The 55,914-nt window shown below is 66.3% G+C and carries 54 protein-coding genes and 1 pseudogene (2 of these 55 running past the window's edge); 25 read left to right on the top strand and 30 right to left on the bottom strand.

Annotated features, from left to right (window positions below; genetic code table 11):
- From LFT49_RS20430 to LFT49_RS20420, 3 genes are all read right to left on the bottom strand, one after another.
- A protein-coding gene (locus LFT49_RS20430) for an aminotransferase-like domain-containing protein (RefSeq protein ID WP_237429242.1) crosses the window boundary here: on the bottom strand, nt 1–429 show its 5' portion. 864 nt of this gene lie to the left of the window's left edge; only the first 429 of its 1,293 coding nucleotides appear in the window; it begins with the start codon at nt 427–429; the stop codon falls past the left edge of the window.
- Nucleotides 430–517: 88 nt separating this feature from the next.
- A complete protein-coding gene (locus LFT49_RS20425) occupies nt 518–1,120 on the bottom strand; it encodes a GerMN domain-containing protein (protein ID WP_237429241.1) in 603 nt (200 codons plus the stop codon).
- A gap of 221 nt (nt 1,121–1,341) precedes the next feature.
- On the bottom strand, nt 1,342–1,899 hold the full coding sequence (locus tag LFT49_RS20420; RefSeq protein WP_236820812.1) for an NAD(P)H-dependent oxidoreductase: 558 nt from the start codon (nt 1,897–1,899) through the stop codon (nt 1,342–1,344).
- Between the two features lie 123 nt (nt 1,900–2,022).
- Between LFT49_RS20420 and LFT49_RS20415 the strand changes: the two genes are divergently transcribed.
- The 6 genes from LFT49_RS20415 (at nt 2,023) to LFT49_RS20390 (ending at nt 10,016) form a co-directional block, all read left to right on the top strand.
- Complete coding sequence (locus LFT49_RS20415) at nt 2,023–2,634, top strand: TetR/AcrR family transcriptional regulator (protein ID WP_237429240.1); 612 nt, start codon at nt 2,023–2,025, stop codon at nt 2,632–2,634.
- Nucleotides 2,635–2,900: 266 nt separating this feature from the next.
- Nucleotides 2,901–3,884, top strand: coding sequence for an ABC transporter permease (locus tag LFT49_RS20410; RefSeq protein ID WP_237429239.1), 984 nt, complete (start codon nt 2,901–2,903; stop codon nt 3,882–3,884).
- A gap of 2 nt (nt 3,885–3,886) precedes the next feature.
- Nucleotides 3,887–4,876, top strand: coding sequence for an ABC transporter permease (locus tag LFT49_RS20405; RefSeq protein WP_236800252.1), 990 nt, complete (start codon nt 3,887–3,889; stop codon nt 4,874–4,876).
- Entirely contained in the window at nt 4,873–7,071 is a 2,199-nt protein-coding gene (locus LFT49_RS20400) for an ABC transporter ATP-binding protein (protein WP_237429238.1), read from the top strand. The genes LFT49_RS20405 and LFT49_RS20400 overlap by 4 nt, the downstream gene beginning before the upstream one ends.
- A 49-nt stretch (nt 7,072–7,120) precedes the next feature.
- The gene (locus tag LFT49_RS20395; protein ID WP_236820809.1) at nt 7,121–8,824 is read left to right on the top strand and encodes an ABC transporter family substrate-binding protein; all 1,704 of its coding nucleotides are present in this window, start codon (nt 7,121–7,123) and stop codon (nt 8,822–8,824) included.
- A gap of 109 nt (nt 8,825–8,933) precedes the next feature.
- A complete protein-coding gene (locus tag LFT49_RS20390) occupies nt 8,934–10,016 on the top strand; it encodes a Gfo/Idh/MocA family protein (protein ID WP_237429237.1) in 1,083 nt (360 codons plus the stop codon).
- 51 nt (nt 10,017–10,067) lie between these two features.
- On the opposite strand, the gene ald is transcribed toward LFT49_RS20390, so the two are convergent.
- Nucleotides 10,068–11,186, bottom strand: coding sequence for an alanine dehydrogenase (gene ald / locus LFT49_RS20385; protein ID WP_236800248.1), 1,119 nt, complete (start codon nt 11,184–11,186; stop codon nt 10,068–10,070).
- 89 nt (nt 11,187–11,275) lie between these two features.
- On the opposite strand from ald, the pseudogene LFT49_RS20380 reads away from it, so the two are divergent.
- A pseudogene (locus LFT49_RS20380) lies at nt 11,276–12,641 on the top strand (PucR family transcriptional regulator).
- On the opposite strand, the gene LFT49_RS20375 reads toward LFT49_RS20380, so the two are convergent.
- From LFT49_RS20375 to ptsP, 3 genes are read right to left on the bottom strand one after another with little or no spacing between them, the layout of a single operon-like run.
- Nucleotides 12,604–13,422 (bottom strand): alpha/beta fold hydrolase, encoded by an 819-nt coding sequence (locus LFT49_RS20375; RefSeq protein ID WP_236800247.1) that lies wholly within the window; start codon nt 13,420–13,422, stop codon nt 12,604–12,606. The pseudogene LFT49_RS20380 and the gene LFT49_RS20375 overlap by 38 nt on opposite strands.
- An 11-nt stretch (nt 13,423–13,433) precedes the next feature.
- Nucleotides 13,434–13,856 (bottom strand): helix-turn-helix domain-containing protein, encoded by a 423-nt coding sequence (locus LFT49_RS20370; protein ID WP_236800246.1) that lies wholly within the window; start codon nt 13,854–13,856, stop codon nt 13,434–13,436.
- A gap of 52 nt (nt 13,857–13,908) precedes the next feature.
- Nucleotides 13,909–15,594 carry a phosphoenolpyruvate--protein phosphotransferase gene (gene ptsP, locus LFT49_RS20365; protein ID WP_236800245.1) on the bottom strand — a complete coding sequence of 562 codons (1,686 nt, stop codon included), beginning with the start codon at nt 15,592–15,594 and terminating at the stop codon, nt 13,909–13,911.
- A 162-nt stretch (nt 15,595–15,756) separates the two neighbouring features.
- Here ptsP and LFT49_RS20360 point away from each other — a divergent pair, with 162 nt between their 5' ends.
- From LFT49_RS20360 to LFT49_RS20335, 6 genes are all read left to right on the top strand, one after another.
- Nucleotides 15,757–16,485 carry a TetR/AcrR family transcriptional regulator gene (locus LFT49_RS20360; protein ID WP_159629673.1) on the top strand — a complete coding sequence of 243 codons (729 nt, stop codon included), beginning with the start codon at nt 15,757–15,759 and terminating at the stop codon, nt 16,483–16,485.
- 90 nt (nt 16,486–16,575) lie between these two features.
- Nucleotides 16,576–18,675 carry a PTS mannitol transporter subunit IICBA gene (locus LFT49_RS20355; RefSeq protein ID WP_237429236.1) on the top strand — a complete coding sequence of 700 codons (2,100 nt, stop codon included), beginning with the start codon at nt 16,576–16,578 and terminating at the stop codon, nt 18,673–18,675.
- A complete protein-coding gene (locus LFT49_RS20350; RefSeq protein ID WP_237429235.1) occupies nt 18,675–19,838 on the top strand; it encodes a mannitol-1-phosphate 5-dehydrogenase in 1,164 nt (387 codons plus the stop codon). Before LFT49_RS20355 ends, LFT49_RS20350 begins: the two co-directional genes overlap by 1 nt.
- A gap of 97 nt (nt 19,839–19,935) precedes the next feature.
- Complete coding sequence (locus LFT49_RS20345; RefSeq protein WP_442863718.1) at nt 19,936–20,457, top strand: GNAT family N-acetyltransferase; 522 nt, start codon at nt 19,936–19,938, stop codon at nt 20,455–20,457.
- A gap of 42 nt (nt 20,458–20,499) precedes the next feature.
- A complete protein-coding gene (locus LFT49_RS20340; RefSeq protein WP_236820804.1) occupies nt 20,500–20,940 on the top strand; it encodes a MarR family winged helix-turn-helix transcriptional regulator in 441 nt (146 codons plus the stop codon).
- Nucleotides 20,941–20,973: 33 nt separating this feature from the next.
- Entirely contained in the window at nt 20,974–22,200 is a 1,227-nt protein-coding gene (locus LFT49_RS20335) for an MFS transporter (protein WP_236800241.1), read from the top strand.
- Between the two features lie 81 nt (nt 22,201–22,281).
- Here the strand turns inward: LFT49_RS20335 and LFT49_RS20330 are convergent, their stop codons facing one another.
- The 3 genes from LFT49_RS20330 to rraA form a co-directional block, all read right to left on the bottom strand.
- Complete coding sequence (locus tag LFT49_RS20330; protein ID WP_237429234.1) at nt 22,282–23,724, bottom strand: sugar porter family MFS transporter; 1,443 nt, start codon at nt 23,722–23,724, stop codon at nt 22,282–22,284.
- Between the two features lie 206 nt (nt 23,725–23,930).
- Nucleotides 23,931–25,595, bottom strand: a complete 1,665-nt coding sequence (locus LFT49_RS20325; protein WP_236800239.1) for an MDR family MFS transporter — start codon at nt 25,593–25,595, stop codon at nt 23,931–23,933.
- A 98-nt stretch (nt 25,596–25,693) separates the two neighbouring features.
- A complete protein-coding gene (gene rraA, locus LFT49_RS20320) occupies nt 25,694–26,188 on the bottom strand; it encodes a ribonuclease E activity regulator RraA (RefSeq protein WP_236800238.1) in 495 nt (164 codons plus the stop codon).
- Nucleotides 26,189–26,316: 128 nt separating this feature from the next.
- Between rraA and LFT49_RS20315 the strand changes: the two genes are divergently transcribed.
- From LFT49_RS20315 to LFT49_RS20295, 5 genes are all read left to right on the top strand, one after another.
- Nucleotides 26,317–27,603 carry an MFS transporter gene (locus LFT49_RS20315; RefSeq protein WP_237429233.1) on the top strand — a complete coding sequence of 429 codons (1,287 nt, stop codon included), beginning with the start codon at nt 26,317–26,319 and terminating at the stop codon, nt 27,601–27,603.
- 138 nt (nt 27,604–27,741) lie between these two features.
- Entirely contained in the window at nt 27,742–28,350 is a 609-nt protein-coding gene (locus LFT49_RS20310; RefSeq protein WP_237429232.1) for a TetR/AcrR family transcriptional regulator, read from the top strand.
- A 287-nt stretch (nt 28,351–28,637) separates the two neighbouring features.
- Nucleotides 28,638–29,837, top strand: a complete 1,200-nt coding sequence (locus LFT49_RS20305) for an NAD(P)-dependent malic enzyme (RefSeq protein WP_236820799.1) — start codon at nt 28,638–28,640, stop codon at nt 29,835–29,837.
- Nucleotides 29,838–29,945: 108 nt separating this feature from the next.
- Nucleotides 29,946–30,449, top strand: a complete 504-nt coding sequence (locus LFT49_RS20300) for a DUF456 domain-containing protein (protein WP_236800234.1) — start codon at nt 29,946–29,948, stop codon at nt 30,447–30,449.
- Between the two features lie 40 nt (nt 30,450–30,489).
- Entirely contained in the window at nt 30,490–30,864 is a 375-nt protein-coding gene (locus LFT49_RS20295; protein WP_237429231.1) for a nuclear transport factor 2 family protein, read from the top strand.
- A 20-nt stretch (nt 30,865–30,884) separates the two neighbouring features.
- Here the strand turns inward: LFT49_RS20295 and LFT49_RS20290 are convergent, their stop codons facing one another.
- The gene (locus tag LFT49_RS20290; protein ID WP_236800232.1) at nt 30,885–31,115 is read right to left on the bottom strand and encodes a hypothetical protein; all 231 of its coding nucleotides are present in this window, start codon (nt 31,113–31,115) and stop codon (nt 30,885–30,887) included.
- A gap of 139 nt (nt 31,116–31,254) precedes the next feature.
- Here LFT49_RS20290 and LFT49_RS20285 point away from each other — a divergent pair, with 139 nt between their 5' ends.
- Nucleotides 31,255–32,232 (top strand): hypothetical protein, encoded by a 978-nt coding sequence (locus tag LFT49_RS20285; protein ID WP_237429230.1) that lies wholly within the window; start codon nt 31,255–31,257, stop codon nt 32,230–32,232.
- Nucleotides 32,233–32,264: 32 nt separating this feature from the next.
- Here LFT49_RS20285 and LFT49_RS20280 read toward each other — a convergent pair whose 3' ends face one another.
- A complete protein-coding gene (locus LFT49_RS20280) occupies nt 32,265–32,906 on the bottom strand; it encodes a LysE family translocator (RefSeq protein ID WP_237429229.1) in 642 nt (213 codons plus the stop codon).
- 106 nt (nt 32,907–33,012) lie between these two features.
- On the opposite strand from LFT49_RS20280, the gene LFT49_RS20275 reads away from it, so the two are divergent.
- A complete protein-coding gene (locus LFT49_RS20275) occupies nt 33,013–33,468 on the top strand; it encodes an Lrp/AsnC family transcriptional regulator (RefSeq protein ID WP_236800229.1) in 456 nt (151 codons plus the stop codon).
- 2 nt (nt 33,469–33,470) lie between these two features.
- Here the strand turns inward: LFT49_RS20275 and LFT49_RS20270 are convergent, their stop codons facing one another.
- The gene (locus LFT49_RS20270) at nt 33,471–33,941 is read right to left on the bottom strand and encodes an Lrp/AsnC family transcriptional regulator (RefSeq protein WP_236802963.1); all 471 of its coding nucleotides are present in this window, start codon (nt 33,939–33,941) and stop codon (nt 33,471–33,473) included.
- Nucleotides 33,942–34,282: 341 nt separating this feature from the next.
- Here LFT49_RS20270 and gluQRS point away from each other — a divergent pair, with 341 nt between their 5' ends.
- Together gluQRS and LFT49_RS20260 are read left to right on the top strand one after the other, a co-directional pair.
- Complete coding sequence (gene gluQRS / locus LFT49_RS20265) at nt 34,283–35,182, top strand: tRNA glutamyl-Q(34) synthetase GluQRS (protein WP_237429228.1); 900 nt, start codon at nt 34,283–34,285, stop codon at nt 35,180–35,182.
- Nucleotides 35,183–35,191: 9 nt separating this feature from the next.
- Nucleotides 35,192–35,800 carry an HD domain-containing protein gene (locus LFT49_RS20260; RefSeq protein ID WP_237429227.1) on the top strand — a complete coding sequence of 203 codons (609 nt, stop codon included), beginning with the start codon at nt 35,192–35,194 and terminating at the stop codon, nt 35,798–35,800.
- On the opposite strand, the gene LFT49_RS20255 is transcribed toward LFT49_RS20260, so the two are convergent.
- Complete coding sequence (locus tag LFT49_RS20255) at nt 35,797–37,113, bottom strand: ATP-binding protein (RefSeq protein ID WP_236800226.1); 1,317 nt, start codon at nt 37,111–37,113, stop codon at nt 35,797–35,799. The two genes, LFT49_RS20260 and LFT49_RS20255, sit on opposite strands and share 4 nt — an antisense overlap.
- A gap of 74 nt (nt 37,114–37,187) precedes the next feature.
- On the bottom strand, nt 37,188–38,135 hold the full coding sequence (locus tag LFT49_RS20250) for an L-lactate dehydrogenase (protein WP_237429226.1): 948 nt from the start codon (nt 38,133–38,135) through the stop codon (nt 37,188–37,190).
- A gap of 87 nt (nt 38,136–38,222) precedes the next feature.
- Between LFT49_RS20250 and ggt the strand changes: the two genes are divergently transcribed.
- Complete coding sequence (gene ggt, locus LFT49_RS20245) at nt 38,223–40,055, top strand: gamma-glutamyltransferase (RefSeq protein ID WP_237429225.1); 1,833 nt, start codon at nt 38,223–38,225, stop codon at nt 40,053–40,055.
- A 91-nt stretch (nt 40,056–40,146) separates the two neighbouring features.
- On the opposite strand, the gene LFT49_RS20240 is transcribed toward ggt, so the two are convergent.
- The 8 genes from LFT49_RS20240 to LFT49_RS20205 all read right to left on the bottom strand — a co-directional run bounded on the left by LFT49_RS20240 (nt 40,147) and on the right by LFT49_RS20205 (nt 48,888).
- On the bottom strand, nt 40,147–41,661 hold the full coding sequence (locus LFT49_RS20240; RefSeq protein WP_236800223.1) for an amino acid permease: 1,515 nt from the start codon (nt 41,659–41,661) through the stop codon (nt 40,147–40,149).
- 22 nt (nt 41,662–41,683) lie between these two features.
- Nucleotides 41,684–43,114 carry an aspartate ammonia-lyase gene (locus tag LFT49_RS20235; protein ID WP_236800222.1) on the bottom strand — a complete coding sequence of 477 codons (1,431 nt, stop codon included), beginning with the start codon at nt 43,112–43,114 and terminating at the stop codon, nt 41,684–41,686.
- 8 nt (nt 43,115–43,122) lie between these two features.
- Nucleotides 43,123–44,205: an asparaginase gene (locus tag LFT49_RS20230; protein WP_236800221.1), complete on the bottom strand. Its 1,083-nt coding sequence runs from the start codon at nt 44,203–44,205 to the stop codon at nt 43,123–43,125.
- 30 nt (nt 44,206–44,235) lie between these two features.
- On the bottom strand, nt 44,236–44,943 hold the full coding sequence (locus tag LFT49_RS20225; protein WP_236800220.1) for a FadR/GntR family transcriptional regulator: 708 nt from the start codon (nt 44,941–44,943) through the stop codon (nt 44,236–44,238).
- Nucleotides 44,944–44,985: 42 nt separating this feature from the next.
- Complete coding sequence (locus LFT49_RS20220) at nt 44,986–45,621, bottom strand: DedA family protein (RefSeq protein ID WP_236800219.1); 636 nt, start codon at nt 45,619–45,621, stop codon at nt 44,986–44,988.
- Between the two features lie 182 nt (nt 45,622–45,803).
- Nucleotides 45,804–46,421, bottom strand: a complete 618-nt coding sequence (locus LFT49_RS20215; RefSeq protein WP_236800218.1) for a uracil-DNA glycosylase — start codon at nt 46,419–46,421, stop codon at nt 45,804–45,806.
- A 102-nt stretch (nt 46,422–46,523) separates the two neighbouring features.
- The gene (locus tag LFT49_RS20210; RefSeq protein ID WP_236800217.1) at nt 46,524–47,405 is read right to left on the bottom strand and encodes a cytochrome c oxidase assembly protein; all 882 of its coding nucleotides are present in this window, start codon (nt 47,403–47,405) and stop codon (nt 46,524–46,526) included.
- Nucleotides 47,392–48,888, bottom strand: coding sequence for an HNH endonuclease (locus LFT49_RS20205; protein WP_237430566.1), 1,497 nt, complete (start codon nt 48,886–48,888; stop codon nt 47,392–47,394). The genes LFT49_RS20210 and LFT49_RS20205 overlap by 14 nt, the downstream gene beginning before the upstream one ends.
- Before the next feature lie 210 nt (nt 48,889–49,098).
- Between LFT49_RS20205 and LFT49_RS20200 the strand changes: the two genes are divergently transcribed.
- A complete protein-coding gene (locus tag LFT49_RS20200) occupies nt 49,099–49,611 on the top strand; it encodes a hypothetical protein (RefSeq protein WP_237429224.1) in 513 nt (170 codons plus the stop codon).
- Nucleotides 49,612–49,628: 17 nt separating this feature from the next.
- Here the strand turns inward: LFT49_RS20200 and LFT49_RS20195 are convergent, their stop codons facing one another.
- From LFT49_RS20195 to LFT49_RS20175, 5 genes are all read right to left on the bottom strand, one after another.
- On the bottom strand, nt 49,629–50,012 hold the full coding sequence (locus LFT49_RS20195; protein ID WP_236800214.1) for an RNA-binding S4 domain-containing protein: 384 nt from the start codon (nt 50,010–50,012) through the stop codon (nt 49,629–49,631).
- A 34-nt stretch (nt 50,013–50,046) separates the two neighbouring features.
- Nucleotides 50,047–51,162, bottom strand: coding sequence for a sulfite oxidase (locus LFT49_RS20190; RefSeq protein ID WP_237429223.1), 1,116 nt, complete (start codon nt 51,160–51,162; stop codon nt 50,047–50,049).
- Nucleotides 51,163–51,253: 91 nt separating this feature from the next.
- Nucleotides 51,254–52,051 carry an SDR family oxidoreductase gene (locus LFT49_RS20185; RefSeq protein WP_442863740.1) on the bottom strand — a complete coding sequence of 266 codons (798 nt, stop codon included), beginning with the start codon at nt 52,049–52,051 and terminating at the stop codon, nt 51,254–51,256.
- Between the two features lie 63 nt (nt 52,052–52,114).
- A complete protein-coding gene (locus tag LFT49_RS20180) occupies nt 52,115–53,119 on the bottom strand; it encodes an aldo/keto reductase family protein (RefSeq protein WP_236820790.1) in 1,005 nt (334 codons plus the stop codon).
- A 39-nt stretch (nt 53,120–53,158) separates the two neighbouring features.
- Complete coding sequence (locus LFT49_RS20175) at nt 53,159–53,809, bottom strand: hypothetical protein (protein WP_236800210.1); 651 nt, start codon at nt 53,807–53,809, stop codon at nt 53,159–53,161.
- A 196-nt stretch (nt 53,810–54,005) separates the two neighbouring features.
- Between LFT49_RS20175 and LFT49_RS20170 the strand changes: the two genes are divergently transcribed.
- On the top strand, nt 54,006–54,374 hold the full coding sequence (locus LFT49_RS20170) for a YchJ family protein (protein ID WP_237430565.1): 369 nt from the start codon (nt 54,006–54,008) through the stop codon (nt 54,372–54,374).
- Here LFT49_RS20170 and LFT49_RS20165 read toward each other — a convergent pair whose 3' ends face one another.
- Together LFT49_RS20165 and LFT49_RS20160 are read right to left on the bottom strand one after the other, a co-directional pair.
- Nucleotides 54,375–55,283 carry a TIGR04086 family membrane protein gene (locus tag LFT49_RS20165; RefSeq protein ID WP_236820788.1) on the bottom strand — a complete coding sequence of 303 codons (909 nt, stop codon included), beginning with the start codon at nt 55,281–55,283 and terminating at the stop codon, nt 54,375–54,377.
- 64 nt (nt 55,284–55,347) lie between these two features.
- Nucleotides 55,348–55,914, bottom strand: the final stretch of a protein-coding gene (locus LFT49_RS20160) for an acyl-CoA dehydrogenase family protein (protein ID WP_237429221.1). Its footprint extends 1,434 nt past the window's final position; 567 of the gene's 2,001 nt are visible here — the last part of the coding sequence; its start codon lies off the right edge, out of view; it ends in the stop codon at nt 55,348–55,350.

Genomic DNA, 55,914 nt, shown 5'->3' with positions numbered 1-55,914 from the left:
GCAGAAAAGCTTGGTGGCCACGTCCTGTGCGGACTGGGAGCCGGCGGTGATCACCACGTTCTCCGGTTTGGCATCGAGGATGCCTTCGGTGGCCATGACCTCGCAGATCTGGGCCCGCAGTTCAGCGGTTCCCTGCCCGGCGCCGTACTGCAGGGCGGTGAGGCCGTCCTCGGCGATGATCTTCGCGGCCGTCGCTGCAAGGCGGTCAAGCGGAAGCGACCGCAGGTAGGGGCTTCCACCGGCCAGGGACACCAGGCCCGGCCGCATGGAGATGTCGAAGACGTCGCGCACGGCCGACTGGCGGATGTTTGCCGCACGCTCGGAGAAGAGTTCCTCATGCCGGTGCGCCGAGGTGGCGGCGCGTTCGATGGCGTCAATGGCCTCTGCCGGAAGCGTGCCGGCCGCAGCGTCAAGTGTCTCGTGGCTCACAGAGTCAGGATACAGCCCGCTGTTGCTTCGAAAGCAACAGCTGTTTATCCCTGTTTTACCGGCGCGAGGTTCGGCACCGGGGGGCGCGCTACTTCAACTTCAGGTAGTCCGCCAAGGTCTCGCCGTTGATGTAGATGGCGGCTTTGACGGCGCCGACGGCTTCAAGTGCCGTCTGGGTCAGCTGGGCCTCAATGCGGGGAAGGTCGCAGGTCCCGCCCGGGTTGAGGGTTCCTGCCAGGTAGACCGTGACAGTGGTGCCGTCGAAGCTGCCGGACAGGAACCTTAGCCGGGAGCCGCCCAGCGCGTTGTACAGATTTTCCGGCTGCTGTCCACCGCCCAGGATGGCGTTGACAGCTGCCTTAAGCCTGTCGTCTCCCGCGCCGCCGGCCAGGGCAGCGCCAACCAGGCTGTCGTTGCAGCCAAAGCGGACGCCGTGCCTGCCGCCGTCGTCCATCAGCACGAAGTAGGCCCTTACCGGCGGGGCCGTAGCCTCGGTGCCACTGCCAGGGGCGGGCGAGGCCGCGGGCGCCCCGCGTCCGGATTCAGTGCCGGCAATTGTGGCGGGAAGGAAGGCCAGTGGGGCGGCACTTGGTCCGGTGCTTCCCGCTGGAGCGGGGGATTGCCCCTCCGGGCGGGGGAGCGGGGCGCTGCAAGCGGTGAGCAGCAGGGCCAGGCATCCTGCGGCAGCCATGGCGGCACGCCCACAGCTGTCCCAGCGTCTTTTTCCTGCCATGGGGCCGCAATCCGATCCGGTAGTTCCAGTGGATTAACGCTACGGCCGGTCTTCCCGCCGGGGATGTCCGGACGGTACCGGTTGGGACAAGAGTTGGTCACGGTGCCTGCGCCTGCCCTTAAACGCGGCAGTGTCCGGGACGCACGGGGCGTACCGGACACTGCGGGGTGCGTGACGGGCTAGGCTGCGGGTGCGGATGCGGCCAGGGCGTCGAAGATGCCCTTGATCTGCTCCACTACCTCGGCGTCGTCCTTGGGGTGGACCTCGGCGAAGCGCACCATGGAGCCGGGGACGGCAAGCTTGACGTCTTCCAGGACCTTGGCGCCTGCGATGCCGGCGGCCTTGCGGGCCTCATCCTGGGCCCACACGCCGCCGTACTGGCCAAAAGCGGTGCCGACGACGGCGGTCGGCTTGCCTGCCAGGGCGCCGGCGCCGAAGGGGCGGGACAGCCAGTCGATGGCATTCTTCAGGGTGGCGGGAACGGTGCCGTTGTACTCGGGGGTGACCAGCAGGACGCTGTCAGCCTCTTCGGCTGCAGCACGCAGTGCTGCCGCCGCGGCCGGGACCTGGCCTTCGACGTCGATGTCCTCGTTGTAGAACGGGATGTTGCCCAGGCTTTCGTGGATCACCACGTCCACCTGCTCCGGTGCGTTGAGCTGGATGGCTTCCGCCAGCTTCTGGTTCGTGGATCCGGCGCGGAGGCTGCCGACAAGGGTCAGTACGGTGCTCTTGGTCATGGAAACTCCTGGTTTGGGGGGGCGCGGCCGCAGGCCGCCTTCGGTCGAACTTCAGGCTTCGAGCCTTTCAACAGAGTAAACGGACCGCGGTCCGCTTCTATTCCCTCTGGCTACACTGTCTTTGTGAGTTCCATCCCAGTGCGGCCGGAAACGGCTCCGGTTACGGCCGCGGAGCGCAGCGATGCTGCCCGGAACCGGGAGCGCCTCCTGCTGGCTGCCCGCGAACTGATCGAGCAGGGTGGAGCGGCCGCGCTCACCATGGACCGCCTGGCCGAGCACGCAGGCGTGGGCAAAGGCACCGTCTTCCGCCGCTTCGGGAGCAGGGCCGGACTGATGCTGACCCTGTTGAATGACTCCGAGGCCGCCTTCCAGGCCCGCTTCCTGTTCGGTCCGCCGCCCATGGGGCCGGGCGCTGCGCCCCTCGAGCGGCTCATTGCCTTCGGGACCGAGCGGATTGCCTACGTGGTGGAGTTCGGGGACCTGGTCCTCGCGGCCGGTCATGCCTCCCGGGGACGCTTCGAGGTGCCGGCCGTCACCCTCTGGAACCAGCACGTGGAAATGCTGCTGCGTGAAGCCGGAGTGCAGTCGCCGGAGCCGTGGTTGATGGCCGGCTCCCTTACCGCAACCCTGGACCCCGAACGGCTCCTGCACCTCATCCGCGACCATGGAGTCACACGCGACCGTCTTGCCGTCTCGTGGCGCGATCTTGTGACACGTGTTGTAACAGCCGCGTAGGTTACGTGCTGGAGGTTCCGCCCGTCCAGTCATACAAACTTCACAGAACTATTCATAACGATCTGATACGGCGCGCCCGATTTCCGTGGATTACCGAGCTTTTTGGGTTGGGGCTTGTGATAGTTTCCTCTGGAATGTGACCCGCGACATAGTCCACCAGGACCGGCCCCAGGGCTGCGGGAAGCCAGCTACCCGCTGGTGCAGGACCCGGTGAGGCGGCACAATCCGTGCTTGTCCGGGGAAGACGGAAGGATCCAGCAGCGCACATGCTCAAGTACCTCGCCAAGCGCGGCATCACCTATGTGGTGATGATCTTCCTCACCACGTCCGCCGGTTATTTCCTGGCTGTCAGTTCACTCAAGCCGGCACTCCTCGAGCAGGAGCGGATCCCCCGGCCAACCCCGGAACAGGTCGCCAACTCCATGCGGTTGAAGGGACTGGACCCGGACCTCAGCCCATGGGAGCGCTACGTTGACTGGCTGACCGGCATCGTCACCCGCTGGGACTGGGGCCGGAGCCCCAACGGTGCCTACATCAACGCCGAGTTCGGGGACCGCGTCTGGATCTCCACCCGGCTCTTCCTGGCGTCGATCATTTTGACCCTGGTCATCGGTGTTGCCTTGGGCGTCTATTCGGCGGCCCGGCAGTACAAGTTCCAGGACCGCGCCATCACGTCCTACAGCTACCTTGCCTACATCGTGCCCGCGCCCATCGCCTACTTCCTTGTGCAGTTGGCCGCCATCAGCATCAACGAATCAGCGGGGAACCGCATCTTCTTTGTCACGGGCATCTCAACTCCAGGTGTCGAGCCCGGCTGGCCCCAGTTCCTTGACCTGCTGGCCCATTATGTTGTGCCCACGGTGGCCATCACCCTGGTGGGCTGGGGCGCCTACCAGATCGCGCAGCGGCAATACCTGCTGGACAACGTCAACGCCGACTTCGTCAGGACCGCCCGGGCTAAGGGCCTGAGCCGGAACCAGGCCATCGCCCGGCATGCACTGCGCGTCTCCTTCATCCCGGTGGCCCAAAGCATCGCCTTCACCATCCCGGCCATCTTCGCCGGCGGTTTCTTCGCCGAAAAAATCTTCGCCTGGCCCGGCGTCGGTTCCTGGAGCATTGATGCGATTTCGCTGCAGGACGTCAACGCCGCCACGGCCACCCTGGCCTACGGCTCCGTGATCTTCGCCATTGGCGCCATCCTGGCGGACTTCGCCACCACGCTTGTCGACCCGAGAGTGCGGGTGCAGTAGCCATGACCAACCTCAACGCCGTCGACCCGGCAGCCGTGGCGCAGGACGCGCACCTGGACAATGCCGATGTCGTCATCGGCAAAAACACCATCATCTTCCGCCGGTTCCTGCGCAACAAGACGGCCGTTGCGGGGCTGGCCATCTTCCTGGCCCTGACGGTTTTCTCGTTCATCGGCGGGTTCTTCACCCAGTGGGACAAGGAGACCATCGACCCCTTCAGCATCGGGATGCCGCCGTCAGCCGACCACTACCTCGGCACGTCCCAGGCGGGCATCGACCTCTACGCCATGACCGTCGAGGGCACCAGGATTTCCATCCTGATCGGCCTGGTGGTGGGACTTGTCTCGGTCCTGATCGCCGCGGTCTACGGCTGCACCATGGCCTACTTCGGCGGCAAGGTGGACAAGGTCATGCTGTTCGTCCTGGAAGCGCTGATCATGATGCCGGCGCTCCTGGTGGTGGCAGTGGCCACCAGCGGCGGAGGCGCAGGCCTTAAGCGCGAGCTGCCGTCGTGGCTGCTGCTCATCATCGTCCTGCTGGTGTTCAGCTGGATGGGCACCGCACGCCTGATCCGTTCCATGTCCATGTCGCTGATGCAGCGGGACTTCGTCAAGGCGGCCCAGTACATGGGCGTCCCGCCGCGCCGGATCGTCTGGCGGCACCTGGTGCCGAACATCGGTTCGCTGCTGATCCTGGACATCACCCGCGGCGTCACCGCCGCAATCCTTGCCGAGGTGGCCTTCTCCTTCATCGGCATCGGCATCAAGGTCCCGGATGTGAGCCTCGGCGTGTTGATCGGCGCCGCAACCTCGCAGGTGCAGACCTTCCCATGGATGTTCTGGGTTCCGCTCGCCGTCATGTTCCTGCTGACCGGATCCCTGGCCATGATGAACGACGGCCTGCGTGACGCCTTTGACCCCAGCTCCAGTTCCACCGGCAAGGCCAAGAAGGCCAGGGCCCGGAAAATCACGGCGGAAAAGAAGACGGCATGAGCAGCGAAACCACCACCGGAGCCACCCAGCCAGCACGGTCCGACGTCGAGCGCCTGCACGTGGCAGGGCTACATGCCCCGACGGACGCGGTCCTGTCGGTCCGCGACCTCAACGTCCGTTTCAATTCCGAGAACGGCGTGGTCCACGCGGTCCGGGGCGTCGACTTTGACCTGATGCCGGGAAAGACACTCGGGATCGTGGGTGAATCGGGCTCCGGCAAATCCGTCACCTCCCTGGCCATCATGGGACTCCTCCCGCCAACAGCAGAGGTTTCCGGGTCCGTCCGGCTCAAGGGCCGTGAACTGCTGGGACTCAGCGACAAGGACATGTGCCAGTACCGCGGCAACGACCTGGCGATGGTGTTCCAGGACCCGCTGTCCTCCCTCACGCCGGTCTTCACGGTCGGCACCCAGATCATCGAAGCGCTCACCATCCACCACCCCACCATGAGCAACAAAGCCAAGGAGGCGCGCGCCGTCGAACTCCTGGCCATGGTGGGCATTCCCAGCCCCAAGGAACGGCTGAAAGCCTTCCCGCACGAGTTCTCCGGCGGCATGCGCCAGCGCGTGATGATCGCCATCGCCATCGCCAACAACCCGCGTGTCCTGATCGCCGACGAGCCCACCACGGCCCTGGACGTCACCATCCAGGCGCAGGTCCTCGAAGTGCTGCACACAGCACAGGAGGAGACCGGAGCCGCCGTCGTCATGATCACGCACGACCTGGGCGTGGTGGCCGGGATGGCGGACGACATCATGGTCATGTATGCGGGCAAGCCCGTGGAGACCGGCGCCGTGGACGATATCTACTACAACCCCCGGATGCCCTACACCCTGGGCCTGCTCGGCGCCGTCCCGCGCGTAGACATGGCTGAGAAGACTTCGCTGGTTCCCATCGCGGGCATGCCGCCGAACCTCCTGCAGCCGCCTACCGGTTGTTCGTTCGCACCCCGCTGCCCGCTGGCCTCCGACGCCTGCCTGGAGGGCGAGCCCGCCCTGGAATCCGTCGACGGCCAGGGACTGCACCGTGCCGCCTGCATCAAGTCCGACGCCCTGGGCGGGGATGTGGACGTCCACGATGTGTTCGCGGCCCCGCCCGTGCCGGTGTCCCGCTTCGACGCAATTCCCCGGGCAGAGCGGACCACCGTGCTGCAACTCAAGGACGTGAAGAAGCACTTTCCGCTGACCAGGGGCGCCCTGATCAAGCGCAGGATCGGCACTGTCAAGGCGGTGGATGGCCTGAGCTTCGATATCCGTGAAGGCGAGTGCTTCTCCATCGTGGGCGAATCGGGGTCTGGAAAGACCACCACGCTGCTGGAGATCATGGAGTTCCACCCGGACCAGGACGGCGAGGTGGTGATTGGCGGCCTGAGCAACAAGCAGGCGGCGGACGCTAAGACCAAGGGCAAGATGCGCCGCGAACTCCAGATGGTGTTCCAGGACCCCACCGGTGCCCTGGATCCGCGGTTCACGGTCTACGAGGTCCTTGCCGAGCCGCTGCAGAACGCGGGCATGGACCGCGCCGCCATCAGGAAACGGATCATGGAGCTGATGAAGCTCGTGGGTCTGCAACCGGACCACGTCAACCGCTTCCCCAACCAGTTCTCCGGCGGCCAGCGGCAGCGGATCGGGATCGCCCGCGCGTTGGCCGTCAACCCCAAGCTGGTGGTCCTGGACGAGCCGGTGTCGGCCCTGGACGTGTCCGTCCAAGCCGGCGTCATCAACCTCCTGGACCACCTGCGCGCCGAACTGGGCCTGAGTTACCTGCTGGTGGCGCACGACCTTTCCGTAGTGCGCCACATCTCTAACCGCGTGGCCGTCATGTACCTCGGCAAGATCGTGGAGATCGGGGCCGTGGACCGGGTGTTCGACAACCCCCGCCACCCCTATACCCGGGCGCTGCTCTCCGCCATCCCCGTGCCGGACCCGCAGTTGGAACGCACCCGCGAACGCATCATCCTCCAGGGTGACCTGCCCTCGCCGCTGCAGGCACCCAAGGGCTGCAACTTCGCCACCCGTTGTCCTGTCTTCGCGGCGCTGCCGCCGGCCAAGCAGGAAAAGTGCCTCACCCTCGAACCACCACTGGAAGCTGCGGCATCCGCCACGGACCAGCGGTTCGCCTGCTTCTTCCCGGACGGGGAACTGGATGAGGACATGTTGGTGGTCCACGAACCCGCGGACCACCATGCACCCTGAGACTTCTCGACCCACACGCTCCACCACTCGCACCTATGAAGGGAAAACCATGAGGAAACTGAACAGGATCGGCGGAGCTGCAGCAGTTGCTGCGGCCCTGGCGCTGACGGCCTGCGGCGGCGGTGGCGGTGCCGGCGGCCCCGAAACCGCGAAGGGGCAGGAATCGGGCAGCGACCTGTCCAAACTGATCAGCATCAACGAGAAGCCGGCAGCGGACCTTCAGCAGGGCGGCAAAGTCACCCTGCCGCTGGGTAACATCGGCCCCGACTTCAACGGGTTCTCCAACAACGGCAACAGCGCAGACAACACTGCGCTCCACCGTCCTATCGATGGGGCCGGTACGTGGGGCTGCTGGGACATCGCCTTCGATGGCAAAGTCACGCCCAACAAGGACTTCTGCGAGTCGGTGGACAGCGAAGTCAAGGACGGCAAGCAGACCATCACCATCAAGGTGAACCCCAAGGCCACCTACAACGACGGCACGCCCATTGACGTCAAGGCCTTCAAGAACACCTGGAACATCCTCAAGAGCCCGGACGCCGGCTACGACATCGTCAGCTCCGGCAATTATGAATTCGTTGAGTCCGTGGAGGCGGGCAGCAGTGACAAGGAAGTCATCGTCAAGACGAAGCAGCCGGTCTACCCGCTCGACTCGCTCTTTACGGGTTTGATCCATCCCGCCGTCAACACTCCTGAGATTTTCAATGAAGGCTTCAACGGCAACATGCACCCCGAGTGGATGGCCGGTCCCTTCAAGGTGGACCAGTACGACACCGCCGCCAAGACGGTAAGCCTTGTGCCGAACGACAAGTGGTGGGGCCAGAAGCCGGTTCTGCAGAACGTGGTGTTCCGCCAGCTGGAAACCAGCGCGCAGATCGCCGCGTTCAAGAACGGCGAGATTGATGCCATGAACGCCAACACCATCTCCCTCTACAAGCAGCTGGACGGCACCAAGAACACCGATATCCGCCGCGGCCAGCGGCTGTTCGCCGGCGGCCTGAACCTGAACGCCCAGCGCATCACCGATGTCAACGTCCGCAAGGCGATCTTCGCCGCCGTAGACCGCGAAGCGCTGCGCAAGGTCCGTTTCAACGGCCTCAACTGGGAAGAGCCGAGCTCCGGCTCCATGATGCTGCTGCCGTTCTCCGACTACTACCAGGACAACTACCCGGTCAAGGAAACCGGCGCGGACGCTGCGAAGAAGGTGCTCACTGACGCCGGCTACAAGGCGAACGCCAACGGCGTCATGGAGAAGGACGGCAAGCCCGCCGCCTTCAAGATCAGCAACTTCGGTGACGATCCCACCACCTTGGCTGTGGCCCAAACCCTGCAGAAGCAGCTCCAGGCAGGTGGCATGGACGTGGGCATTGACCAGCGCGCCTCCGCCGACTTCGGCAAAGTCCTGGGCAGCCGCGAATTCGACCTGAGCATCTCCGGCTACACCGTCGGTGCGGATGCCACGGAAGCCGTCAAGCAGTACTACGACTCCAAGACCAATGAGAACAAGCTGGGCGACGCCGAGCTGGATAAGAAGATCGCCGACCTCGCGTCCATCGAGGACAACGCCGCCCGCAACAAGGCAGCCATGGATGTGGAGAAGGAACACATGGCCAAGTACTACTCCATGGGCGTGGTCTTCAACGGCCCGCAGATCTCCTTCGTCCGCACGGGTCTGGCCAACTACGGGCCGTCCCTGTTCCGCAGCCTCTCCCAGGTTCCGGACTGGACCACCATCGGCTGGGAGAAGAAGTAACCACCACTTCGGCGGCCTTAGCCACCTGACGTAGAAGCCGGCATCCCTGGGCACCAGGGGTGCCGGCTTTCTTCTTTGTGCCTTCGGCAGCGGCGGTAGCGTAGTTTCCATGACCGGTACCGAAGGCGAACCCCGCACCATCCGCACCGCCGTTGTCGGCTATGGACTCGCCGGCAGCGTGTTCCACGCGCCGCTGTTGGCCACCAACGCCAGCTACTCGCTTGACGTCATCGCAACATCCGACGCCGGGCGGCAGTCGGCTGCCTCATCCGGGCTCCCGGGGGTGAAGGTGGTGCGCGACGGGGCCGCCGTCCTTGAGCGGGCAGCGGACCTTGACCTTGTGGTGCTGGCGACGCCGCCACTGACCCATCACCCCCTGGCCAAGGCTGCGCTGGAGGCGGGCCTGGACGTGGTGGTGGACAAGCCATTCGCCGTCACCAGCGGGCAGGGACAGGAACTGGTTGACCTGGCCCGGCAGCGGGGCCGCGTCCTGACGGTGTTCCACAACCGCAGGTGGGACGGGGACTTCCTCACCCTGCAAAAGCTGTTGGCCGCCCAGGCCCTGGGTACGGTGACCAGGTTCGAGTCGCGGTTTGAGCGCTGGTCGCCCACCATCGCCAAAGCCTGGAAAGCAAGGGCCACCGCAGCCGACGGGGGAGGAACGCTCTTCGATCTCGGCAGCCACCTGATCGACCAGGCGCTGCAGTTCTTTGGTCCGGCCACCGTGCTGCATGCTGAGCTGACGGCGCGGCGTTCCGACGAACGGGCGGAGGACGACGTCTTCCTGGCCCTGCAGCATAATTCCGGAGTGGTCAGCCACCTGACAATGAACATGCTGTGCGCGCAGCAGGGGCCGCGCTTCCGGGTGCTGGGGTCGATTGGCGGCTTCACCAAGCATGGGGTGGACCCGCAGGAACCGTACATCGCCGCCGGCGGGAGCCCCCTGGACGCGGAGTACGGCGTCGAGGCACCCGAGTGGGCCGGACTCCTGGGCCGCGACGGCCACCTGGACCGGCTTCCCACCGAGCGCGGAAACTACCCGGAGTTCTACCGCCTGCTGGCGAACAAGATCCTCGACGGCGGAGCAGAGTCTCCCCTGCCCCTCCCGGTGAACCCAGAGGACGCCGTTGAGGTCCTAAAGATTATCGAGAGTGCCCGCGAACTGGTTAAAAGCCAATCGATTGCTCCGTAGGTGTCGTTTTGAGGGTTCAAAAGGACAAGTACGGAGCAATCGATGGAGGGACTAGGCCGAAACGAGCTCGTGCCAGTCGGCGACGAGGGGCAGGCCGTGGGCCTCGGACACGGAGTGGTGTGCCACGTGGCCGGCGGCGATGTTGAGGCCGGCGGCGAGGGCCGGATCGCGGTCGAAGGCGGCCTTGACGCCAAGGTTGGCCAGTGCCACGGCGTACCGCAGGGTGACGTTGGTCAGCGCGTAGGTGGAGGTGTTGGGCACGGCGCCGGGCATGTTGGCCACGCAGTAGAAGATGGTCTCGTGCACTTTGTACGTCGGTTCCTGGTGCGTGGTGGGGTGCGTGTCCTCGAAGCAGCCACCCTGGTCCACGGCGATGTCCACCAGGACCGAACCGGGCTTCATGCGGGCCACGAGGTCGTTGGTGACGAGCTTGGGGGCCTTGGCGCCGGGAATCAGGACTGAACCGATCACCAGGTCCGCATCCACCACGGACTTTTCGATTTCGTACTTGTTGGAGGCCACGGTCTTCAGCCGGCCCTGGTACTGGGCGTCCAGTTCACGGAGGCGGTTGATGTTGATGTCCAGGATGGTGACGTCGGCGCCGAGGCCCAGGGCCATGGCTGCGGCATTGGTGCCGGCCACGCCGGCGCCCAGGACAACCACCTTGGCGGGGCGGACGCCGGGCACGCCGCCGAGCAGGACGCCCTTGCCGCCGGCCGGAGCCATCAGTGAGGTGGCACCCACCTGGACGGAGAGGCGGCCGGCAACCTCGGACATCGGGGCCAGCAGCGGGAGGGTCCGGCCCTCCTGGACGGTTTCGTAGGCGATGGCGGTGACGCCGGAGTTGATGAGCTCCTTGGTCAGCTCCGGTTCGGCGGCCAGGTGCAGGTACGTGAAGAGGATCAGGCCCTTGCGGAAGCGGTGGTACTCGGACTTGATGGGTTCCTTGACCTTCATCACCATGTCCGCGCGGGCCCAAACGTCATCGGCTTCGTTGACGATCTCGGCGCCGGCAATTGAATATTCCTCGTCGGTGATGCCCGAGCCCAGGCCCGCCCCACGCTCCACCAGGACGGTGTGTCCGTGGGTGAGGAACTCGTGGACGCCGGCGGCGGTGATGGCCACCCGGAATTCGTTGTTCTTGATCTCTTTGGGGACGCCGATGATCATCGTCTGCTCCAGTTTTTGGGGCCGGTGGGCCGGGAAATGCGGAAGGATTTTGGTGTTTCAACGATAAATCCCGCTGTGAGCCAGCCGACATGACGGGTGGGTGGCGCAGACTTCAAAACCGCGGATTTCTGCGGTTTTTCGCCGCTTCAGCTCGACATCTGTCGAGTCCTGAAGCGTCAGGTGTCGCCTCCTGTCCGTTCGTCCCGGGCGCTTTGAAGGCAGTACTGTTGGCCCATGCAGCAGCAGGGTGTGGAACAGCTCGTGGAACAGGTGGCACAGAAACTGGGCCGCGGCCTGTCCCTGGAGGACCTGGACGGCCTGCTGCTCGCCTACAGCTCCAACCAGTCCCACGCCGACCGGGTCCGCGTGAATTTCCTGCTGAGCAAGAAGGTCCCGGCGGATGTGAGCGCGTGGCAGCTCTCGCATGGGATCGCCACTGCCGTCCGGCCCGTCGTCGTGCCTGCCAACCCGGACCTGGGCATGCTGGGACGGGTCTGCGTCCCGCTGATGGTCCGGGGTTTCCGGGTGGGGTATCTCTGGGTGCAGCAGGACTCGGCGGAGGAAAGCCCGACGGCGATCCTCACCCAGCTGCCGGCCGTCAACCATGAGCTGGAGCTGCTTTCCGGCCTCCTGCTCGACTCCAATACTGCCGAATCCGAATTCCGGCGGAGTCGGGAGCGTGAGTTCCTGCTGGCCTGTTCCGGAGAACCCAACGCGGTGGCGGCGGTGGCGGGATGGAAGGAAGTCCAGGGCCGGGGGCCGTGGCAGATGGTCACGGTACTTGATGCCGACGGGTGGGCCAGCGGCCCGGACCCCATCGCGTCCACACTGATCCACCGCTCCACGGCGCTGCAGGCAACGGTGGGCATGGATGCCGCCCTCTTCAGTGCCGGCACGGAGACCCATTCGGTGGTGCTGTTCCGGGAATCGACCGGCCGCGCCAACCATGCGCAGGTCCTGGTCCACTACCAGCTGGAGCTGGCAAAGCGCTCTGGCCGTCCGGTCCACCGGATCATCCTGGGCATCAGCGAGGGCTTCGCCAAGACCAGGCAGCTCGCCGAGGCATACCGGCAGTCCCGCGTGGCGGCCCAAGCCGCGGCGGTGGATCCGCAGCTGGGCGAGCTGGTGGATTGCAGGTCCACCGGCGTGTACCAGCTCCTGGCTTCGGCCGGGGGAGGAGTGGGGGCCTGGGCGGACTCCGGATCGGTGTACTTCCGAATGCTTGAGGACCACGACCGCAACGGCGAGCTCATCCCCGTGCTGGAACTGCTCTATGACAACGACGGATCGGTCCAGGACGTGGCCGGCAAGCTCCACCTGCACCGGAGCAGCATCTACAACCGGCTGGGCCGGATCCGCCAACTGCTGGGCGTGGACCCCCTGAAGGGGCTTCCCCGCCTGGAACTGCACGCCGCGCTCAAGATGCGCCGGTGGGCCGCGCGGCCCAGGATTTGATGGCGTCGGCCACCAGCCGGGGGCGCAGGTGCTGGACTACGTGCCCCGCTCGCGCTATCTCGACGAAACTGCCCTGCTGCACCACGCGAGAGAGCCGGAGCGACCAATCGCCGCCTGCCACCTGGTCGTGGCTGCCCCGCAGGACCAGGACCGGCACGTTGATCCCCGCGAGCCGCAGCTCGGTTGGATAGGACATCATCACGGGCAACTCAGTCAAGTACCAGCGCGGGCCGCAGCGGAAGTAGTCCGAAACGACGAGCCAGTTGGAGGAGGCGCTCTCGCGGAGGAGCGCATCAAGGAACAGGGCCAAGCCCTGCCGCCGCAGGCTGCGGTGCCGCGAGTCCACCACCGGGCCCATCAGCACCACCCGTTGCGCCTGGCCTGGCGCGTAGAGGGCGGCCTCGATGGCGAACTGCACGCCCATCGAATGCCCCACCAGGATGTACGAGCTGATGCCGCTGGCCTTCAGCACCTGCGCGATGAAGGCGCCATAGTCCGCCACGGACAGCTGCCTGCCGGGCTTGGGCGTTGCGGCGAATCCCGGAAGGTCCAGCGAATAGGTGGGCGCGACGGCGGCAAGTTGGCCATGCAGGCGCCGCAGGTAGCGGTGCGAAACACCGATGCCGTGGATGAGGATATAGGCCGGTGCTGCCGCACCGGCCGCAGCCTCCAGTCCCGGTGCAGGAGTTCCGTCTGACCAGAGGATGCGCCCCTGAAAGCCGTTCGCTTCCACGTCGGCTGACTGCAGCGCAATGTCTTTCCTGGCCCGCGGCCAAGCCATCCGCGTCCGCACTACTCGCCCGCGCCGGCGTTGTCCCCGGCGTTCTTTTCCTGCTTGCGCTTCTGTTCCGCAAGCTTCTGCTTTTCGAGCCAAGCCATGATGTCGGCCGTCCGGATGCGGCGGTGCGAGCCGCGGTACTCCACCGGGATCTCGCCGCGGTCAGTCATGTTGCGTAGGTAGGTGTGCGAGATCCCCGCCAGTTCGGCTGCCTGCGAGGTGGTCAACATGTCCTCCACGCTGCTCACGGTCACCGTCTCGCCACGGCCCAGCCTGGCGAGGAGGTCCACGACGGCGTCCCGCGCCTGTCCGGGCAGGCGGTGGACAGTGCCGTCAACGAACACGGTGATGTCATTGCTGTCCTCAAGGGCGCGCGCAAGGCTGCGCGCATCGCCGGCGGGCAGGCCGGCCGTGACGCGGGGGGCTATCAGTGCCATGCATGTAGCCTATCCCGGCCGCAGCCGGCGTACCGGAGGCGGGCGGGGGGCGTCAGAGCCCCAGCTCCTCCAGGACCGGCAGCTTCTCCCGGACCCATGCCCGTGCCTCGGTGGCGCTCGGTGCGGACAGGGCCAGCTTGGCCAGTTCCTGCGCCTCGGACAGGGTGACCGTCTTCAGGACCGCTGCCACTGCGGCCAGCGAGCGGGCGGTCATGGACAGGGTGCTGACGCCAAGGCCGGTAAGGACGACGGCGAGGGCGGGATCGGCGGCAGCCTCACCACAGACGCCCACGGGCTTGTTGTGGCCTTCCGCGCGGGAGCCTTCGACGGTCAGCCCAACGAGGCGCAGGACCGCGGGCTGCCACGGGGTGTTCAGGTTGGCCAGCGGGCCGAGCTGGCGGTCGGCGGCCATGGCGTACTGCGTGAGGTCGTTGGTTCCCAAGCTCGCGAAGCCGACTTCGCGGAGGATGGATTCGGCGGTGAGGGCCGCGGACGGAACCTCCACCATCACGCCCGGGGTCTTGATGCCGGCGTCAGCGCACATGGAGGCGAAGCGGGCGGCTTCTTCCGCCGTGGAGATCATGGGTGCCATGACCCAGACGTCGGCCTGGGACTGCTGCTCGGCCAGGGCGATGGCTTCCAGCTGCCGGTCAAGGACACCGGGGGTGGTGAAATCAGTGCGGTAGCCGCGGACACCCAGGGCCGGGTTGGGTTCGGTGGAATCGGTCAGGAAGGGCAGCGGCTTGTCGGCGCCGGCATCCAGCGTCCGCAGGACCACCTTCTTGCCGGGGAAGGCGTCGAAGACGCTCTTGTAGGCTGCGGCCTGTTCCTCGACGCTGGGTTCGGTGTCCCGTTCCAGGAAGCAGAACTCGGTGCGGAAGAGCCCCACGCCCTGGGCTCCCAGCTTTGCGGCCGCCTCGGCGTCCTTGCCGCCGCCCACGTTGGCCAGCAGCGGCACTTCGTGGCCGTCCGCCGTCGCGCCCGTGCCGGTGAATTCCGCGAGCAGCGATGCCGTGGCAGCCCAGGCTTCCGCCGTTGCGCGCAGGGAATCGTCCGGCTCGACGGTGATGAGGCCGGCAGCGCCGTCCACGTAGACCTCGGTGCCGTCGGGCAGTTCGTCAACACCGACGGCGGCCACCACGGCGGGCAGGCCGAGGGAGCGGGCGATGATGGCGGTGTGGGACTGGGGGCCGCCGCCGGCGGTGACGAGGGCCAGGACCTTGTTGGGGTCCAGGGTTGCGGTGTCCGCGGGGGCCAGGTCTTCTGCCACCAGGACGAAGGGGGCGTTGGAGGCGGGGATGCCGGGTGCGGCTACGCCCCGCAGCTCGGCGACGATCCGGGCGCGCACATCGAGGACATCGGTGGCGCGTTCGGCCATGTAACCGCCCAGGTTGTGCAGCATTTCGGACACCGAGGAGCCGGATTCCCAGATGGCGCGTTCGGCAGAAACACCCCGGGCCACCAGCTTGGCCGCGCCCTTGATCAGCATGGTGTCCTTGGCCATCAGGGCAGTTGCTTCCAGGACGGCCTTGCCGTCGCCGGTGGCGTGGGCGGCACGGTCCTTCAGTTCGTCGTGCACGGCCTGGGCTGCAGCCTTCAACGCTGCGGTGGCTTCTTCGGCAGTGGTGTCAGGGGCCAGCTGTTCACCGGCGGGAGGCTCGCTGATCGGCTTGGGCATCTGCCGGATCGTGCCGATGACGCGGCCTGGGCTGACGCCTACTCCTGGGAAGTTCTGCACTGAAGGTCCTCATTCTCTGCCGGTAGACAGGCCCGCCAAGTGCTCCGGCGCCATGCCGGGTCCGGCCGGAGGACTGCTACGTCCAGGGGCAGGAAACGTGCCTGAAAAAATTGTATGTGATTCAGTTCATATAGCAACGCTATAGGTGCTAGGGTAGCGGTTATGAGTTTGGATGGCCAGCTTCCCCCCAAAATGCGGCTGCTTCGTGCTGCCGCGGAACTGTTGGCCAATTCCGCGGGAGCCCCGGTCTCCACCCGCCAGATCACCCAGCTGGCGGGGGTTTCGGCTCCCACGCTGTACCACCACTTCGGTGACAAGGAAGGTTTGTTCGACGCCGTCGTCGCCGCAGGGTTTGAAGAATATGTCGCGGGCGAAAGGGATTTCGCCCCCTCCGGACAGCCGCTTGAGGACATCCGGAGAATGTGGGACAACCACGTCCAGTTCGGCCTCAACCAGCCGGAGCTGTACCTGGTGATGTTCGGCAATATCCGCCCGGAAAGCCGGCCGGCCATTGTGGCCGATGCCGAAGCGTTGATGGAGGAGATGCTGAACAAGGCAGCGGCGGCGGGCCAGCTGAATGTCCAGCCAAGGGAGGCGGCCAGGTCCATCCTGGCGGCCAACGTGGGTGTGACGCTGATGCTGATTGCGGAGCCCGCCACCGAACGCAACCTCGAATTGTCCACCATGACCCGGGACGCCATGATCTTCGCGGTGTCCGCCGAGCCTGCCAGCGGCCCGGCCCCGGGCGGCACCGGGAAGTCCTCGGTGGTGGTGGCAGCGATCGCCCTGAACGCCGCACTTCAGGCTTCGCACTCTGACCAGCTTTCCAGCTCGGAACTCAAGCTCTTCCTCGAATGGCTCCACCGGATCTCCACCAGCCCGGCAGGTTAGCCGCACAACCCGGTAATACCCAGCAGTACATCGTCGTAATCATCGAAACCAATCCTGCGGAGCAGCAGGAAATGACGGTTAGGAAATCACATGGCAACAGAGACAGTTGCAAAACCCCGCACCAGCGCGCGCGTGCACGTCCAAAAGTTCGGGACATTCCTGTCCGGCATGATCATGCCCAATATCGGGGCGTTCATCGCCTGGGGCATCATCACCGCCCTCTTCATCGAGAAGGGGTGGCTGCCGGTTCCGCAACTGGGTGGTTTCGGTGAGACTGGCGGGAAGCCGAACATCGGCCTGGTAGGCCCCATGATCACCTACCTGCTGCCGCTGCTCATCGGCTACACCGGCGGCAAGATGGTCTACGACGTCCGCGGCGGCGTGGTGGGAGCAATCGGCACCATGGGCGTGATCGTCGGCGCAGGCATCCCGATGTTCATCGGCGCCATGATCATGGGCCCCCTTGGCGGCTGGACCATGAAGAAGATCGACTCGATCTGGGACGGCAAGATCCGCCCCGGCTTCGAGATGCTGGTCAACAACTTCTCCGCCGGCATCTGGGGCGCCCTGTTGGCGTTGCTGGGGTTCTACGGCATATCGCCTTTGGTCACCGCCTTCAGCACCGCCGCGGGCAATTTCGTGCAGTTCCTGGTACAGAACGGCCTCCTGCCGCTGACCAGCATCTTCATCGAGCCGGCCAAGGTCCTGTTCCTCAACAACGCCATCAACCACGGGGTGCTCACCCCGCTGGGCGTGCAGCAGTCCCTTGAGCAGGGCAAGTCGATCCTCTTCCTGCTGGAAGCCAACCCCGGCCCCGGCCTGGGCCTCCTGCTTGCGTACACATTCTTCGGCCGCGGTGCCGCCAAGGCATCGGCTCCCGGCGCAGCCATCATCCAGTTCCTCGGCGGCATCCACGAGATCTACTTCCCGTACGTCCTGATGCGCCCGCTGCTGATCCTGGGTACCATCGCCGGCGGCATGACCGGCATCGCCACCCTTGCCGTTACCAACTCCGGCCTGGTGGCGCCGGCCGCCCCTGGCTCCATTTTCGCCGTGCTGGCACAGACCTCCCGCGACAGCTACTTCGGCGTGATCCTCTCCGTGGTCCTTGCGGCCGCAGTTTCCTTCCTGGTCTCTTCGGTCATCCTGAAGACCACCAAGCACAGCGACGAAGCGGACCTGGGCGATGCCACCGCCCGCATGGAGGAGATGAAGGGCAAGAAGAGTTCCGTGTCCTCCCACCTGACCGGTGCCGGAACGGCTGCGGGCGCAGCGGCGGGCCGCGGCGGAGTGGGCGTGCTGGCCGGTCCTGTGCGGAACATTGTGTTCGCGTGCGACGCCGGCATGGGCTCCAGTGCCATGGGCGCTTCGGTGCTGCGGAACAAGATGAAGGCGGCCGGCTTCCCGGACGTCAAGGTCACCAACGCCTCCATCGCCAACCTTAGCGACACCTACGACGTGGTGGTCACCCACCAGGACCTGACCGAACGCGCCAAGCCTGTCACCTCCAGCGCCATGCACTACTCGGTGGACAACTTCATGAACAGCCCCCGCTACGACGAGATCGTTGACCTGGTCCGCGAGAGCAACACTGAAGGTACTGCGGCAACCGAAGGGCCGGACGCGGGAGCAGGTACACCCGGCGGCGCCTCCGCCTCCGGGCCGGCAGTGGCAGCGGCGGCCGACGCCGGCACCACCCACGGAGCCCACGCCGCCGACGCCCCGGCCGACGCAGCCCCTGCCCCCGCCGCCGGCTCGCCGGAGATCCTGGCCCGCGAGAGCGTGGTGCTGACCGGTTCGGCCACCACCCGCGACGCCGCCATCGACGAAGCCGGCCGGTTGCTGCTGGCCCGCGGCGCCGTGGACGAGGGCTACATCGCTGCCATGCACGAACGCGAGGAATCGGTGTCCACCTACATGGGCAGCTTCCTGGCCATCCCGCACGGCACCAACGCCGCCAAGGACCACATCCGCAAGTCGGCCGTGTCCGTCATCCGCTACCCGGAAGGCATCGACTGGAACGGCAAGCAGGTGAAGTTCGTGGTGGGCGTTGCCGGCATCAACAACGAGCACCTGCACATCCTGTCCTCCATCGCCAAGGTCTTCACCAACAAGGAGCAGGTGGCCCGCCTGGAAGCCGCCACCTCCGTGGATGAAGTCCTGGACCTCTTCGGAAAGGTCAACGCATAGTGAAGGCAGTACATTTTGGTGCCGGCAACATCGGCCGCGGGTTCGTGGGCCTGCTCCTGCACGATGCCGGGTACGAAGTGGTGTTCGCGGACGTGGCCGAGGAGCTGATCAACCGGCTCAAGGAGGCGGACAGCTACGCGGTGCACGAGGTGGGGGAGAACCCTGCCGTGCGCACCGTGGACAACTTCCGTGCCCTGAACTCCAATGCCCAGAAAGCGGAACTGGTCCAGGAAATTTCGACGGCGGACATCGTCACTACAGCGGTGGGTCCGCACATCCTGAAGTTCGTGGCGCCCGTGATCGCCAAGGGCATCGTTGCGCGGGAGCCGGACCTGGCACCCCTGCAGGTGATGGCCTGCGAGAACGCGATCAACGCCACGGACATCCTGGCCAAGGAGGTGGCATCCCAGCCCGGGGTTACCGCTGCGGTGCTGGACGGCAAGGCAGTTTTCGCCAACACCGCCGTGGACCGGATCGTGCCCAACCAGGAGGCCGGACAGGGCCTGGACGTCACCGTGGAGACCTTTTACGAGTGGGTCATCGACCGCACGGCCTTCGGTGATTCCGCCCCCGTGATCCCCGGTGCCACGTTCGTGGACGACCTTTCGCCCTACATCGAGCGCAAGCTGTTCACGGTCAACACCGGGCACGCCTCGGCGGCCTACTTCGGGTTCGAAGCCGGACTGGAGAAGATCTCCGACGCCATGGCGGACCAGGACGTGGCCGAGGACGTGCGGGCGGTGCTGGAGGAGACCAAGCAGCTGCTGGTGGCCAAGCACGGGTTCAGCAACGACGAGCAGGAAGCTTATGTCCAGAAAATCCTGGTCAGGTTCTCCAACCCGTACCTGCCGGACACCGTCAACCGCGTGGGCCGCGCTCCGCTGCGGAAGCTGAGCCGGCACGAGCGGTTCATCGGCCCGGCCGCGGAACTTGCCGAACGCGGCGTGGTGCCCGAGGCGCTGCTGGGCGCGATCGCCGCCGCGCTGCGGTTCACCGATCCCGCCGATGCCGAGGCCACCGAGCTGGCCGGCATCCTGGGATCGGCCAGCCCCGCCGAGGCCACGGCAAGGATCACCGGCCTGGAGCCGGAGCATCCGCTGTTCAATGCCGTCGCCGTCCTGGTAGAGGAGCGGCAGGCGGAGATGGCCCGCACCCCCGCCTGACCCGGTCACCCGGGACTTACCGACGCACTGCGGAAACCACGACGCCGGCACTTACCCAAGTGCCGGCGTCGTTCTTTGTTTGTGCCAAGCTGGGCGGGTGACCCTTACCCCGGATGCCGCGCCCACAGTGTTCACCGCCGACGTCGACGGCGGCACGTTCCGCCTCCGCCACGCCGCCCGCGCGGACCTGCCCGCCATGGTGCAGCTGCTGGCTGACGATGCTTTGGGGGCCGGCCGCGAGGCCGCCCGGGACCTGGAGCCATACCGGCGCGCCTTCGAAGCGATTGAGGCTGATCCCGCCCACCTGCTGCTGGTAGGGGAAGTAGTGCCCCCGGGCAAGAGCGCGGGACCGGTGGTTGCCACGTTCCAGCTGAGCTTCCTCCCCGGCATCTCCCGCCAGGGAGCCTGGCGCTCGCAGCTGGAGGGCGTCCGGGTGGCAGCGTCCCTTCGCGGCCAGGGCATCGGCAAGCTGATGGTGGGATGGGCTGTGCAGGAGTCCCGGAGCCGGGGCTGCACCCTGATGCAGCTGACCACCCACAAAAGCCGCTCGGCGGCACACCGGTTCTACGAACAACTGGGATTCGAGGCCAGCCACGTCGGCATGAAGCTGGCCCTCTGACGCCTTGACCGTTAGGGTGCCTAAATGTTAGGGTACCTAACGATGAATACCGACGATGCCAAGCTGCAGGAACTTGCCAGCGGGTTCCGCGAAGCCCTCCGCCATAGTGTGTACCTGGTCCGGCGCCTCGACGCCGACGGTGAGCTCAGCGCCGCCCAGCTCAGTACCCTCAAGATGCTGCTCGGTGAAGGCCAGCGCGTCGGCGAGATCGCCCGGAACCTGGGGGTCCGCGTGCCCAGCGCCACGGAACAGATCATCAAGCTTGAGCGCGCGGGCCTGGCCCGCCGCGAGCCGGACCCTGCGGACTCCCGCGCCGTCCGGGTGATCCTGACTGAAGAAGGCCGCGCCGCCGTCGACTCCGCCAACAGGCGCCGCAACCAGGTGATGGCCGAAATCCTCAGCACCCTCACCGACCAGGACCGCAAAGCCCTGGCCGAGGCCCTGCCGGTCATCGACAAAATCAACGCCTCCCTCCAGAACTGAACCGATTCGTACTGAAACTTAGGAGTACCCTCCATGGACGGCCAGCTCGCAGAATCCCTGCAAGCACCAGAATCAACTTTGCAGGCTGAAAAAGCCTCATTCCTGAAGCAGCCCAAGGCGGTATGGGCAACCGCCCTCGCCGCGGTGTTCGCCTTCATGGGCATCGGGCTGGTGGACCCCATCCTCCCGGCCATCGCCACCAACCTGGACGCCAGCCCCAGCCAGGTATCCCTGCTGTTCACCAGCTACTTCCTGGTCACGGCGCTGGCCATGCTGATTACCGGCTTCGTCTCCTCCCGGATCGGCGGCAAAAAGACGCTGCTGATCGGCCTGGCCGTCATCGTAGTCTTCTCCTCGCTGTCCGGCCTGTCGGCAAGCGTCGGTGAACTGGTGGGCTTCCGCGCCGGCTGGGGGCTGGGCAACGCCCTCTTCGTGGCCACCGCCCTCGCCGTGATCGTGGGCGTGGCCAGCGGCGGCGCCGGCACCGCCATCATCCTCTACGAAGCCGCCCTGGGCCTTGGCATCTCCCTCGGCCCGCTCCTTGGCGCCCTCCTGGGCGGTTGGCAGTGGCGCGCACCCTTCTTCGGCACCGCCGTCCTGATGGCCGCCGCCTTCATCGCCTTGATCGCCCTGCTGCCCAACACGCCGCTGCCCGAACGCAAGGTGCGCCTGCGCGATCCCCTGCTGGCGCTGGGCCACAAGGGACTGCGAACGACGGCGGCAAGCGGCCTGTTCTACAACTACGGCTTCTTCACCATCCTGGCTTTCACCCCGTTCATCCTGGGCATGAATGCATATGGAATCGGCGGCGTCTTCTTCGGCTGGGGCGTTGCCGTGGCCGTGTTCTCCGTCTTCGTAGCACCGCCCCTGCAGAACCGCTTCGGCGCCGTCAAGGTCCTGACCGGAACGCTGTTCCTGCTCATGCTGGACCTCGCCGGGCTGGGACTGGCAGCCGGGCACTCGGTTCCCGCCGTCGTCGTCCTGGTCATCGCGGCCGGTGCGCTCCTGGGCATCAACAACACCATCTACACCGAACTGGCCATGGGTGTGTCCGATTCGCCGCGGCCCGTGGCGTCCTCCGGCTACAACTTTGTCCGCTGGATGGGCGGCGCGCTGGCACCGTTCCTGGCGGCGCAGCTCGGTGAACACTTTGGCCCGCAGGTTCCGTTCTTCGCCGGCGCTCTGGCGATGGTGATCGCCATCGCCATCGCCTTCGGCGGACGCAAGTACCTGTCCTCGCACGAACCGCACGTCGTCTAACCACTGCTCTTCAAACAGCAGACCCTCCATCACGCCACGTGATGGAGGGTCTGCTGTTTTCCTGCGAAAGGGGAGGCGGCGTTACTTCACCTTCGCCGACCCCTTCGGCACGAACAGGGTCTCCGCCTGCTCCAGGGACATCCCGTTGGTCTCCGGCACCTTGAACATCACAAAGAAGAAGGACGCGGCCGCGAACAGGGCGTACATGGCGTAGGTCAGCGGCAGCGAGGCGGCGGCCATCGCCGGGAAGCTGAGGGTGATCACGAAGTTGGCCACCCACTGCGCCGCGGCGGCAAGGCCCAGGGCGCGGGCGCGGATCCTGGACGGGAAGATCTCACCCAGGAGGACCCACACCAGCGGGCCCCAGGAGGCGCCGAAGCTGATGACGAAGACGTTGGCGGCCACCAGGGCAACAGGACCCCAGGCGCCGGGGAGGGTGATGTCCTCGCCGCTGCCGGTTGCGGACGAGAATGCCAGCGCCATGGCGCCCAGGGACACGGCCATGCCCACGGATCCGGTCAGGAGGATGGGGCGGCGGCCCACCCGGTCCACCAGGGCGATGGCCACCAGGGTGACCAGGATGTTGGTGACGGACGTTGCCACCGAGATGGCCAGGGAGTCCTTCTCCTGGAAGCCCACTGCCTTCCACAGCGTGGTGGAGTAGTAGAAGATCACGTTAATGCCCACGAACTGCTGCAGCACGGAGAGGGTGATGCCCACCCAGACCACGGCCTGCAGGCCCAGGGTCTTGCCGCGCAGGGAGCCCTTCTGGCCGGCGAGCTTGTCCTCCTCGATGGCTTCCTGGATGTCGCGGATGTGCCGGTCGGTGTCCTCGGAGGGGGCGATGGAGGCGAAGACCTTCCGGGCCTCCTCCTCCTTGCCCTTGAAGACCAGGAACCGGGGGGATTCGGGCAGGGTGAAGGCGATCCAGCCGTAGACGACGGCGGGGATTGCTGCGGCAAGGAACATCCAGCGCCACGCTTCAATGCCCAGCCAGAAGCGCTGGTCCGCACCGCCTGCGCTGGTGGCCAGGAGCGCGTCCGACAACAGTGCCGCGAAGATGCCGGTGGTGATGGCCAGCTGCTGCAGCGAGGCCAGGCGGCCGCGGACCTTCCGGGGTGAAATCTCGGAGATGTAGGCGGGGGCGATAACGGAGGCCAGGCCGATGCCCAGCCCGCCCACCAAGCGCCAGAACACCAGGTCCCATACGCCGAAGGCGAAGCCGGTACCCAGGGCGCTGACCAGGAAGAGCAGTGCGCCCAGCTTCATGGCGGGGATGCGGCCATGGCGGTCCGCCACCCTGCCCGCCAGGAAGGCGCCCGCCGCGCAGCCCAGGAGGGCGACGGCCACGGCGAAGCCGGTCACGGCCTCGGACAGCGCGAATTCTCCCTTCAGGGCGTCCACGGCACCGTTGACCACGGACGAGTCGAACCCGAAGAGGAATCCGCCCACCGCCCCCGCGAGGGCCAGCCAGATCACCCGCCGCGGTATCCCGGTGTTGGTCTGCTCCTGTGCAGTGGGCATGGTTCTCCCTGGGTTCTGGAATGGGTGGAAGCGGTGCGGACGTCGTCGGCTGCAGAACCGGCCGAATGGCCAGTGTACTTACGGTAGTGTTCCACGCCATGGCTCCCCGATCCACTTAGGGGGCCCGCCCAAGCGGTGATGCGCGCCAAAAAGAAGACGACGACGGCGGGCCGTGCCGCCGTCGTCGTCTGGTCTTAGTGCCCGGGCTAGTGTGCCGGGATCTGCATGTCGTCCTTGTCCTGCGGCGAGGCCTTCTGGTCTGTCAGCTTCTTCCGCGGCAGGGCGAAGCTGATGAGGAACGCCAGGCCGGTGAGCGCCGCAGCCGTCAGCATCACCGTGTCGATGGACGTGGCGAACCCTTCGGTGATGGGGCGGGTCAGCGTGCTGTTGGCCGTGTGCAGCCAGCTGGTGTCGTTCAGCGAATCGTTGGAGGCGCCGTTCTTGAAGAAGTCGTACAGCTTGGCGTTGGCCGGGTCCGAAGCCACCGCGGGATCCTTGAGGACGGCCAAATAGGCAGGATCCGTGGCGGCGGACTTCATGCCCTCGGCGATCCTGTCAGCGGCCAGGCTGAACAGCATGGAGATGAAGACGGCGGTGCCCACGGCGCCGCCCATGGAGCGGAAGAAGGCGGCGGAGGAGGTTCCCACGCCCATGTCGCGCGGCGGCACCGAGGTCTGCATGGCCAGGGTGAGCGGCTGCATGCAGAAGCCCAGGCCGACGCCGAAGAACACCGCGATCAGGCCGGGAACCCACAACCCTGTGTCCACTTTCAGGACCGAGCCCATCACCAGGGCGGCGGCGGTGAGGATGCCGGTGCCCATGATGGGGAAGATGCGGAATGTGCCGGAGGCCGAAATGGTGCGGCCGGCGGTGATGGAGCCAAAGAGGATGCCGACGGTGAAGGTGATCATCATCAGGCCGGCCTCCGTGGGGGTGAGGCCCTTGACCAGCTGCAGGTACATGGGGAGCATCGCGATGGCACCGAACATGCCGATGCCGATGATGAAGTTCAGCAGCGAGGACAGCCCGAACGTGATGTTGCTGAAGAGCCGCAGCGGAATCAGGGCATAGTCGCCCGCGCGCTTCTCGGCGAGCAGGAACCACGCGATGCCCAGGATGCCCACCCCGTAGCAAAGGAACGAGTTGGTGGACGCCCAGCCCCACGAGCGGCCCTGTTCGGCCACCAGGAGCAGCGGAACGATGGCCACCGTGATGGCGGCGGCGCCCCAGTAGTCGATCCTCTGCTTGAGGTGTTTCGCCGGCAGGTGCAGGAACAGGAACACCACCACCAGGGCGGCCAGTCCGATGGGCACGTTGATGAAGAAGACCCAGCGCCAGCCGTCAAAGCCCAGGATGTTGGCGGAGCCGGCGAACGCGCCGCCCACCACCGGGCCCAGGACCGAGGAGATGCCGAACACGGACATGAAGTAGCCCTGGTACTTGGCGCGGTCCTTCAAGGAAACGATGTCCCCGATGATGGTCAGCGCCAGGGCCAGCAGGCCGCCGGCGCCCAGGCCCTGGATGCCGCGGGCAATGGCAAGCTCGGTCATCGAGTGCACGGACCCGGCGTAGATGGAGCCCACCAGGAAGACGGCGATCGCGGTCAGGTACAGCGGACGGCGGCCAAAGATGTCGCTCAGCTTGCCGTACAGCGGGGTGCTGACAGTGGAGGTGATGAGGTAAGCCGTGGTGGCCCACGCCTGCAGCGAGAGCCCGTCCAGGTCATTGGCGATGGTGTAGATGGACGTGGAAACGATGGTCTGGTCAAGGGACGCCAGGAACATGCCCAGCATCAGGCCCACCATCACGGTGACGATCTGGCGTCGCGTCAGGGTTTCTCCCGCGCCGGGCGCGGCCGTGGATTTGGACATGGGTGCTCCAAGGGAAAGAAAAGGATATAAGCAGCGATAGTTGCTTTCAGTAACTATCTTACCCGCTCTTTCTATTCCCCGCCCTGCGGACTTTTCCGCTACGGCTCCACGAGGATTCCGTCCGGGTCGCACCAGACGGTGGCTCCGGGGCGGAAGGTCACGCCGTCAATCACCACATCCACGTCCACCTCGCCTGCGCCGGCCTTCAAGCTCTTCCTTGGGTTGCTGCCCAGGGCCTTGACGCCCAGGTCCAGCCGCGCGATGGCCAGTCGGTCGCGGATGGCCCCATTGATGACGACGCCGGCCCACCCGTTCGCCACGGCGCTTTCGGCGATCATGTCCCCCATCAGCGCGGTGCCCAGCGAACCGCCGCCGTCCACCACCAGCACGGCCCCGTTGCCTGGGGAATTGAGCGTCGACTTCACCAGGGCGTTGTCCTGGAAGCAGCGGATGGTGCGCACGGGACCGCTGAAGTGCGAGCGGCCGCCCAGGGACTGGAACTGCAGGGAGACGGACGCCAGTTCGTCCCCGCGCTCATCGTAAAGGTCTGCCGTGTTCACCGCTGTGCCTTCTGCCGGGGTGGGTGCGCTCATCTGGGTCTCCTTTGTCCTTGCCAACGTTGTTCCTTGGGCGATAGGCCGCCAATTGCCCGGGCGGCCGGCTACCGCCCACGATAGTCTGATCCCACCGCCAACCGGCCGCAGCAGGGGGAGCCAAGCCAATGAGTCCGTTCCACACGCCCGTGCCGCCGGGTGGCACCTCCGAAGGTGTTAGTACGACGGCGGCGCTCGCCGAACCGGTGCACAAAGTAACCGCCCGCTGGGTCACCGGCCTGGTGCTGGTGAACGTGGGCATCAACGCGGCGTTCTTCGGCCCCATCAACGTGTTTATCGGCCAGCAGGCGATCAGCATCGACGCGCCCGGCAAGGAGGCTATCCTTTCGCTGGTCACGGCCTGTGGCGCGGCGGTCTCCCTGGTGGCCAATCCACTCTTCGGTGCGCTCTCGGACCGGACCACCTCCCGCTTCGGGCGGCGCGCGCCATGGGTGCTGGCCGGTGCGGTGCTGGCCACTGCGGCGCTGCTGGCCATGTCCTTCTCCGGTGCCGTGGCGCTGATGGTGCTGTTCTGGTGTCTGGTGCAGCTTGGCGCGAATGCCGCTTATGCTGCCATCACCGCCGCCGTCCCCGACCGGGTACCGGTGGTCCAGCGCGGGGGAGTGGGCGGGCTTGCCGCCATGGGCCAGACACTTGGAATCCTCACCGGAGCCGTCTTCGGTGCCGTGGTGTCAGGCAACTTCATGGTGGGTTACTGGCTGTGCGCCGGGGCGCTGCTGGTGTCCGTGCTGCCATACCTGTTCCGTAGCAACGACCCCGCACTGCCGAAGGACGCTGCCGGACGGTTCGGGCTTGGCCGGTTCCTGCGCGGATTCTGGATCAGCCCCCGGCGCTACCCTGACTTTGCCTGGGCCTGGCTGACGCGGTTCCTGGTGAACGTTGGCAACCAGCTGACCATCGTGTACCTGCTCTTCTTCCTGCGGGACATCATCAAATACCAGGATCCGGCCACCGGCGTGCTGGTCCTGACGGGGATTTATGCCGTGATGGTGATGATCACCGCAGTGTTGGCGGGGCCCTGGAGCGACCGGATGGGGAGACGGAAGCCCTTCGTCATCGGCTCCTCCGCCACCATTGCCATGGCCGGCGCCATCATGGCGTTCTTCCCTGTGTGGCCGGGCGCCCTTGCCGGCGCCGCCGTGCTCGGCATCGGCTTCGGCGCATACCTGGCCGTGGACTTCGCACTGCTCACCCAGGTCCTGCCCTTCGCCGTCAGCCGCGGCAGGGACATGGGCGTCATCAACGTGGCCAACTCCCTGCCGCAGGTGGTCGCCCCGGCGCTGGCGCTGCTGGCCGTGACCTACGGGGGCGGCTACCGGACACTGTTCCTGACGGCAGCCGTCATTGGGCTGCTGGGCGCCGTCTTCGTGGTGAAAATCAAGGGCGTCAGCTAACCCTGGAGGTACCGATAGTAAGGCTGGCTGACAAATTAGGGCATGGTTCCGTGCCGTATAGTTGAACCCGGCTGCAGGGCGGTACGGAAGTGGGGGCGCTCCTGGCCGCAGTCGCTAAAACACAACCCCGGAATGCTGATGCCCGAGACTTTTTCAGACCATCCGCCCATGGCCGCCCGGCCTTCCGCTCCACGCCAGCGCCTCCGCTACACGCGGATCCTCGATACAGCTGCAGGGTTCGCCCGCACGGGACTCGACGGTGTGGAACTCTCCCAGGTCGCAGAAAAAGCAGACGTACCGCTGGGCACCCTTTACCGCTACTTTCCGTCGCCCACGCACCTGATGCTGGCGCTGTACCGGCAGCAGCTTGATGAGCTGCAGGCCGGAACCCGCAATTCCTCCCCCCGCTTCCGTGGCCGAGCACTTTCGGGCCTGCTGATGGAGATCTTCCACATGCGCGTCATGCAGCCCGCCGTGGAGCAGTGCCTTAGCCGGGGCGTGTACCTCCCGGAGAAGGACACCACCGACCTCCTGCGCGAGATCGACGCGCTCAGTGAGAAGCTCGTCACCACCGCCTGCGGCGACGCCGTAGGGGCGCGGGTCCTCCTGCTGACCGTCACTGGTCTGGTCCAGTCCGTCCGGAACCGCCGGCTTTCCCTCTTCGAAGCCGAGGAAGACCTCAAAAAGGCGTGCGGCAGGCTGTCTCCCGCGGCCGACTCCGGGTTCACAGTTACCAAATCCGCGTAACTGGTCTAGACCAAAAGCGGATTAAATCCGCCATAATGCCGTGATCTGGACCATAAAAACGGGTGCCTAAACGTTTTTTCACCGTCCATTCCTGTCAAGAGGCGCCAGAAGCCGGTTCCCGGCCTGCCTACCATGGAGGCACAGGAGCGGCAGGGCGGAAACATCCCCGGCGTTCCCACGGACCCGCCACCCCTGGGTTTCCTGTCGCACTACTTTCCCTGCTTGGGCCCGGCCGGGCTCCAGCCCCATGTGCCGTGCGCCCACGGCGAGCACCAGGAGACAACGACGTGTCCATTGACGCAATCACTGCCATTGACGATTCCGCTACCGCCCCGCTGACCGAGGACGAGATCTTCGGAGCCCACCAGGGCGGCAAGCTGTCCATCAGCACCACAGCCCCGCTGTCGAACAAGCGTGACCTGTCCATCGCCTACACGCCGGGTGTCGCCGAAGTCAGCCGCGCCATCCACGCGAAGCCTGAACTGGCCCGAACCCTCACCTGGGCCGAACGCCTGGTGGTCGTGGTCAGCGACGGCACCGCCGTCCTGGGCCTGGGCAACATCGGCCCCAGCGCCTCGCTGCCCGTCATGGAAGGCAAGTCCGCCCTGTTCAAGACCTTTGGTGACCTCGATTCCATCCCGCTGGTCCTCAACACCACCGACGTGGACGAGATCGTGGAAACCCTGGTCCGCCTGCGCCCCAGCTTCGGTGCCGTCAACCTTGAAGACATCTCCGCTCCGCGCTGCTTCGAGCTCGAGGAGAAGCTCATCGAGGCCCTGGACTGCCCGGTCATGCACGACGACCAGCACGGAACCGCCGTCGTGGCCCTCGCCGCCCTGACCAACGCCGCCAAGGTGACCGGCCGCGGCCTGGAAGGGCTCAAGGTGGTGGTGTCCGGCGCAGGGGCTGCGGGCATCGCGGTCGCCGAAATCCTGCTGGCCGCCGGCATCAGCGACGTCGTCCTCCTGGACTCCCGCGGCGTCCTCAACAGCAGCCGCCCGGACCTGGCAGCAGACTCCACGAGCAAGAAGGCCGACATCGCCGGCCGCAGCAACCCCCGTGGCGTTGCCGGCGGCCCCGCCGAGGCACTGGCCGGAGCCGACGTCTTCATCGGCGTCTCCTCCTCCAAGCTGGACGAGGCACACCTTGCCACCATGAACCAGGACGCCATCGTGTTCGCGCTGTCCAACCCGGACCCCGAGGTCCTGCCCGAGGTGGCCGTGAAGTACGCCGCAGTGGTGGCCACCGGCCGCAGCGACTTCCCCAACCAGATCAACAACGTCCTGGCGTTTCCGGGCATCTTCCGCGGCGCCCTTGATGCCGGTGCCCGCCGCATCACGCCGGCCATGAAGCTGGCGGCGGCCCGCGCCATCGCGGACCTCGCCGCAGAGGACCTTTCGGCAGAGTACATCGTGCCCAGCCCGCTGGACCCCCGTGTTGCCCCCGCCGTCACCGCGGCAGTCGCCGCGGCGGTGGAAGCGGAGTAAGGCTTCTTCTTCCTGCAGGAAACCACGACGGCGGCGGCCCCTTTGTGAAGGAGGCACCGCCGTCGTGGTTAAGAAGCCGCGCGTTAAGCGGCCCCTAGACTGGGGACCATGAGCTCCGAGACCGTAGTGACCATCCTGTGCGGCCTGGCGATCCTGGTGGGGGTGGCGGGCACCATCATCCCCGTCCTGCCCGGAAGTGTCCTGATCGGCGTCAGCCTGTTGGCTTGGGCTATCTGGGGCGGCGCCGGGACTGCCGGATGGGTGGTCTTCGCGGTGGCCATGATCTTTGTCGCCGCGGGGATGACTGCCGGGGCGGTCCTCACGGGGAGGAAGCTGAAGCAGCATGCCATTCCCAGCCGCAGCATCGTGGTGGCACTGGTGGCGGGCGTGGTGGGGATGTTCATCATCCCGGTCGTGGGGCTCTTCGTGGGCTTTGCCGCCGGCCTGCTGGTCAGCGAGTTCCTGCGGACGCGGGACATGTCGACGGCGGCGAGATCCAGTTGGGCGGCGCTGAAGGCCACCGGCCTGGGCATGCTCGCCGAATTCGGACTCGCCTGCCTCGCCGCCAGCACCTGGATCATTGGCGTGTGGATAGCCGCTGCCAATGGCTAAAGCCGTTGCTTGCTAAGTGCGGCGCGGGTAAAACCAAGATATGACCCAGCCAGCTTCAGCCTCCGAGCACGTCCACGCCTGGATGGAGCGATACCAGGCCGCCTGGACCAGCAACGCGGCCGACGATATCGGTGCCCTCTTCACCCCTGACGCCGTCGATGAAACCCGTCCCCATGATCCCGAAGCGTGGCGGGGCAGGGACGGGATTGTCGACGGCTGGCTGGCGGCCCGGGATGAACCGGGAGGCTGGACGTTCACCTGGGAGCTGCTCGGGTGCGACGGCGCCACCGCCTTTGTCCAGGGCGTCACCGTCTATTCGGGCGGCGGGCCGACGTACGACAACCTGTGGGTCATCAGGTTTACCGAGTCAGGCCGCGCCGCCTCCTTCACCGAATGGTTCATGGCCAGGAGCTGACCTTTCCCGGCCCGGTAGTCCTACAGGCCCAGTCCGCCGAGCTTGTCGCCCAGGCCGCCGGGAAGTTTGTCGCCCAGGCCGCCGGGAAGCTTCGACAGCAGGTCCGCGGGATTGATGCCGAGCCTGGAAAGCAGGCCGGCATGCTGTTCGGTGTCCACCTGGTCCGGCAGCTCGGACTCCGCCTGCGACGCCTTGTCCTGGTCTCCCTGGGACCGCAGGAGTTCGAGGATCTGGTTCTTGTCGATCTGCATGGCATTTCTCCTACTGAGGATAGTTGCTAAGGGTGCTTACCACCCTTCCTGAAAACGGCGCCGGGGACAAGGGCCGGGCTCGGGGTCCGCGCCTTGGAGACCGCGTCCGGCGGGAGGTCTCCACAGCTAGCATGGAAGGATGAGCTCCGGGGATACTGCACCGATCTACTGGGACAGCCGCGACCTCACTCCTTTCGGGCAGGCCCAACTGCGCACCCCGGTCCATGACCTTGCTGGGGGAGTAGGTGGCTTGCTCACAGGGGTTTTGGGCGGACGCAATCCGGCCCTGCTGTCCATCGACGGCGAGGTGCCGCGGCTTAAGCGCCTGATGCCCAAGCCGGCCAAGGCGGTCCACGAGGCCGTCTTCACCAGCCGTGAACCGGAGCGCCTGATCACCTTGGCCCGCGCCTACCCTGGTTGGGCCGGGCTCTGCTACCTGATGGCCGGGCTGCTGGTGTACAAGCACGGCGGCTACCTGCGGGCCTCCGAGCTTCTCCAGCGCGGGCTCACCACCAGGAACGACGACGAAGCGAACCGCTACTCCTCCACTTACCTCACCCGCATCGTCACTAGGATCGAACTCGCCGAGCGGGTGGAGATCCCTGTCCTGTTCAGCGAGGAATCGGTGTTCCTGGCGCTGGCCCATTCGCTGCGCGAGACGGGCCGCACGGAAGCTGCGCTTGATGCACTCGCCGGCCTGCCGCCGTCGCTCCCCATGGCCTTGGCGCGCTGTTCGCTGGCCCTCACGCTGGGACGGAGCCGAACCGTCATCGACTGGACCGAGGGCCTGCTGAACGCGGACGACCTCTCGGCCGCCCTGCTGCTGGTCCGCGCCCGTGCCCTGCGCCGGGAGGGCCGGCTGGATGCTGCACACCAGGCGATCGCCGAGGTGCTTCGCCGCCGCAAGACCCACCTGGCGCTCCGCAACGACGCGCTCACGGACCGTGCACTGCTGGTGCTGGAATCAAGCCGCCGGTCCCTGAACCCGCGTGATTGGGGACGTCGGCGGGAAGACCCGGAACCGCAGCGTGAGCTCGAGGCGCCGGTACCCATCCGCAAGGACGAGGAAATGCGCCGGATCTGGGAGCAGGACTGGAAGGAACTCAGCGGGGACTAGGAATTCCGCTGTGAACCAGGCATGGCCGGGATCTAGGCCCGCCCGGCCAGGAACGGCACCAGCTGCTCACCCAGCAGCACTGCCCCCAGCGCCACCATGATGATGCCGCTGGCCAGGGTCACTGACCGGGCGGCGCCGGGCCTACTCTGCAGCAGTTTGCGCGAGAGCAGGGCCACAACGGTGTAGACCACGCCCACCAGCGCCACGAACGTCATGCCGAGGAGCCCGGATTGCACCGGCACGGGCAGTGAAGCGTCGGCGCTGATGAACTGCGGGATGAGCGCCACGTAGAAGAGCAGGCCCTTGGGGTTGATCCCGCTGGTGCCCATCCCCTGCAGGAAGGTACGCAGTTGGGTGCCGGTACCGCCGTCGGCAGAGGCGCTGAAGCTGGCACCGCGCCAGGACCGCAGGGTTCCCACCCCTAGCCACAGCAAGTAACCAGCACCCGCCAGCGTGATCCAGCCCAGGACGCCGGGCATCCCGGCCAGCACTGCGGCGAGCCCTGCCACCAGCAGGACCGTGTGGAGGACGTAACCACCGCAGAGCCCGGCCACCGCGGGGACGAAGCTGCGCTGCCGGAGCCCTGCGGCAATGGTGTACGCCCAGTCCACTCCCGGAGTGCAGGCCAGTGCTGCGGCCACCACCAGAAAGGCCAGGAACAGCTGCGGATTCATGGGTTTCTCCTGTCGAAGGGCTCTCAGGAGCAACCATAGGGAGAATCCGGCCAAAAGTGCTCTCCTGTTTTCGCCCGACTCACGGCCCAAGCAGTATGTTTATTGCGTGCTGGACAACATCGACAGAAGTATTTTGCGCCACCTCCAAGAGGATGGGCGGATGACTGCCACCGCCCTCGCTTCGAAGGTGGGCCTAACGGTGGCGCCATGCCACCGGCGGCTACGGGACCTGGAACAGTCCGGGGTGATCCGCGGGTATAAGGCGGACGTCGATCCGGCAGCCGTGGGCCTGGGCTTCGAGGCAATCGTCTTCGTCACGCTGCGGCAAGTGGACCGGCCCACCATGGAAATCTTCGAGAACCGGGTGGCGGAGAATCCCAACATCATCGAGGCGCAGCGGCTCTTCGGTTCCCCGGACTACCTGTTGAAGGTCATCGCCGAGGACCTGCCGGCCTACCAGCGCTTTTACGATACCGAGCTCACGTCCCTGCCCGGGGTGGAGCGGCTGACCTCAACACTGGTGATGAAGAACCTGAAATCAAACGCGGGTCCGCCGGTTTAGCCTCAGCGCTCCGGCTCACCCTGAAGGAGGCCGGTGGTGCGGTACGGGATGACCTCACGCAGGAACATGCTGGTGGAGGTGCGGACGATGCCTGGGCAGAGACGGATTTCTTCGGAGACCCGGTAGAGGTCGTCCGGGCTTTTGGCCACCACCCGGATCAGCAGGTCGGTGTCCCCGGCCGGTGCATGGCATTCCAGGACTTCGGGAATTTTGCGGAGGGCGGCAATGGCCTCGTTGAGGTGGCTCTGGTCCAGTTCGGCGCTGACGGCTGCGGCCACGCCCCTTCCAAGGGCGGCCGGCAGCACCCGGCTGCTGTTGGGCCGCAGCGCCCCCGACGCCGTCATCCGCTCCAGCCGGCTTTGCACGGTTCCGCGGGCAAGGCCAAGCCGCTGCGCCAGCACCATGATCGGGACTCGCGGGTCCTCGTCCAGGGCATTCAGGATGCGCTTGTCCGTGGCGTCCAGTTCCTGCAATCTGACCACTCCCTGCTTGTTCTAGCGTCAGGAATTAGTCAGAGTGACCAATCCAACTCCTGTCGGTTGTCCCAACTGTATGGTGTCTGCTGAAATTGTGGCAACAAGGGCAAAAGCTACCGCTGGTCCCCTCAGGCTACAGTTTCCCGGCACACCACCCGGCACGCTGGACACCGCTTCCCGCAAGGAGGCCGCCGCTGGATGAGTCTTGTTCACACCACGCTCACTCTGCAAACACGGCAAGAGCCCCTGAGCTACCGACGTCGGAATTCCGCAGTCATCGGTAGCTGAGGGGCTCTTGTGTTGTCCTGGCATTCCGGTCTCCCGCATAGGCTGGGTCCATGACCTCCGCCGGCCGCTTTGCCCCCAGTCCCTCCGGTGAACTGCACGTGGGAAACCTGCGGACCGCCATCCTTGCCTGGCTCTTTGCCCGCTCCACCGGGCGCAGGTTCCTGCTGCGGGTGGAGGACCTCGACCGCGCCCGTGCTGGAGCGGAAGCCGTGCAGTTGCGCGACTTGGCCGCAATTGGCGTGACTTGGGATGGGGACGTCGTTCGACAGACGGATCGGCAAAGCCTGTACGCCAAAGCGATTACCCGGTTGAAGGAAGCGGGCCTGACCTACGAGTGCTTCTGCACCCGACGCGAAATCCAAGAGGCGCCCTCGGCCCCGCATGCGCCCCAAGGTGCCTACCCGGGGACTTGCCGCAACCTGGACCCCGCAGAACTGGAGTTCAAGCGGTCCATGCGTCCTGCCGCCATCCGGTTGCGGGCGGATGTGGCGGAATACACGGTGCGGGACGTCCTCCGCGGCGACTACACGGGAGTGGTTGACGACCTTGTGCTGCGCCGCAACGACGGCGTGGTGGCGTACAACCTCGCCGTCGTGGTGGACGATGCCGATCAGGGCATAGACCAGGTGGTCCGCGGCGATGACCTGCTCCCGTCCACCCCGCGGCAGGCATATGTGGCGTCCCTCCTGAATATTCCCGTTCCGGAATATGCTCATGTTCCATTGGTGGTCAACCACGACGGCGCCAGGCTGGCCAAGCGTGACGGAGCCGTAACGCTGGCGGACCTGGCAGCCCGGGGCACTCCTGCCGACGCGGTGCGGGACCATCTGCTCGGCTCATTGGGGCTCCTGCCGGGTCCGCTCGAACGCGCCTTGGCAGAGTTCAATCCCGGACTTCTGCCCAGGGAACCGTGGGTCTGGTCCGCCCCGGGCGGCCGCTCCGCCCCGTAGGCTGGTGGCATGCCGGAATCCACTGATCAGCGCTCTGCCAGCAGTTTCACTCCCGAGACGGCCCGTGTCCTTGCGGAGGTGGCGCACAACCGCCAGAAGGACAAGCTCAAGCGGCCTTACAAAGACCACGTGCTGGCAGTGGGGGATGCCCTGGCAGACTTCGACGACGACGTCCGGATCGCCGGCTATCTTCATGACATTGCCGAAGACACCCCGATGACCCGGCAGGCTCTGCTTGAAATGGGGGTTTCCGAGCGCGCGGTCGACATCATTGAACGCGTCACCAATCGGCTGCACAGCAACCCCGATGACTACCTCGCCGGTATCCATGAGATAGCCCAGGATCATGACGCCGCCCTGGTCAAAATCGCCGACAACGCGCACAACTCACTGCCCGAACGCGTCCGTGCGCTGGCCGAAAAATGGCCCGATAAGCCGCCTGTTACCAAATACCGGGACGCCCGGCCGGTGCTTTACGCCGCCGTTGAAGCGGAGGAGATCCGCAAAATCCTGGCCCGCGTCAACCCTTGGCTGCTGGAGGAGTTCGACGCAGAGTTGGACGAGGCGGATGACACCGACTACGAAAACCTCCGATACGACGACGCTCCCGGGAGCTAGACCCGGCCCAACGCCTCGATGTCCTCCAGGAAGTCCGCCTGCACTTCGGGACTGACCGTGGTGCGCGTGTCGCCGATGGCGTCGAGGTAGTCCTGGGTGGAGGGGCCCTTCCGGACCGCCTCGCGGACGGAAACCCCGCCTCCGGAGGCCAGCCCGCCGTCGTCGTACACTGCTTTTTCCAGCGCCCGCTGGGAGGCGCTCCGGGCTGCGTACTCGATGTCAGCAGGGGAGAAGCCTTGGGTCTTCTCCACGAGCAGTTCCACGTCCACGCCGTCCACCACCGCCGCAGGGATGAACCGCTGCCACATCGCTTCCCGCGCCTGCCGGTCCGGCAGCCCGATGGGGATGACGTAATCGAACCGGCCGTGGCGCAGGAAGGCCGAGTCCAGGGCGCGGATGAAGTTGGTGGCGCAGACCAGGAGCCGGCCCGGCTGTTCACGGAACGCGGGGATGATCTTGAGCAGTTCATTCGTGACGCCCTGCAGCGGCGACGGCGGATCGCCCGCGCGCTGGGACGCGATCTCCTCCACCTCGTCGATGAACACCACGGCGTGCTCCAGCTCCGCGATCTCCAGGAAGGTCTCGCGGAGGGCACCGGCCAGGCCCTGGGGATCGCCGGCCAGGCGGGAGGGGAACACCTCCACGAACGGCCACTCCAAACGGGACGCGATGGCCTTGGCGAAGGTGGTCTTGCCGGTACCGGGCGGGCCAAAGAGGACGACGGCGCGCGGCGGCACCACGCCGAATTCATCGGCCAGGTCCGCCTCGGCGAGCGGCAGCACCAGGCGCCGTTCCAGCAGTTCCTTCTCCTTGCGCATGCCCGCCACGTTCTCCCACAGGTCGCGGGCCAGGACGCGGCCGCCCAGCTGGCCCAGGGCGCCGAGCTCCTGCCGCTGGACCGGGATGGTGCGCTCGAAGTAGCGCAGGTTCTTCTTGAGCGCGAAGCCGCGCCCCAGGAAGGCCTCCACCCGGGTTTCGGATTCCGGCATGAGGGCCGACAGTTTGTTCAGGCCGTGCGGGGCCATGCGGTTCTCGACGGCGGCAAGCAGCGAGGTGCCGATGCCCCTGCCACGGTACTCCGGCAGGGTGGCGAGGAAGACGATCCAGCCCTGGTCGTGCGCGGCGCGCCCGACGGCGGCACCCACCACCTGCTCGCCCTGCACCGCCACCACGGCGTGGTCCTTTTCGCAGGACGCGAGGACCTCTGACAGGGCGTAGACAGGCTCCACATTGTGGGCCTTGAGCGTCTCCCAGAGGTGCAGAATCCCGTCCAGGTCAGCCGAATGGAAATCCCTGATGCGCCAGTTGGTCATGCGTTGCTCCTGTTTGGTTCGTCGTTGAGCCTGCGTTGCCGCCTTAGCTGAGCATAGGTGACCGGGCGCGGTGGTCAGATTCCCAACGCGTCCATGGTGTTGCGCAGGGTGTCCGCGGAATGCCGCAAAGCCGCCAGCTCGCCGTCGTCCATGGGTGTTTCCAGGACGCGGTGCACCCCGCCCCGGCCCACCACGCTGGGCAGGGACAGTGCCACCCCGGAGATCCCGTGCAGCCCCGACAGTACGGTGGAGACCGGCAGGACGGCGTTGTCGTCGCGCAGCAGCGCCTCCACGATTCGGGCGCCGGACAGCCCGATGGCGTAGTTCGTGGCGCCCTTGCCGGCGATCACCTTGTAGGCCGCCTGGACCACCTCCTTGGCGGTGGCGGCGAGGTAGTCGGGCGTGAAGATACGCTCGCCGTCGTCCGTCCAGTCCCGGATCGGGACCGGCCCGATGGTGGCGCCGGACCACAGCGGGAATTCGGTGTCGCCGTGCTCGCCCACCATGCTGGCGTGGACGCTGGTGACGGAAACGCCCGCCCGCCGGGCCAGCAGCCAGCGCAGCCTGGACGTGTCCAGCACCGTCCCGGAGGAGAAGATCCGCTGCGCCGGCAGCCCGGAAATGCGCTGGGCGGCCACCGTCAGCACGTCACAGGGGTTGGTGACCAGGACATAGACGGCGTCCGGCGCGCGCTCAAGCAGCTGCGGCATTAGCTGCTCCAGGATCCGCACGTTGGTGCCGGCCAGGTCCAGGCGGCTTTGGCCCGGATTCTGCTTGGCACCCGCCGTGATCACCACGACGTCGGCGCCTTCCGTCACGCCGATATCCCCGCCTCCGGTGACGGTTGCCGAGGCTGCGGCGAACTGGCTGCCGTGCGCCAGGTCCAGGGCTTCCGCCTCCGCCTTTGGCGCGTTGACATCGAACAGCGCGATGTTGCTGGCGGAGCCGCGGATCAGGGCGGCGTACGCCAGCGAGGTGCCGACGCTGCCCGCGCCCACCACTGCGAGTTTGGATCCTGCCATCGTGTCCGTCCCATCCGGAGTCGTTGAGAGTGTCCTACCCGAAGAGTAGCGTGGCCCACACCACTCGAACCCCATGTAGGAGCCACCATGCCACATCTCGGACGCCGGCTCGCGGCTGTTACTGCCGCGCTGGCAATGAGCGTCACCACCGGGGCCATCAGCCCCGCGTCTGCCGACCCCCGGCAAACCGACAAGAATCCCACGGCTACCGGCTACGGTGGGGCCGTCAGTACGGTGGACCCCGACGCTTCAGCGGCGGCCATCGAAGTCCTCAGCAAGGGTGGAAACGCGGTGGACGCCGCCGTTGCCGCGGCAGCCACCCTTGGCGTCACTGAACCGTACAGCGCCGGGATCGGCGGGGGCGGCTACTTTGTCTATTACGATGCGAAGTCCGGGAAAGTCAGAACCATCGACGGGCGGGAAACGGCACCGGCCGGGATCAAGCAGGATGCGTTCATCGATCCAGCTACGGGCAAGCCTTACCGTTTCACTCCTGAACTGGTCACCAGCGGCGTCTCGGTAGGCGTTCCCGGCACGCCGGCCACCTGGGAACGGGCGCTGGAACGCTGGGGCACACTCAGCCTGGGCGACGCCCTGAAGCCTGCCATCAAGGTTGCAGACCGTGGTTTCGTGGTGGATGAGACCTTCCGTAACCAGACCCAGGACAACCAGGCACGGTTTGCGGCCTTCACCTCCACCAAGGACCTGTACCTGCAGGGCGGCAAGCTGCCCGAGGTTGGCTCAATCTTCAAGAACCACGACCTCGCCGCCACCTACCGCATGCTGGCCAAGGATGGCATGAGTGCCTTCTACACCGGCCCGTTGGCGGAGGAGATCGCCAAGACGGTGCAGAATCCGCCCAAGTCCCCGGACACCACCCTCCCCGTCCCGGTGGGTTCCATGACGGCGGAGGACCTGGCCGACTACGAAGCCCTGGACCAGGATCCAACGCACGTGAACTACCGCGGCTATGACGTCTACGGCATGGCCCCCTCCAGCAGCGGCGGCACCACCGTTGGTGAGTCCTTGAACATCCTGGATGTGTTCAACCTTCCGGCGCTGAAGAAGGACCAGCCTGCTGTGCTGCACCACTACCTCGAGGCCAGCGCCCTGGCGTTCGCGGACCGCGGCAAGTACGTAGGAGACCCCGCATTTGTGAAGGTGCCGACCAAAGCCCTGACTGACCCCATCTTCGGCAAGGAACGCGCCTGCGAGCTCGACCCCAACACGGCGGCAACCAAGCCCGTGCAGCCCGGCGACGTCACCTCGTACGACGGCACCTGCCCGGCGGCACCGGCGGCGCTCGCCGATGAGAAGGACACCGAGAACATCTCCACCACCAACATGACTGTCTCGGACAAGTGGGGCAACGTGGTGGAGTACACGCTGACCATTGAGCAGACCGGCGGCTCGGGCATGGTTGTCCCCGGTCGTGGCTTCCTGCTCAACAACGAGCTCACCGACTTTTCCACGGTCTACAGCGCCACCGACCCCAACCGAATCGAGCCGGGCAAGCGACCGCGTTCGTCCATGTCGCCCACCATCCTCCTGGAGGACGGCAAGCCGTTCCTGGCCCTGGGTTCCCCGGGCGGTTCCACCATCATCACCACGGTCCTGCAGACCATCGTCAACCGGATCGACCTGGGCATGAGCACCCCTGATGCCATTGCGGCACCCCGTGCGTCCCAGCGGAATACGGCCAGCGTCACTGCCGAGCCGGCCTTTATCGACAAATACGGCGCGGCCCTGACATCCCGCTTCGGCCACAAGCTGACACCGTCGGGTGACTCGTTCACGTCGGCCTCTGAGATTGGCGCAGCCACCGCCATCGAGTTCCTTGATGACGGGCGCGTCCTGGCGGCCGCGGAGCCGGTCAGGCGCGGCGGCGGATCGGCCATGGTGGTCAAGCCGTCCAAGTGACCGGCAGCAGCCACCGTTAAACCCCGACGGCGGCACTTGGATTCTGCGAATTCCAGAACCCAGGTGCCGCCGTCGGATGTTTAAAGCGCGGTTACTTCTTGAAGGTGTCAGCCGGGGCGTTGGCGACCACGGGGGACATTCCCGTGAAGCCTTCGCGGGTTTCGGCGATTTCACGGATGCGCGTGCGGCAGGCGTACCAGCCGATGACCATGAGGATGGAGGCGATCGCGGTGACGAGCATGGTGAGCGGTGAGTCGATGAAGACCATGATCAGGACGCCGACCAGGAAGAGCAGTGAAAGGTAGCCCGTGTAGGGGGCGCCGAACATCCGGAACGAGGGGCGTTCCACCCAGCCCTTGTCCGCCCAGCGTTTGAGCTGGATCTGGCACAGCACGATGGTGGCCCAGGTCATGATGATGCCCACGGAGGCGATGTTCAGCACGATCTCGAAGGCTTCGGCGGGGACGAGGTAGTTCAGCGGCACGCCGAGAAGGGAGACGACGGCGGTGATGGCGATGCCGCCGTAGGGGACGCCGGCTTTGTTCATGCGGGAGGCGAACTTGGGGGCCGAGCCGTTGACGGACATCGAGCGCAGGATCCGGCCGGTGGAGTAGAGCCCTGCGTTCAGCGAGGACAGGGCGGCGGTGAGGACCACGAGGTTCATGATGACATCCACGCCCTGGACGCCGATGGAGCCGAAGAAGGTCACGAAGGGGCTGACGCCCTTTTGGTAGGACGTGAACGGCAGCAGCAGGGCCAGCAGGATTACGGAGCCGACGTAGAACACGGCGATGCGGAAGACCACGGAGTTGATGGCCTTGGGCATGATCTTTTCCGGGTTTTCGGTTTCGCCGGCGGCGGTGCCCACCAGTTCGATCGAGGCGTAGGCGAACAGGACGCCCTGCATGAGGATGATCATGGGCAGCAGGCCGTTGGGGAAGATCCCGCCGTTATCGGACAGCAGGTTGATGCCGACCTGTTGTCCGTCCACGGGGGTGCCGAAGATGACGAAGTAGGTGCCGATGATGAGGAAGGCGACCAGGGCGGCGACCTTGATCAGGGCGAACCAGAATTCCATTTCGCCGAAGACCTTCACGGAGACCAGGTTCAGGGCCAGGACCACGATCAGGGCGGTCAGTGCCCAGGCCCACTGGGGGACGTCGGCCATCCAGGGGATGTAGTTGCCGAAGAAGTGCATGTAGAGGGCGGCGGCGGTGATGTCCACGATGGTGGTGGTGGCCCAGTTGATCCAGTAGAACCAGCCGGAAACGAACGCGGCCTTTTCACCGAAGAATTCGCGGGCGTAGGAAACGAACGAACCCGACGAAGGGCGGTGCAGGACCAGTTCGCCCAGGGCGCGCAGGATCAGGAACGCGAAGAACCCGCACACCGCGTAGGCGATGACCAGGGACGGGCCTGCAGCGTTCAGCCGGCCGCCGGCGCCCAGAAACAGGCCGGTACCGATCGCACCGCCGATCGCGATCATCTGGATCTGCCGCGGCTTCAGGTTCTTGTGGTAACCCTTGTCCTCCGCGTGCAGGGAGGTCTCGGTGGCATGCGCGTGCCCACCATCGATCAGGTGGTCTGGAAGGGGGGTGTTTGTCATGGGGGTGTCCTTACAAGACGGATTACTTGCTGAGGTTGGCCAGGCGTTCGGGGCTGAGGAGTTCCTGGAGCTGGGCGTCGGTGAGGAGCCCGTGTTCCAGGACCAGTTCCGCCACGCCCTTGCCGGTGGCAAGTGCTTCCTGCGCGATGGCGGTTGCAGTGGCGTAGCCGAGGTGGGGATTCAATGCGGTGACCAGGCCGATGGACTGCTCCACGGTGCGGCGCAGGTGATCGGTGTTGGCGGTGATACCCCGGATGCAGCGGGCCGTAAGGGTGCGGCAGGCTGCTTCCAGGTGGGAAATGCTCTTGTGGAGGCTGTGGACAATGATCGGTTCGAAGGCGTTGAGCTGCAGTTGCCCGGCTTCGGCGGCCATGGTGATGGTGACGTCGTTGCCGATCACCTCGTAGGCCACCTGCGAGACCACTTCCGGGATGACCGGGTTGATCTTGCCGGGCATGATCGAGGACCCGGACTGCACCGCCGGCAGGTTGATCTCGCCGAAGCCGGCGCGCGGGCCTGAGGAGAGCAGACGGAGGTCGTTGCAGATTTTGGACAGCTTGACCGCCACCCGCTTGAGCACGCCGGACAGGTGCACGAAGGCGCCCACGTCCTGGGTGGCTTCAATCAGGTCGACGGCGGTCACCAGCGGGAGTCCGGTGATCTCGGCCAGATGACGGCAGGCTGTTGCGGCGTAACCGGCGGGGGCGTTCAGGCCGGTGCCGATGGCGGTAGCTCCGAGGTTGATCTCGTGGATCAGCAGCTCGGCCTCCGCCAGGCGCAGCCGGTCCTCACCGATGGTGATGGCGTAGGTTCCGAATTCCTGGCCCAGGGTCATGGGGACGGCGTCCTGCAGCTGGGTGCGGCCCATCTTCACCACGGTGCGGAACTCCATGGCCTTGGCGGCGCAGGCTTCCTCGAGTTCTTCGAGTGCCGCCAGCAGTTCCCGGCCGGCGAAGATGGTGCCCAGCTTGACGGCCGTGGGGTACACATCGTTGGTGGACTGGCTGAGGTTGACGTGGTCGTTAGGGTGCAGCCGCGCGTAGTCACCCTTGGGGTGGCCCAGGATTTCCAGGGCGCGGTTGGCGATGACCTCGTTGGCGTTCATGTTCGACGACGTCCCCGCACCGCCCTGCACAACGTCCACCACGAACTGGTCGGCAAGTTTGCCGTCCAGGACGTCCTGGCACGCCTGCCCGATGGCGTCGGCGCGTTCGGCGTCCAGCAGGCCGAGCTCACGGTTGGTGCGGGCGGCGGCCAGCTTCACCGCCGCAAGGCCGCGGACCAAGTGCATGTTGGATGACAGCTTCTGGCCGGTGATGGGGAAGTTTTCCACGGCGCGAAGCGTGTGCACGCCCCAGTACGCGTCGGCTGGGACGTCCCGGTCGCCGAGCAGGTCGTGCTCCGACCTGGCTGGGGCGGAGGTGGCTTCCGCCGCGGTTTCGGTGATGGTCATGGTTGTCCTCACAGGGCTTCGTTGTCGGGCGTGGACTGGTTGGTGTTCAGGAAAGCAGGGTTCAGGAAGTCGGTGGCCAGGAGCTGGCCCACAGGGTGGCCGCCGCCCAGGACAGGGGCCGTGGCGATCCCGGCAAGAGGCTCGGTATCCATTCCCAGCGCTTCCAGGAGGCTGACGGTGGCGGGCATCCGGGCGCGGTCGCCGCCGTCGGAAATCTTTACGGCGACGGCGCTGCCGTCGGGCAGGCCCACCAGCTGCACGCCTTCAAAGCCGTCCTTGGCTACGGCGCCGGGGACCAGGCGCATCAGGGCGGTGACATCGCGGCCTTCCCCGGCCACCATCTCCGGGTGCCGCTGCATGGCGAGCCCGACGGCGGCCGCCGGGCTGCCGTCGTCGTCGTTTCCGTCCAAGGAGGCCGCGGCCGCCCGGGCGATCCGGCCGAAGGCTCGGGCCATGCCGCCCAGCGTCAGGGCGAACAGCGGGGTGCCGCAGCCGTCGGTGCTTACAGCTGAGGGCTCCTCGCCGGTCAGGTCGAGGACCGTTTCCGCCACGAGCTGCTGCAGCGGGTGCGACGGGTCAAGGTACCCCCGCACGGGCCAGCCGTTGATCTTGCAGGTGGCCACCATGGCGGCGTGCTTGCCCGAGCAGTTCTGGGTGATCTGCGTGGCGCTGCCCCCGGTGCGGAGCCAGTCCTCGCGCTCCGCCGTGCCGTAGGGCAGGTCCGTGCTGTTTTCCAGGTCGGTCGGGGCCAGCCCGTGCAGTTCGAGGATGCGCAAAGCGCCGTCCCGGTGTGCAGCCGCACCGGAATGGCTGGCGGCGGCCAGGGCCAGGAGGTCGGCCGGGAGTTCAAGGCCGGCGCGGACCATGGCAACCGCCTGGAGGGGCTTGAGTGCGGAGCGCGGGTAGAAGGGGGCCAAGGGATCACCCGCAGTTGCCGCCACTGAACCGTCGGCACCCAGGGCGATTGCGGAGCCGTAGTGGACGCTCTCCACCAGGCCGTCGCGCACGGTGGCGACCAACGGGGTGTGCTGCGGCAGGGCCAACTCGGCCGGGGCAGCAGTATGGGCAGCAGAAAAGACGGGGGAGGGCATGGGGTCCTTGGAAGGGTCGGTTGAAGCTGGCTAGTTATTGAGGATGGAGTCGAGGGCCACGCCCACGGCGTCCAGATGGTGCGCCATCGCAGCGCGGGCCTTTTCCGCGGAGCCGGACTCGATCGCGGCAAGGATTTGCTGGTGCTCAATGTCGGAGGCGTGCTGGCGGTCCGCCACCATGTTCAGTGTCTCGGACTGGTGCGCCAAGGCATCCCGGATGTCTGCCACGACGCTGGCAAACACTTTGTTGCCGCTGGCGCGGGCGATGGTGGCGTGGAAGCTGGAGTCCAGGGCCACCCAGGACTCCGGATCGGTTTCCACGGCCATGGCGGCGACGATCCCCCGCAGGATTTCCAGTTCCTCCGCAGTGCGCCGTTCAGCCGCCAGTCCAGCGGCCGGGACTTCGATGTGCGGGCGTGCTTCCGTCAGGTCGCGTGCCGAGTACTGCCCCAGGGTGAGGTCATTGGCCACCTTGCTGGCGACGACGAACGTGCCCTTGCCGGTCCTGGTTACCGTCAGCCCCAGGGCGGTGCAGGATCGGAGGGCTTCCCGAATCACCGAGCGGCTGACTCCATACACCTGTGCGAGGGTGGCTTCCGAGCTCAGTTTGCTCCCCACCGGAAGCGCGCCGGACTCGATGTCCTGGCGGATGGTGTTGAACACCGCCTCTGCAGCGCTCAGCCGGGCAAGGGGGCGGACTACAGGCTGTCCTGCTGTCCGGCTGTCTGACAGGTTCACGCCTTAAATATGGCACTGGTCACAGTGGGTGTCAAACTCTCCCTAGTCCTGCCGCTGGTTCGCTGCGCGCCGCCGCTGCTGCCGCCGTCGTGAGCGAAAGTGCCAGGCGATGAGCCCTGCCACCGCAACTGCGGCGATGACGACGGCGAGGTCCCGGCCCACTGCCTGGGCTACGGCCTCGTAGGAGTTGCCTGCGAGGAAGCCCAGCAGGACGAAGCCGATGCCCCAGACAATGCCGCCGGCAGCGTTGTAGGCGAGGAACCGGCCGTAGGGCATCCGGGATGTACCGGCCAGGGCGGGCATGACGGCGCGCAGGAAAGCGGTGAAGCGGCCCAGGAACACGGCGGAACCGCCCTTGCGCCGGAGGAATTCCTGCGCGTTTTCCAGCTTGCGGGAGTGCCGTGCCAGCACTTTTGTCTTCACGAGCCGGGCTCCCAGGTGCTTGCCGACTTCATAGCCCACGCTGTCGCCGATGATGGCGGCGAACACCACCAGGGCCATCATGATGCCCAGCTGCACCTCGCCCCGGCTGGCCACCACACCGCCCAGGACGGCTGCCGTCTCACCTGGGATCACGAAACCGACGAATATGGCGTCTTCGGCGAAGACCAGGCAGAAGACGGCTATGTACGCCACGATCGGGCTGACGTTCAGGAGTCCGTCGATGAAGCCCGTCATGGAACCAACTTTAAGCCCGCGGAGCGGGGACGGGGCCGGGCTTCACCAGGAATCTCCCGGCTGGGGATGCTGCCCCGGTTGGGCGCTTTGCGGAGGACGTCAAGGTTCAGCCTGGTTCTTTCGCCGGTCAGGTGTACCTACGAGTATGCGCAGGTGCGGCTGAAAGAAAGCTGTGGTATCCGTTAGAGGTGCTGGATTCCGGCCCGCTGCATCGCGTCCCGGTAGGTCTCCACGTTCTTGGCCAGGAGCTCTTCCTGCTTGGCCTCGGAAACAGCAAAGGCCCTGCCGCCAAGGGCAGTGGCCTTGTAGATTTTGATGCCGTTGTTCTTCAGCGACGAGTGGTAGGTCTTCTCGAACAGGGTCAGGAACGTGGATGCATCCGTACCGTGGGCGATGATGGCCGAAACGCGGGAGTTGATCTTGAGGAACTGCCGGAATGGGCGGAGGCCGTCGGTCTTCTCCTGGACGCTAAGGGCCGACGGGCTGCCGCTCTCGCGCACCCAGGGATAGGCGTTCCAGGGCATGACGTAGCGGGGGTCCAGTTCTGCGAGCTCATAGATTTGGGTCGCACGGCGGGCCGCTTCGTCATCGTTGTAATGGGAGACAAATCCCGATTCCGTCCCCTTGCCGGGGCTGGCCTGGAGGCTGATGATCCTGCATTCATCTTCGTCGTGGACGGGGTCGATGTAGGGGACGGTGGAACCCGGCTTCTTTTCCATCAGTTCATCGCACAGTTGGGTGACCTGCGCGATATTCGGTTCCTGCAGCAGGGCCTTTTTTTCGTCCCAATCAATCGTCACGATTTCTCCTTGGCAGCGAGGCGTCCAGAATCAGGCGTCCTATGTCACTCTACGCTTCCCCGGGGAGGGGTGGGCACACCGAATTTTTTGGAGCAGGCCAACCTAGTGCGGGCCGCGCAGGTGCTGCTTGTGCAGTTCGCTGAGCTGCTCATCGGTCAGCTCGTCAAAGACGCCCGCTTCACGCTTGTCGCTTCGTGAGAAGCGAACGAACATAAGGATGATCAAGGGGAGGTCCAACACTTCACAGATGAACCACAGCAGATTTCCCGCAAACTGCTGGTCCTGGAACGCGTCCCTGAACCACCACTGCGGGCTGGGGACTGACATCACATGGTCAAGCACCTGGCCGTTGAGGCTAAGCAGGATTCCGGGGATCGCATCGATCAACAGTTCGATGAACACGAACATGAATTCCAGGGTCAAGTAGGCGCTGGACCGCTGGAAGTCGGACTCCTCGATGATGGGCAGCGCCATCAGCATGCCAAGCAGAGGTACACCGAGGGTGAGGAGTCCGCCGGCCACGGGATCTGTCCGGAGCGTGTAGAAAGCTGGTGTCAGGAATGTGGAAAAGAGCGCCAGCCCCAGCAGTGGCGCGCCGAAAGAGTTGCTGACGAACCTAACAGGCCGGCTGGCCAGGACCGTGTTTAGGGTGTCTATGCCCTTGGCGGGCAACGCTGTCCTGGCCAGGGTGAGTGGCTTTCCCAGCCCGATAAACAGTGGAACAACAAAGAGCAGCATGGAGATCTTGATGGTGAACGCCCACCGCTGCTGCGCGCCGTACACGCCGGTGAACCCACAGGTCAGGACAACAAAAGCGCCCAGGCCCAGGACGTAGAACGCAACGGCCCGCCACACGGGCCAGCCCTGGCCACGGCGGGCGGCTGAGCGCATTCCCCACCCGTATAAGACAGCGGCCACGACGACGAAGGCGGCGGCGGCCCAGTCGAGTTGCCAGGAGGACATCAGGATCTCAAGGGGTGGCACGCGCCAAGGATAGCCGCCGTTCCTGAGAGCTGCATGACCGAGTGCCTCCCCGGGGCTGCGCTCCCGCCGGCGGGGTTCCGGGGAGTGGTGGTGCGGTGGAGTGGTAGGTGTGGCCTGTTGGAGTGGAGGTTGCCACGGTGTGGCGTGCACCCGGGACGGGTTTGGCGGTCCAGCCAGGTGTTTCCTTGGCGTGGTTGCAGGCTTCGCAGAGTCCCTGGCCGTTGCCGGCGGTGGTGGGGCCGCCGCTGTGCCAAGGCCTGATGTGGTCGTGGTGCCTGATCGGGGCGTCGCAGTACGGGGTCCGGCACGTATCGTCCCGGATCTGGAGGAAGCGTTTGAGCCCTGCCGGGAACAGCCGGGCTTTGGAGTCCATCGCCACCAGTTCCCCGCTGCCGGGGGCGGTGTAGAGCCGGCGGATCCAGAGATTCAGGTGATGACGGCCGGACGCGTCCACGGTGGCGTCACCAGCGACTTCAGGGGTGGCCGCGGCATCCGTGGCGGTGTCCGCGGCGGCATCGCCAGCGTCAACGGCGGTGGTCCCGGCCGCGGTGCCGTGTCCGTCAGTATCGGCAGTGGCCGGAGAACCAAGGTTGCCGGGGCCGGGGACTGTTACCGGTGTTCCCGGGGCTGGTTCGCCGGTGAGGGCGATGGTCCGGGCCCATGCCGCGGGGATAGTGCCGTACCCGGGGAGCCGTGCGGGTTCGGGGTCGGCTTGGAGGAGGGTGTGGTCGGTCATGACGAGCTGGACCTCCACGCCTTTGATCCCGCCGGGGGTGCCGGTGACCCTCTCGATGAGGGTGTCTGCCATGACCTGCCCCCGCGACCTCTCATCCCCGCCTGAGCGTGCTGTGTCCGCATCCCGGGCCAGGGCGGCGTAGGCGGCCACCCCCTGGGCGACGGGGAGCAGGGCGGTCAGGTAGGTCATGGTGTCCGGGGCCGGGCGCAGGCTCACACACCGCTCGGCCACGGCCCGGGCTGCCCGCTTCGCGACCGAGGCCGGATCCCGCCGGTAGGCGGCGGCGCGGACGGCGGCGGTGATGGCTTTGTCGCCCATGCCGTCGAGGGCGCCGGTGTCGGCGGCGAGTTCCTCATCCACCCCGGCCCGGTCCTCCGGCGAGAGGCAAATGGTTTCCTTCACGATCAGCGTGGCCCGCCACTCATTCAACAAACCACTTCGAAACGCAGCGGAGGTGTGCGGCATCCCGGTGAGGGTTTTGGCCAAGCCCAGCAGTCGAGAGCCCTTCGCGGGGGACTCGCGCCGGGCCAGCGCGATCTGCGCCGCCACCCCGGCACCCTGCTCCCCGGCAGGGACCCCGGCGGCAGCCTGCACCTGCCGCTGCTGACGATCAAACGCCACAGCAACCTCGGCCTGCTGCGCACCCGCCAGGCACTTCAGGTCTTCCAACCCGCGCAGCTGGTCAATCATGCCCGCACCATCCGCAGGGGCCGGAACACGGGCCAACAGGTTCAGGACGTCACCCATGGAAGGGGCGGCGGGTTGAACAACTGACGGGGATTGACGCCGGTCAGCAGCAAACAGCCCCCGAGATTCTGCCTGCAGCACTCCCGCCGTCCCCACAACCGCTTCCATGACCAAAGTCTTCCACCAGGGTGTGACATCGACAGCCACCCAAAACCCCTATGTGGAAAACGCAAAGTCGGCGGTGGTCCCAGGCCTGCTGTTCAATGGATTATGCAGTTCACCAGGAAAGGCCTGAAGGCCGAAGGTTTCGCCGGCTTCCGGTTAATCCAGGACCTCGAGACCATGAGGATCCCACAGGGAACAGGCCTCTTCGCCGTGATTGCCCCGGACGGCTTCCAGCCCCGCCTGCTCACGAAAAGCACCGCAGGCGTCTTTAAGAAGAAGGACCCGTCCCTCCCCGCGGCCGCGATAGCCGACGAGTGGGTGGACGCCGCCGTTGTTCTATACGTGGGAAGGGCCGGCCCCGGAAGCAAAAGTAACCGCGGACTTCGGCGCCAGATCCAGGAATTCGTTGACTTTGGGCAAGGGAAGCCGCCCGGCCACTGGGATGGGCGGCTTATTTGGCAACTCGCCGACGCCGGGTCACTGGCCATTGCGTGGAAGGAACTTCCGGCGGACCAGCTGAACCGTGCAGAAGCGGGTTACCACGCTGCTTTTGTGGAGGAATTCGGCCGTTTACCGTTCGCTAACCTCGTACAGGCACGTACCAAGGCAGGCGCCTGACGTCGGCAGCACGTCTGTCACGCAGGTCCGCGAAGCCGCTCCATCTCCCGGCGGTCCTTCTTGGTGGGCCGGCCGGCGCCCCGGTCCCGCTGCGGAAGTCCAAGTGCCGGCAGGACGGGCCGAGGGGGTGTGTGGTCGGTAAAGCAGTGGGAGGCGGCCTCGGCCCCCACGCGTTTGGCGATGAGCCGCCGCACCTCGAGGATGCGTTCGTATCCGGGCATACGGACGGTGACCGTATCGCCGGTTACCAGGGTGGCCGATGCCTTGGACGGGTTGCCGTTGAGGCGGACATGCCCGGCGCGGCAGGCTGCGGTGGCGGCAGAACGCGTCTTATAGGCGCGGACGGCCCACAGCCAGGCATCGATGCGGACGCTGGCGGGGGAGGAAGGGAGGCTGGTCATGATTGGCACCGAGTATAGCCCCGGGCCCGCAACTTCACTCCACCGTCACGTGCACCCGCTGCACCACATTGTTGCCCATCCCTTGCAGGTTCCAGTTCTGCTCCAGCGGCTGGCTGGCACCTGTGATGTCCGTCGCGCGGCAGGAAAGGACATGCTCGCCGGGGTTGGCGACCCAGGGCAGGCTCCACCTCCGCCACGCGTAGCCACCCGCCGGCTTGTCCAAATGGGCGGGCAGCCAAGTGCCATCGATTCCGACGTCGACGGCGGTCACGGCACCTTCCCCCGACCACGCCCTGCCCACCAGCAGGACTGGACCCGCGCGGAGGAACCGCTGCCGGGTGAAGAAGTCCGGCACGCCCGGCGGGACCATCAGCGAACGCACCCTGATCCGCGAAACCGGCGTGCCGGCGTCGTCCGCGGAGTCCTGGTAGCGGTAGGCGACCTCCTGCTGGAAGCCGGCGAAGGGCGTCTTTACCACCTCGATGGACTCCAGCCACTTCACGCTGGCCATCCCGTACCAGCCCGGGACCACCAGCCGCAGGGGGTAGCCGTGCTGCGGCGGCAGGTCGGTGCCGTTCATTTGGTAGGCGAGGACGACGTCGGGACGCAGCGCCTCGCGGATCGGCAGGCTTCGTGCGTAGCGCTGGGGGACGCCGCCCTGTACCCCGGCGTCGGCCCCGGTGAAGACCACCTCTACCGCGTCCGGGAGCACCCCCGCTTTGCCAAGGAGGTAGGCAAGCGGAACGCCGGTCCAGTGCGCCGTACCCACCGCCTCCAGGACCCATGGCTGGCTCAGCGGCCGCGGCTCAAGCAGCGACCGGCCGTTTCCCGCGCACTCGAGCGTCACGGGAACGGTGATGGCCGGGTCCCTGCGGAGCGCTGCCATGCTGAGTTCCAGGGCCCGTTCCACTGCCCCGCTGATCCGCAGATGCCAGGACGAACCGTCGAGGTCCGGGATGTCGAAGTGCGTCAGCACGTAGTGGAGCCCGGGCGGGGTGACGTCGCGGCGGAGTGCCTCCAGCGGCATGGAATGGTTCCGTGCGGCGAGCTGCAGTTCCTCCCGGGTGAGCGGACCGGACGTGGGCTGCGCGGCGGTGGCAGGAGCCGGCGCCGGCCCCTGCCGGGTTGACTGCTGATTGCTGTATTTCATGGCGGTGCGATTCTGCTTGGCGGACTGACAACGCCCCCGGCACCAACAGGTCTACGCCGGGCCACCACGCCCGTCAACGGGTTTGAGCCGGCTAAAGCACCGGCCGGGTCAGGAACTCCGCAAGCGTGATGGGGTCCTGCCCGGTGAGGCCGTGGACGTCAGGCGAAAGCCCTGCCATTTCACCCGCTGCCATGGCCGTGTAGGTGCTGACCCAGGCGTCCAGCTGCCACTGCGGAGCGCCGTAGGAGGCCCGGGACGCGTAGGCTTCCTCCACCGTCTCCGGCTGGTAGCGCACGGTCCGCCCGGTCCCTGCGCTCAGTATCTCAGCGGCCTGCGCCATGGACAGTTCCTCCGGGCCGGTCAGGTTGTACGTCATGCCCTTGTGGATGGCGGGATCGCGCAGCACCGCGTATGCGGAGCGGGCAATGTCCTCCCGCGCCACCCCAGAAAACACGCCGTCACCAGCAGGTCCGCGGATCACGCCGTCGTCCCCGGTCATCAGCGGCAGGAAGTCCAGGTAGAAGTTGTCGCGCAGGAAGGTGTAGGCCATCCCGGACGCCTTGATCCGCTCCTCCGTGGCGTAATGGTCCCTGGCCAGGGTGAAGATGGCATCCGGCGCGGCCCCATAAAAGGACGTGTACACCACGTGCTCCACCCCGGCCTCGGCGGCGGCGTCCACGAATGCATAGTGCTGCTGTAGCCTGTCCTCGGCCTCCGCGGCGGACACCATGAACAGGACTTTCGCCCCCTCAAGGGCGTGCCGGGAGGCGGCGCCGTCCCCGTAGGAACACACCACCGCGTGCGCGCCGTCCAGCTGCGGGGCCCGCGCGGCGTCGCGCACCAGCAGGCGCTGGGCGAAACCGGACGCGGCAAGCTGCCGCGCCACCATTCCGCCCAAGCCTCCGGTGGAGCCGGTGACCGCGAGGTCCGGCAGTTCCGACGGGGACGCCACTTACGCTTCCCGCGTGGCCGGCGACTTGGTCTGTGCCGGGTCCCGTTCGGCGAGGCCGCCAATGGCGTCGTCGATCCGCTTGAGGACCTCCGCCTCCAGCTTCACGCCGGCGGCGCCTACGCTGTCGGCAATCTGTTCGGGCCGGGATGCACCCACAATGGCGGACGCGACGTTGGGGTTCTGCAGCACCCACGCCACGGCCAGCTGAGGCATGGACAGCCCTGCCTCCTGGGCAATCGGCTTCAGTTCCTGCACGCCGGCCAGGACGTCGTCGCGCATCCAGCGCTGGATCATCTTGGCGCCACCCTTTTCATCCGTGGCGCGGCTGCCTTCGGGAGCGGGCTGGCCGGGCAGGTACTTGCCGCTGAGGACACCCTGCGCCATGGGGGACCAGACGATCTGGGACACACCCAGCTCTTCCGACGCCGGGACCACCTCGGCTTCGATCACGCGCCACAGCATGGAGTACTGCGGCTGGTTGGAGATGAGCTGGAAGCCCAGTTCCTTGGACAGCTTGTGGCCCTCTCGGAGCTGCTCCGCGGTCCACTCGCTCACGCCGATGTACAGCGCCTTGCCCTGCCGGACGATGTCAGCGAACGCCTGCATGGTCTCTTCCAGCGGCGTTTCGAAGTCGTAGCGGTGTGCCTGGTAAAGGTCCACGTAGTCGGTCTGCAGCCTGCGCAGGGACCCGTTGATGGATTCCATGATGTGTTTGCGGGACAGGCCAAGATCGTTCTTGCCCTTGGGGCCCGTGGGGCCGAAGACTTTGGTGAAGATTTCCAGGGACTCGCGGCGCTCATCCTTCAGGGCCTGGCCCAGGACGGTCTCCGCGGCCGTGTTCGCGTAGACGTCTGCTGTATCGAAGGTGCTGATGCCGGCGTCGAGGGCCGCGCGCACGCACTGGGTGGCGACATCGTTCTCCACCTGCGAGCCGTGCGTCAGCCAGTTGCCGAACGTGATTTCCGAGACTTTGAAGCCGCTGTTTCCGAGGTATCTGAATTCCATGTGTTCACGCTAACGCAGATGGTTGCTCAGGGTAAGGGCTTAGCCGTTCTCCTTGGCCTGTTCCTTGAGCACCTGCTGCGGGCCGGCGAGCGACACAAGGGACCCGGTATCCAGCGGCGGCACCGGGTGCAGCGGCTGCGGCTTCTTGAATGACCGCGGCATTTCATGCGGCGGTCGGTGGTTGTGCAGGGCGGACTCCACCAGCGGGGCCACTTCGGAGACCTTGTCCGCAGGTACGGCCGGGTCCGGTAGATCCCGGACCGACAGCTTGATTTCAGGCCGTTCCGCACGTGCCCTGGCTTGGGCGCGCTTATCCGCCTCGGCAACGGCGGAGGCCCAGTCTTCCGCGAGGACCGCGGGTTCAGGGCGTGCGGCGGCAAGCTTGGGATGGCGTACGACGGCGGTGCGGAGCGACTCCTTCACCCGGTCCGGTTTCAGCGCGGCGGCCCGTTCCCGGAGCGGCTTGCGGGGCTGAGTGCGGCCGGTTTCCCCGTTGGCGAAACGCCCTTCGCCGGTCCTGCCCGGAACGCGGCCGAACAGGGCCATCAGCACGAGGGCGGCCAGCCGGCCAAGGCCCGCGAGAACCAGGGTGATGACCCCCAGCAGGAAGAGGACTCCGAACATCATCAGGGCCACGCCCACAGTGCCAAGGAAGGTCAGGTTGAGGACGAGAGTGTCCGGGTGGTCCACGTCATCTCTCCTCTCTGCCTGCATCCTGGGCCTGCGTCCGGGTAACAAATGCCGGACCCGCAAGCTCCTTCTCCACCATACGGATTTTTGGCCGGACGTGCCGCCGTCCACAGCATCATGGCCGGGGTTGTAGCGAACCTGTTACCGGATGTGACAGCATCGCCGGGTGACCGACCCAATTGATTCCTTAAACTGCATGTGTCTGTCCGGGGAGCCGTACAACGAGTGCTGCGGCCGGTTCCATTCGGGCCGCGCCCAAGCGGCCACCGCGGAGCAGCTGATGCGGTCACGGTACAGCGCATTTGTCCGGCTGGATGAGGATTACCTGCTGCGCACCCACCATCCCTCCACTGCGCCGGCGAGCCTTGACCTGGATCCGGCCATGGAGTGGCGCCGCCTGGACATCGTGGCCACCGGCAAGGGAGGCCCATTCGATACCGAGGGCACTGTGGAGTTCAAGGCGTATTACCGGCACGGCAAGGAACGGGGCGTCCTGCACGAGAACAGCAGGTTCGTCCGCGAGGGCGGCCGGTGGTTCTACGTGGACGGCGACATCCTCGCCTGACTACTCTTCGTCGTCGTAAAACTCGCTGTCCGGGGTGAAGCCGGCGCGGTCAACCTTGCGGTGGAAGCGCATGCCGGCCAGGCCGCCGAGGATGGCCCCGATGAGGGCCACCGCTGCCACCACGACCGCGGCGATGATGCTGGTGGTGGTGAGCTGTCCTTCGTTGATGGGGATGCGGGGGAAGCTGTTCAGGTTGGCCAAAACGTTGAACTGCTGCCCTGCCACCAGCCCCAGGATCGCTACTACGATGGCCGCGATCAACGCCCACACCCACACCATGAGCCCCTGCTTGGCGCCGTTAAAGCGCGCCATCCGGCCGGCAACGTAGCCGCCGCTGTAGTAGGAAAGGAACAGGATCACCAGGAGGACGATGATGCCCACCAGTCCAACCGTGCCGCTGTTCTGCGCGGCCTGGTTCACCGCCTGGTTGACGTCCGTGTTGTTGGCGAGCCCCACCGCGGTCCCGGCGGCGGCCACAAGCGCAGTCAGCAGCACAGCCATGCCGGTGGCGGTCAGCCAGCCAAAGAACGCCGAACCCACCTTGATGCCGCCGAACCGCTCCCTCTGGCGGGCGACGGCGGTTTCCCTGTCCGCGAGGCCGGCGTCCACCACGGGGGTGGCAGTGGTGGGGGCGGGCTGGTACTCCCGCTCCGCCTTGGGCGGGGTCGCGTCGTAGTCGCGTTCGGCGCTGAGGTCCCTGGCGCGCTCCCGGTCAGAGAGGCGCTCCCGGTCCACTGAACGGGCAGTTGCCCCGTCCCGGGCCGGTGCTCCTTCCCGGGCAGGCGCCTGGTCAAACGAGCGCGTGGCCGTGTCGTCCGCGGCTGCGTCGCGGTAGCTTCCGCTGCGGGTGGTTTCGTCCTCCCGGGCGCGGCGGGGAGGCAGGTTCTCTGGGTCCGTTGAGCTGCTCATGCCTCAACTCAACCACCCGCCCCACCTGATAGCAAGCGTGCTTACTATTTTGTGACCTGCGGTTTTACCGGTATTTCCGGTGCAGGTCCTGCTTTTTTGACGGGCCCGGCGACGCGTCGGCAATCCACGGGCCGGTGCCTTCCGACTGGTCCAGGACTCCCGCCTCAAGCCAGGTGTAGTCGCCGGCCAGGACCTTGCGCGTCAGCTCCCGGTCGGCGTCGTCCGTGTTCCGCCACAGCTGGTCGAAGTACTCGTCAACGCGCACCTTGGCCTGCTCGCAGTAGGCGTCGGCCAGCTCATAGGCGCCGGCGGCCTTGTCAGGGGAGGTCTTGAGGAGCATCTCGGCGCGGGAACAGCAGGCCGTCATGGCGAAGAGTTCAGCGCCGATGTCCACCACGCGGCCCAGGAATGCCTGCTTCCGCTCCAGCTTGGCCTGCCACCGCCCCATGCCGTAGAAGGTTTGCCGCGCCAGCCGCCGCGACGAGCGTTCCACGAAGCGGAGGTGCTTGGCCAGCCTGCCGAACTCGCTGTAGGAGCGGGGGTCCATGCCGGCGCCGGCCACCAGCTTGGGCAGCCATTTGGCATAGAAGCTGGAAGCCCCGACGGCGGCCTTCGCTTTGTCGGCAAGGCT

Source organism: Arthrobacter sp. FW306-06-A (genome assembly GCF_021870055.1).
In the GTDB taxonomy this organism is placed as follows: Bacteria; Actinomycetota; Actinomycetes; order Actinomycetales; family Micrococcaceae; genus Arthrobacter.
This window is presented reverse-complemented; position numbering and strand designations above follow the sequence as displayed.

What these genes read in the sequence shown, in the direction of transcription:
- LFT49_RS20425 (WP_237429241.1), bottom strand. Translation starts at nt 1,120, where the DNA reads ATGGCTGCCGCAGGATGCCTGGCCCTGCTGCTCACCGCTTGCAGCGCC.
- LFT49_RS20420 (WP_236820812.1), bottom strand. Translation starts at nt 1,899, where the DNA reads ATGACCAAGAGCACCGTACTGACCCTTGTCGGCAGCCTCCGCGCCGGA.
- LFT49_RS20410 (WP_237429239.1), top strand. Translation starts at nt 2,901, where the DNA reads ATGCTCAAGTACCTCGCCAAGCGCGGCATCACCTATGTGGTGATGATC.
- LFT49_RS20405 (WP_236800252.1), top strand. Translation starts at nt 3,887, where the DNA reads ATGACCAACCTCAACGCCGTCGACCCGGCAGCCGTGGCGCAGGACGCG.
- LFT49_RS20400 (WP_237429238.1), top strand. Translation starts at nt 4,873, where the DNA reads ATGAGCAGCGAAACCACCACCGGAGCCACCCAGCCAGCACGGTCCGAC.
- LFT49_RS20395 (WP_236820809.1), top strand. Translation starts at nt 7,121, where the DNA reads ATGAGGAAACTGAACAGGATCGGCGGAGCTGCAGCAGTTGCTGCGGCC.
- LFT49_RS20390 (WP_237429237.1), top strand. Translation starts at nt 8,934, where the DNA reads ATGACCGGTACCGAAGGCGAACCCCGCACCATCCGCACCGCCGTTGTC.
- ald (WP_236800248.1), bottom strand. Translation starts at nt 11,186, where the DNA reads ATGATCATCGGCGTCCCCAAAGAGATCAAGAACAACGAATTCCGGGTG.
- LFT49_RS20375 (WP_236800247.1), bottom strand. Translation starts at nt 13,422, where the DNA reads ATGGCTTGGCCGCGGGCCAGGAAAGACATTGCGCTGCAGTCAGCCGAC.
- LFT49_RS20370 (WP_236800246.1), bottom strand. Translation starts at nt 13,856, where the DNA reads ATGGCACTGATAGCCCCCCGCGTCACGGCCGGCCTGCCCGCCGGCGAT.
- LFT49_RS20360 (WP_159629673.1), top strand. Translation starts at nt 15,757, where the DNA reads ATGAGTTTGGATGGCCAGCTTCCCCCCAAAATGCGGCTGCTTCGTGCT.
- LFT49_RS20355 (WP_237429236.1), top strand. Translation starts at nt 16,576, where the DNA reads ATGGCAACAGAGACAGTTGCAAAACCCCGCACCAGCGCGCGCGTGCAC.
- LFT49_RS20340 (WP_236820804.1), top strand. Translation starts at nt 20,500, where the DNA reads ATGAATACCGACGATGCCAAGCTGCAGGAACTTGCCAGCGGGTTCCGC.
- LFT49_RS20335 (WP_236800241.1), top strand. Translation starts at nt 20,974, where the DNA reads ATGGACGGCCAGCTCGCAGAATCCCTGCAAGCACCAGAATCAACTTTG.
- LFT49_RS20330 (WP_237429234.1), bottom strand. Translation starts at nt 23,724, where the DNA reads ATGCCCACTGCACAGGAGCAGACCAACACCGGGATACCGCGGCGGGTG.
- LFT49_RS20325 (WP_236800239.1), bottom strand. Translation starts at nt 25,595, where the DNA reads ATGTCCAAATCCACGGCCGCGCCCGGCGCGGGAGAAACCCTGACGCGA.
- rraA (WP_236800238.1), bottom strand. Translation starts at nt 26,188, where the DNA reads ATGAGCGCACCCACCCCGGCAGAAGGCACAGCGGTGAACACGGCAGAC.
- LFT49_RS20315 (WP_237429233.1), top strand. Translation starts at nt 26,317, where the DNA reads ATGAGTCCGTTCCACACGCCCGTGCCGCCGGGTGGCACCTCCGAAGGT.
- LFT49_RS20310 (WP_237429232.1), top strand. Translation starts at nt 27,742, where the DNA reads ATGCCCGAGACTTTTTCAGACCATCCGCCCATGGCCGCCCGGCCTTCC.
- LFT49_RS20300 (WP_236800234.1), top strand. Translation starts at nt 29,946, where the DNA reads ATGAGCTCCGAGACCGTAGTGACCATCCTGTGCGGCCTGGCGATCCTG.
- LFT49_RS20295 (WP_237429231.1), top strand. Translation starts at nt 30,490, where the DNA reads ATGACCCAGCCAGCTTCAGCCTCCGAGCACGTCCACGCCTGGATGGAG.
- LFT49_RS20290 (WP_236800232.1), bottom strand. Translation starts at nt 31,115, where the DNA reads ATGCAGATCGACAAGAACCAGATCCTCGAACTCCTGCGGTCCCAGGGA.
- LFT49_RS20285 (WP_237429230.1), top strand. Translation starts at nt 31,255, where the DNA reads ATGAGCTCCGGGGATACTGCACCGATCTACTGGGACAGCCGCGACCTC.
- LFT49_RS20280 (WP_237429229.1), bottom strand. Translation starts at nt 32,906, where the DNA reads ATGAATCCGCAGCTGTTCCTGGCCTTTCTGGTGGTGGCCGCAGCACTG.
- gluQRS (WP_237429228.1), top strand. Translation starts at nt 34,283, where the DNA reads ATGACCTCCGCCGGCCGCTTTGCCCCCAGTCCCTCCGGTGAACTGCAC.
- LFT49_RS20260 (WP_237429227.1), top strand. Translation starts at nt 35,192, where the DNA reads ATGCCGGAATCCACTGATCAGCGCTCTGCCAGCAGTTTCACTCCCGAG.
- LFT49_RS20255 (WP_236800226.1), bottom strand. Translation starts at nt 37,113, where the DNA reads ATGACCAACTGGCGCATCAGGGATTTCCATTCGGCTGACCTGGACGGG.
- LFT49_RS20250 (WP_237429226.1), bottom strand. Translation starts at nt 38,135, where the DNA reads ATGGCAGGATCCAAACTCGCAGTGGTGGGCGCGGGCAGCGTCGGCACC.
- ggt (WP_237429225.1), top strand. Translation starts at nt 38,223, where the DNA reads ATGCCACATCTCGGACGCCGGCTCGCGGCTGTTACTGCCGCGCTGGCA.
- LFT49_RS20240 (WP_236800223.1), bottom strand. Translation starts at nt 41,661, where the DNA reads ATGACAAACACCCCCCTTCCAGACCACCTGATCGATGGTGGGCACGCG.
- LFT49_RS20235 (WP_236800222.1), bottom strand. Translation starts at nt 43,114, where the DNA reads ATGACCATCACCGAAACCGCGGCGGAAGCCACCTCCGCCCCAGCCAGG.
- LFT49_RS20230 (WP_236800221.1), bottom strand. Translation starts at nt 44,205, where the DNA reads ATGCCCTCCCCCGTCTTTTCTGCTGCCCATACTGCTGCCCCGGCCGAG.
- LFT49_RS20220 (WP_236800219.1), bottom strand. Translation starts at nt 45,621, where the DNA reads ATGACGGGCTTCATCGACGGACTCCTGAACGTCAGCCCGATCGTGGCG.
- LFT49_RS20205 (WP_237430566.1), bottom strand. Translation starts at nt 48,888, where the DNA reads ATGGGTGACGTCCTGAACCTGTTGGCCCGTGTTCCGGCCCCTGCGGAT.
- LFT49_RS20200 (WP_237429224.1), top strand. Translation starts at nt 49,099, where the DNA reads ATGCAGTTCACCAGGAAAGGCCTGAAGGCCGAAGGTTTCGCCGGCTTC.
- LFT49_RS20195 (WP_236800214.1), bottom strand. Translation starts at nt 50,012, where the DNA reads ATGACCAGCCTCCCTTCCTCCCCCGCCAGCGTCCGCATCGATGCCTGG.
- LFT49_RS20190 (WP_237429223.1), bottom strand. Translation starts at nt 51,162, where the DNA reads ATGAAATACAGCAATCAGCAGTCAACCCGGCAGGGGCCGGCGCCGGCT.
- LFT49_RS20185 (WP_442863740.1), bottom strand. Translation starts at nt 52,051, where the DNA reads ATGGTGGCGCGGCAGCTTGCCGCGTCCGGTTTCGCCCAGCGCCTGCTG.
- LFT49_RS20180 (WP_236820790.1), bottom strand. Translation starts at nt 53,119, where the DNA reads ATGGAATTCAGATACCTCGGAAACAGCGGCTTCAAAGTCTCGGAAATC.
- LFT49_RS20170 (WP_237430565.1), top strand. Translation starts at nt 54,006, where the DNA reads ATGTGTCTGTCCGGGGAGCCGTACAACGAGTGCTGCGGCCGGTTCCAT.
- LFT49_RS20165 (WP_236820788.1), bottom strand. Translation starts at nt 55,283, where the DNA reads ATGAGCAGCTCAACGGACCCAGAGAACCTGCCTCCCCGCCGCGCCCGG.